This window comes from Streptomyces sp. NPDC087270, from assembly GCF_044744625.1.
Taxonomy (GTDB): domain Bacteria; phylum Actinomycetota; class Actinomycetes; order Streptomycetales; family Streptomycetaceae; genus Actinacidiphila.
In genome coordinates this window covers 356,709-413,533 of the sequence record NZ_JBIUYR010000003.1, presented here as the reverse complement: position 1 = coordinate 413,533, position 56,825 = coordinate 356,709, and the positions used below count along the sequence as shown (strand labels likewise).

The window sequence follows — 56,825 nt, the reverse complement described above, 5'->3', positions numbered from 1 at the left end:
CGATTGCGATCCCACCGCGCTGCTGATCCGCGAACCCGACAAGGTCGAGGCCCGCAGGCCCACCGTGCAACAGGCCGCCTCCGCCACGTCCGACGCGGCGGTGATTGTCACGCCCCGGTTCGGACAACACCGATCGGAGCCACCGCTGTGACCAGCCCACCTCCCAAGTGCCTGCGCTGCCAGATCAACCGCATCGCCTGGAGCAAGCCGCGCGTGGAGGTCTGCTACCAGTGCCTGCCCGGCGGCCCGTTCACGCCGCCGCCGTGCGCGGGCTGCGGCTCCACCGACGACGACTTCAGCCAGGGCCTGTGCTCCTCCTGCCACCCGGGCGGACCGACCCATCCGGGGTCCTGCCGCGGATGCCTTGCCTGGGGCGTTCAACGCTCCAACAGCTGGAACTGCTGGAGCTGCCGCTGGTGGGCACAGCACTATCCGGCCGCCGCATGCATGGTCTGCGGCCAGACAACGCCGATCGGCGAGGGCGGCGCCTGCCGTCTGTGCAGTGTGGAAGGCCGCCGGCTCAAAGAGCCCGGTCGGGCCGTCGACTACGCCGCGGTCAGCCGGAGTGGCCAACAGCTCTACCTGGCCAACCTGCACCACGCCTACGCGCCGCGGCGCCAACGTGACGCCCTCAAAGGAACTCCGGTGCCCGCCCAGCACGACCCACAACCCGGCCGAGGAGGGGAGTTCACTCTGGCGCGTCACCGGCAGCTGCTCCTGTTCCGCATGCCGCCCCACCAGGGCGCGCTCAAACGCCGTATCGCCGGCCCCGACACCGAGATGCTGGTCTACGGCGACGGCATCCTCCGCGAGCACGCCGCCCGGCACGGCTGGAGCAAGAAGGTCATCAACGAGGTCAAACGCTCGCTGAAACTGACTCTGACCGGAGTTGCGTGAAATCCCAGGTCAGCGGCATGCATGCAGGATCGTTTCCCTGCGGGATGACCTGCACGTGGCTCTCCTATCGATCGAAGATGTGCTGTTCCCCGGAGTCGATGTTGAACTGGAACGGCTGACCGTTGGCCCAGAGATCGTGCTGGTGGAGGTGGCCGCGTGCGGCCCGCTGGCCCGTTGCCCGAGCTGCGGCAGCCCAGGAAAACGGAGGCACTCCGCCTACTGGCGGACGCTGGCCGAACGACCCCTGGCCGGAGTGAAGTTGGCGATACGCCTCCGCGTTCGCCGCTTCTTCTGCGACCGCGCCCGGTGCAGGCAGACGACCTTCGTCGAGCAGGTCCCCGGGCTGAGCGAGCGCCACGTGCGTTCCAGCGTCGGGCTGAGGCAGTGGCTGCGGGCTGTCGCCACCGAGCTGGGCGGCCGCGCCGGCGAACGGCTCTGCCACAAGCTCAGCATCGCCGCCGGCCGGACCCGCCTCCTCGGACTGCTGGAAGCTCCCGAGGTGGCCGAGCGGGCGCCGCGGGTGCTCGGCGTCGACGAGTTCGCGTTCCGCAGGGGCCATACCTACGGGACCGTCCTCGTCGACGTCGAGACTGGCCGTGTCGTGGACGTGCTCCCGGACCGGACCTCGGGGACCTTCGCAGCCTGGCTGCGCGAGCACCCCGGCGCGGAGATCATCTGCCGTGACCGCGCCAGCGCCTACACCCGGGCGATCAAAGAAGCCGCGCCCGATGCGATCGAGGTGGCGGACAGGTGGCACCTGCTGCAAAACCTCTCGGCCGCGGTCGAGAAAACCTGCCACCAGCACCGCTCCTGCCTGCGCAAACACGTCGAGCAGGAGGAGCCGACGCCCGAACCTCCGGTGATCGATCTACCGGTGCCAGAGCTGCCCCGCACGCCTCTCGTCGAGCGCACTCGTGACCGCTACGCGGACGTCCACCGGCTGCTGGAGCAGAATTGGACGATCAGCGCGATTGCCCGCCACTTCGGCCTGGATCGCAAGACCGTACGCCGCTTCAAGACCACGCCGCTAGATGAACTCCTCGCCTCCGCGAAGGACTTCGGAATCCACAAGGCCAGGCTCCTGGAACCGTTCAAGCCCTACCTGAACAGCCGGTTCACCGCCGGATACACCAGCGGTACCCGGCTATTCCGCGAGATCCAGGAGCGCGGCTACATCGGCAGCGTCCAGGTCGTGCGCCGGCACCTGGCCAAGCTCCGCGAAGGGAGGGTCGAGCCGGTCCGCGCCGACATCCCCAGCCCGCGCCGCATTACCTCGTGGATCATGCGCCCGCGCGAGATACTCACGGACCAGGAGGTGGAGAAACTACTCGACGTCAGGATCGCCTGCCCGGACATCGCTCGGGCCTGCGACCTGGCCCGATGCTTTCGCGACCTGCTGGTCAACCGGCGCGGTGGCCTGCTGCCGGAGTGGATCCGTCAGGCCGAGCAGGACGCTCCCGCCCCGGTCCGCTCGTTTGCCGGTTTCCTGCGCCAGGACCTCGCAGCCGTCACTGCCGGCCTCACCCTCGAATGGAGCTCCGGCAAGGTCGAGGGTAACGTAAATCGAGTCAAAACGATCAAGCGAGCCATGTATGGCCGGGCCTCGTTCCGTCTCCTGAGGATCCGAATCCTCACCCGGATCTGATCGGGCTCGCCCTTCGACCAGCCGTCAGAGCTGGCCGCTGATCTGCCGGTACAGCCCCTCGAAAAACTCCCTAAGACCGGCTGCAGCAAGGTCGAACTGATCGAGCCACGAGCCGGTGGTCGACCTCCAGATCCGACCGGAGCCCGCCAGTGCGAACAGATGGCCGCCCCCGTCACTGGCGAATACCAGAGCAGGCTCTTCCCCGTCGATTTGGACGGCCCCGTATTCGCGGAAGTGATCCGCGACCAGCGAGGCCGGGTGGACGAAGTAGCCGTTCTCCACATCAGGCAAGGAGACCTCGTCGATCACCCAGTACATCGTGGTCAGATCCGAGGGAACCGGTGTCAGCTCCACGAGCGCGTCGGTGGCCTGTTGACTCTCCTCCGAAGCGAGCACGACCACGTTGCTGCCCGGCTCGAAGCCAAACCGCGCCTGGAACGATGCCATCAGCTTCGTGAGCGCCCCATCCGCCTGCTCGCACCAGCCGCGAAGCCACTCGGCATCAAGCCGTTCGTCAGCCACGGTCACTCCCTCATGCCTCCGCCGGAAACCATGCCCACGCGAGTCCGGAAGAACCTACAGGAGCGTTCACGCAACTCCGGTCAGAGCCCGTAATTCCCCATGGGCCGTGGTCACGTAATTCCCCAGGTCCTCGGACCTTGCGTCCGTATCCTGTGATTCCGATGCCGCCCTTCGGCCGGCACTCGGGTTCGTCGGCGCCGAGGAGGGATGAGACTGCTGTGACCGGTCTGGAGGCCACTCGTGCCGCGTTGCGCGAGCTGGAGGGACGGCCGTTTACGGCCATCGGCCGGGCCGCGACGCTTGTGTGGCTCACGTTCGGTGACGACGTGCCATGGGTGGACCACCGTGGCGAGCACACAGTCCACCCGGAGATGTCACTGCACTTGCAGTGCCGCTGGCGGCTGCTCAACGGCGTCTCCACGATGGTCCAGGAGGGCGATCTCTATGTTCCGGGCGCGCGGGCCGGAGCTGGGTTCGAGGCTGGGGGCGAGATCGGGACGAGCCGGTTCGACGACCGCGTCGAAACCGTCACGCAGCTCGTCGCAGCAGATGCTCCCGTCGTCGACCATGTGTGCGTCGGCGACGAGTTCGACCTTCAGCTGATGCTCTCGTCCGGCATGTCCTTGGAGGTGTTCCCGGCAGGGCGCCCGGAGTGGGAAGACTGGCGGTTCCTCAGCTCGGGCGAAGGGCGTCCGCACTATGTGGTGGAGAACGGTTCGGTGTTCAAGGCGTGAGCTCGGCGCGTGCGGGCCCGTCGCCGGGACCCGCGATGGCCAACGGGAACTGCTTGGTCAGGACGTTCTCAACCTTCGTGGCAGATCCCTTCGGGCGCTTGTTGGGTCGGTAGCTGGGTCCGTTCATGATGACCTGGTGGCTGGTGTTGATCAGTCGGTTCAGGAGCGACTCGGCGACGACGGGGTTGGGGAAGAGCGGATACCAGTCGCTGGGAGCCCGGTTGCTGGTGATGATCAGCGAGCGTCCCTGCCTCTCGGAGACCAGTTCGTAGAGGTCGTCGGCCTGGGCCGCGCTGAGCTGCCGCATGGCGAAGTCGTCCAGGATGAGGACCTCGGGTCGGATCAGCTCGCGGATGCGCTTGTCCCAGGTGCGGTCCGCGTGGCCGCCGGCGAGTTCGGCCAGGACCCGGCTGGTTTTCGTGAAGCGGACGTTCGCGCCCTGGCGGACGGCGAGGTGGCCGAGGGCCTGGGCGACGTGTGTCTTGCCCACCCCGACTGGCCCGAACAAGATCACCGACTCGCCGGCGTGGAGCCAGCGCAGGGCGGCCAGGTCGCGGATCTGGGCCGCGGGCAGCTTCGGGGAAGTAGTGAAGTCGAACTCCTCCAGGATGACCTTTTGCTCGAACTTCGCTTTCTGTAGGCGTCGTTGGAAGGCGACGGTCTCGCGGCGGGTGATCTCGTCCTGGCAGAGGACCTGGAGGAAGTCCAGGTGGCCGAGTTCACCGCCGTGAGCTTGGATCAGTCGTGCGTCGAGGGTCTCTAGCATCCCGGACAGCCGAAGTGCCTTCAGCGACTCGCGCAGGGTGGTGTCCATCACGCTCATCGGGCGGCCTCCTCGGCATTGTCAGCGTCAGCACGCCCCGGGGTGCCCTCGGGCTCGCCGGAGGTCTGGGAGGGGATGCTCGCGGCGAACAGGCCCTCGGGGCCGTGGAGGAAGGCCGCGGCCCCGGCATCGCCGGTCTCCGGTTCGGGGTCGGTCTCGGTGCCCGCGATCATGATGCCCTTGATGGTCCGATAAGAGGGGTCGCCGACCGCGATGGCCTTGGTGCAGGCCGCCTCCAGCCGCTGATCGCCGTACTTCTTCCGGAGCCCGAGGATCCCCTGGGCCGCGCGGAGCCGGTAGAGCGCGGCGACCTCGAGCAGCTGGTCGATCACCTCGCGGCAGGCGTCGCCGACCTCGGAGGACTGGCTGCGACACCAGATCGGCGTCTTCATCTGGAAGGCGATCTTCTCCGGCGGGTAGTCGTTCTTGTCCGTGCGCTTGCCCTGATCGAGTGCGGTGTGGGTCTTGACCAGCTCGTCCTCGTGGAAGACCTGGACCATCGTGGCGGTGGAGCGGACGTCGACCTTGCGGCCGATCAGCTTCCAAGGCACCGAGTAGAGGGTGCGGCCGACCTTGATGTGGATGTCGGGGCCGACTGCGGCGGTGGACCAGCGGGCCAGCACGAACGGCTTGTCCGGCGCTGGCAGCAGGGCCCTGGCCTCCACCGCCTCGAACACCGACAGCGGGCTCGCGCCGCCCAGCGGGCGGCACTGCCTGCGGCCGGCGGTGCCGGTCGACCAGGTCAGGGCCTCGGCCTGCATCTGCTCGACCGAGGTGAACTCCCGCCCGCTCCAGAACGAGTCGCGGACATACGGCATCGGCCGTTCGACCCGTGGCTTGTCCTTCGGCTTCGCCGCCCGGGCCGGGTCGACCAGAGCGCCGTAGTAGGTCGCGAGCTCGGCATACGACTTGTTGATCTTCGCATCGTAGAGGTCCGGCCGGTCCACCGCCGTGCGCAGGTTGTCCGGCACCAACCGCCGCGGGACACCGCCGAAGAACCGGAACGCTTCGACGTGGGCCTGAGTCCAGGCGTGCTGGTCCATGTGCACCACCGGCCGGATGAACATGTGCCGCGAGCAGGGCAGCACCATCACGAACGCCCAGATCCGGTGCCGCTTGCCGGTCGACGGGCTGATCCACTGCCCCAGGAAGCCGTAGTCGATCTGGGCCTCCGAGCCTGGCTCGACGTCCTCCCGCAGCACTGTCACCTTCGACCGGGCCGACTCGTCCGGGAGGTTCTCGGTCACCCATCGGCGGAACGTCGACAACGACACCGCCAACTTCCCCTCGTCTCTGAGGCGTTGGTGAATCGTGGTCACCGTGGTCGTCTCCAGCAGCCCCTTGACCAGGTCGCGGTGCGGCTCGATCTCCGCCCACGTGACCTGGTTCAGCCGACGGCGGGCCAGATCCGGGAACCAGCTCTTGATCAGCTTGCCCCAGTCTGCCTCGCTCATGGGCGGCCCACCCGGGGTCATTCCGGACGCCTCCGCCGGCGCCAGATACTTCCTGATGGTCTTGCGATCCACCCCCAACGAGGCCGCGAGTTGGTTCTTCGACCGACCCGCGTACCAGTGGACGTAGATCTCGACGATGTCGACCACGGCGAACGTTCTCCTTGCCATCCAGAGTGTCCGTCGACCTCTCGGCCTGTCGGTCGAGGGACGGTGACCACTCCGAGACGGCCAGGTCCCTCAAACCGGCTCGGGCATGCCCAAGGGGAACCTGAACGATTCGGATGGAACGAACACTCACAGGTCAAACCACCTTTTCTGGGGCATTCGAGGCTTCCGCCGTGGTCAACTTCCCCTTGGAGACTCGTGACCACGGCCCTGGCCCATTCCGTGACCACGAAGCCTCGGAAGTGGGGGAAATCGCTGACCGTTCACACAGCTCGGCGAACACCGTTGCTACCCCTCGCAGGGGCGATGAGGCCCGGCCAGCGTGAAGTCGCCGGACGTGTCGAGGGAGATGTTGCTACCCCTCGCAGGGGCGATGAGGCCCCGCCGCCCGGATCGAGCGTGAGCGCCAGGATGCCGCGTTGCTACCCCTCGCAGGGGCGATGAGGCCCGCGCGAGCATCCCGCGCCGCTCAACCTCGCCGCCCTGTTGCTACCCCTCGCAGGGGCGATGAGGCCTGGCCGCCCGGCTGGGTCCGCGGGAAGGGCTTCGTGTTGCTACCCCTCGCAGGGGCGATGAGGCCCCACGCCGCGCCGGGCCGTCCGGCCTCGATGGCGGGTTGCTACCCCTCGCAGGGGCGATGAGGCCCCCACGGTAAAGCCGCAGGTCGCGTGGAGGGAAGGTCCGGGGTGGTCGGGGGGCTTTGCAGCGGACCTCCGGTTGTGCACGCAAGCTCGGTGTGGCGCTGAAATCGTTTCGGTGAGTGGGGAGTTGGTGGTCAGATGACTTCTCCTGGTTGGTAGGTCTGTCGGTGGTTGTAGTGGAGGGTGAGTAGGCCGAGGCGGGGGTCGTAGTCGGCGTCGATGGTGTGGATGCGTAGGTGCTTGTTGTAGCGGGTTGCGTGGGCGGCCCAGTGGGGGAGGGGGATGAGGTATTGGTCGGCGTGGAGGCGGCCTTCCTTGGGGTTGGTGCCGGTGGTGAGGGCGGTTTCGTAGTGGGGGAGGTCGGTGAGGAGGATCGCTTCTGTTCCGTCGAATTGCGCGTCGAATTCCTCGGTGAGGCGTGAGCGGTCGGTGAAGGGGGCGTTGAAGTTGAGGAAGGCGTCGGTGAAGTGGGTGCGGTGGTCGTCGACGTCGGCGCGCCAGCGGGTCCCCCAGGGGCTGCGGTAGATCTCGTCGAGCCATTGGGTGACGGTTTGTTCGTCTAGGGTGCGGCCGTTGTGTCGGGTGAGGATGTTCCAGGCGAGTTGGGTGGGTTCGGCGTCGTAGACGCCGTCGGCCCAGAGTTTGTCGCCGGTGCCGCGGCGGGTGGTGTAGGTGGCTTGGTGGACGATGACGGGGGCGAGGGATTGGGTGGCGAGGCGGTTGACGCGGCCGAAGCGTTGGAAGAGGGCTTCGAGGTTGGCTGCGGAGGTGTGGCAGATGTCGAGGTCGAGATCGAGAGAGACCTCCAGGGCCTGGGTGCCGACGAGGAGACCTGGGTGTCGTGGGCGGCCTGCTCCGAAGCGGGCGGTGAGGGCGGCTTCGATGGTGTCGCGGTCCATGCGGCGGTAGCGGGAGTGCAGGAGCTGCGCGGAGCCGTCTCCGTGGAGCGCGGTGCAGTGGGATTCGAGTGCTTGGAACAGGGTGATGGCGTCGCGGACGTTGTTCGCGACGGCGAGTACGGAGCGCCCGGCGGCGAGTTCGTCGCGGATCTCGTCCACGGTCGCGTCGTCGGTGAGGTGGGCGTCGCGGAGGTGGAGCCGGTGGCGTACGGGGGCTGGGGCGGTGGTCGGTGGTTCGACGAGGGTGGTGTGGCCGTCGAGGGTGTCGTCGACGAGGTCGGCGAGGACACGGGGGAGGGTTGCGGACATGACGGCGATGCGTCCGCCGGTGTCGTGCCAGAACCGCATCGTGGCGAGGATCATGCCGAGGCGTCGGGTGTCGTAGGCGTGGAGTTCGTCGAGGACGAACACGGAGTTGGTGCTGTCGGTGAGGATGCCGGCGTGGATGGGGCCGGCGAGGAATCCGCGCAGGAGTTGGTAGGGGGTGCCGATGCGTAGGAGTTCGCGGAAGTTCTTGGTGGCCTGGGCGCGTGAGTGGGCCTTGGCTGCGGCGTCGGCCGGTTTGGACAGGTCGAGGCCGGGGTCTTGGCGGTCGTTGCTGGGGCAGCCGTCTTCGAGGGAGCGAGCCAGGTGGTAGGACGCGGCTTTCGAATGGGCGACGCCGATACGTCCTGGGGCGTCGAGTTCGGTTTCGAGGCGGCGGGTCATGGCGTTGATGCTGGCGAGGTAGGGCAGCAGGTAGAACACGCGGGGGTTTCCGCCGCAGTGGGCGGCCAGTTCCGTTTTCTGGCGGACGGCCCAGAGCAGGACGGCCTCGGTCTTGCCGCTTCCGGTCCATGAGCGCAGCAGCATGTGGCCGCTGGTTCGGGCGGCGCCTTGCTGTTGGGGGCGCAGCTGGTGTCCGGTGGCCGCGAGTCGGGCGGTCAGCGCGTCGGGGTAGTCGGCGGTGAGGGGGTGAGCGGTGTCCAGTGGCGCGTGGGCCGAGGAGAGGTGGTCGGCCATGGTGACGGCGCCGAGCAGGAGGGTGGTGGCGCGTCCGTGGGGCCCGTCGTCGAGAAGGGCATCCTCCCATTGGTCCATCACGCGGTTGAAGGCGGTGAAGGCGGAGTCGGTGAGGTCGGGCATCCGCAGGGCGGGCCGGTCGGTGCGGACCGGGAGGTGGTGGAGCCGGGCGGTGGTGTGCAGCCAATGCAGGAGTTGGGTGAGGTGTTGCTCGTCGGCGGGGGTGTAGCGGGTGAGGAAATCGGCGGCGGTGTCGGCGCCGTGCTGGGCCAGCAGGGATCTGGTGCCGCCGGTGAAGGGCCGGTGGTGGCCGGCGACGACCGCGGCGATCCAGGTGCGGGTCGGCACGGGCAGGTGGGGCAGAAGGTGCTCGACGAACCCGAGGGAGAGCACTTCGTGGCGTTCTCCCCAGTTCCGTGGCGCGTCGGGGGTGTTGCCGACCATGCGCTGGAAGCCGTACGGAACCTTCCCCGTGTCGTGCAGTAGAGCGGCGAGGGCCGCGCAGATCCAGAAGTCCACGGGCATGCCCGGGATGGTGCCGATCCGGGCCTGGATCTGGCGGAGGGCGGTCAGGGTGTGCAGCAGGTGGTCGGTGAGGAGCTCACCGGGTTGACCGGGCTTGGCGGGGCTCTTGGCGCGCAACGGCCGCACCGTACTCTCCTTGGGGTCAGGCGGCGAAAACCCGGTCGGGATGGGTGGCCGGGAGCAGGGCGACGGCCTGACCCTCGGCGGTCGCGTTTCCGGTGTCGATCCGTGCGGTCGAACCGGTAGGGGCGTAGCGGTAGCCGTCCCAGTGGGTTCGGGCGCGGGTGTGCGCGATGGCGGTGGTCAAACGGATGCGGGTGCCGGTGGCGCCGGGCACGTCGTCGGGCACGATCGCGTGGCCTTGGACTCCGGCGCCGGGCACGAGCTCCACTGTCTGGACGCGGACGGAGGCGAGGTCCTGGCTGCGTCCGAGGCGCAGCGGCCACGCCGGGGCGCGCAGTGCGCGCCGCCACAAGTCGAGGTCCTCAGTGAGCCAGATGGTAAGGGTGGTGCGTGCGAGGAAGTCGCGGTCCTTGATGGTGGTGTTCGTTTCGATGCCGGGCCCGGCGATCGGGTGGTAGGTCTCCAGGTCGATGCCGTGGCCGGCCGCGTGGAAGGCCATGGCGAACCGGGTGGAGGGGGGCACGCGGTCCCATCCTCCGGCCGCGGCGGCGAGTAGACCTCCCACGGTGGAGGGCGGTGGACAGGGCAGGCCGACCTGCAGGCCGTCGTAGAGGGGGTTGCGGAAGCTGACGATCGGGGCGGAGACAGTTGCCTGGAGTGCTGGGGGCATGGGTATTCCTCACGCATGTGCGGTCGGTCGGGCGTTCCCTTGCCAAGGGGCGATCGTGGTGCGGGGGCCGAACGTCAGGCGAGTGGGGCGTCGTCGAACCACGCGTCGTGATCGCCTGCCTCGATCTCGGTGGCGAGGGCGTTGAGGATGGTCCGCGGGTGTCCGATGACGACCTTCTTCTCGTCGATGAGCTTCTTGAGGTCGGTGGTCGCGCGGTCGCGCTGGTCACCGAGGAAGCCGGGAGCCCAGCCGATACGGACCGGGCCGTCCAGCACGTCGGCCCACGCCTCGATCTCCTCCGAGAGGATGTCGGTGTCGAAGTGGGTGGTGCGCTGGCGGGCGCGGATCACCCGGGTGAAAGGGTTCGTGCCGCCCTTGACCGGTGCGAGGATGATCAGTCCCGGGGTGCGGTCGCCGTAGTGCGCCGACTGTTTCGCGCCCCCCTTGACCACGGCCATGGTGCGCAGGAGCAGCGCCACCCGGCGGCGCCGTTCGGCCAGGGGCATGCGCACGCACTCCACCCCGCGCAGGGTGACGCTCACGCTGCCCGCCTCGATCAGCGCGGTGGCGGTCGCGGCGGGCAGGGCGGACTTGCTGGTCTTGCCGCCGAGTTCGAAGGTGCCGACCCGGGGCAGGTCGAGCAGCAGATCGCCGGCGAGGTCGGCGGTGTACATCTGGTGCTCGTGGATGACCGGGTGGGCTCCCGGTTCGAAGTCGCGGCTCATCGTGCCGAAGTCCATCTGGGGCTTGTTGGGCACCACCGCGACCAGCGTCCCCGTCGCGAGCACGGTGTCACGCATGAACGTCTTCGACTCGCCCTTCTTCGCGCCCTCGTCGGCCTTGACCGCGATCATGTAGCCGAACACGTCGTCGTCGAGGTACAGGTCAGGGCGGCCCTTGGTGTACGCCTGCTGCTTCTTGCCCTCGCCGCTGCGGACCACCGGCGAGGTCGGCTCCCCCTCGGGCAGGCTGTCGCGCAGCCAGCGACGGGCGGCCTGCGCCGACACGTACGGGTAGGTGTCCGCGCCGACGGTGAACTGCTTGACCATGCCGCGGTTGTCCTCACCACGGCCGTTGTTGGGCGCGCCGGCCTTGATGCCCAGGACGGTCTGCCCCACCAGAAACGTCATCGTTCTTCCCTCAGTTCTCGTCGTTGTCGGAGTCGGCGGAGTCGGACAGCTCGTCCTGCAGTTCGCGTAGTTCCTCGTTGGATCCCTTGGGCTTCCAGCCGTTCCTCGCGAGCGCCTCCAGCACCGCGAAGGTCAGCAGCCGGCGCCAGGACCAGGAGCGCTCGTCCTCGAAGAGCAGGCGATAGTCCCGCACCGGCAGGAGCACCGGCTCGGTGCCTTCCGGCCGGGGGAACAACTGCCACTCCACGGCCCGAGAGCGAAACCATCCGTAAAGGTTCCCGCCACTGCTGTTGGCACGGACGAAGTCACGGAAGGGGCCGGGGCGGCTGTCCTGCCCCAGCAACGCGGCGAGCCGGCCGGCCAGCAGCGTGATGCGTTCGACGTCTTTCTCGTCCATGGTCAGTACCTCGATGCAGTAGGAGTGCACGATCGCGTGGAGTGACGCCACCTCGGGCGGCACCGCGCCCTGTGAGGCGGCCGCTCGCGTCAGCAGATTGGCGACGGCCGCGTTGAGCACCTGCGCGGGGCGGGCGAACGCCCGCTTGGCCAAGTACGCCTCGCCCGGGACCTGCTTGGTCGCCTGAGTCGCCGTCAACGCGGCATAACCCTGTTTGCGGTTGGCGTGCCGCACGGTCGACCGCAGCCACTCGGCGATGGGCTGGCTCATCTCCTGCGTGACGAGCAACTGCTCCTTGTTGGAGTTCGACAGCACGAACAACTCCACCGGCGCGGTGATACGGCGGCGCTGGTGGCCGTACTCGCGTACCGCGCTCAGCACCGCCAACTCGCGCGCGTAAGGGATCTTCTTCGCACCCTTAACCGACGTGACCGCGATCGCACGCTCCAGAGTCTGCTGCACCGCGGATCTCGTCACCCGAGCGAGAAAGTCGTCGTCCCAGGAGTGAATCGCCATAGCCCGGCCACCGGACAGCACCGCCCCGTACGGGAACGCCCACAGGCACGACACGCAGGGGTAGCACAACGCCGTGCCCTGATGCCCGGGGACGGTGGTGTTGCGGTACGTCACGCTCGCTCCGAGCGGGATGTCGACCTTCCCGAACCACTCACACGCCTCGCGCCCGCAGTACGCACACGGGACACCGAGGCGGCGCAACGCACCCTCTGAGGTGCGCCAGGCAGCGATCTGCGCCCGCCGTTCGGCGGGGCTCTGCCGTCCCCGGGCCGTCGGGTTGATCTTGGAATTGGGCCACAGCAGGTAGCTGGCGCTGAGCCAGAACCCCCCGGGATCGGATGCCTTGGCCAGCTCCGACGTCCTGAGCAGATCACTCGTCATACGGTCGGTCACGGCCGAGAACCCCGCCGGTGACACCTCCCCGGGGGAGGACACCTTGGCGAGAGCGGCCAGCGCGAAAGCCCCGATACGCTGCAGAGGGCTCGACGTCAGGACGATGGACGGGCCACCCGCCGGCGCATCCGAACCGCAGCCGGGCCCCGGGCCTCCCGCCGGGTCGCCGCCGTCAGACATTGATCCAGCCCATGCCCGCGGCGTTCGCCTGCCCGATCCCCCAGTCCGCGATGGCGGACAGCGTCTGCGGTGGCCCCGACACCGTGACCTCGACGCACGCACCGGGCTTCTTGCCCCCGCCGCCGGCAGCACCCGCGACCGCGAAGGACCGCTTGGGCCCCGTCCACCCGACGCGTTCCAACGTCACCTCCGCGTCCAGCCCGAGGCTCTCGGCCTTCCGCCGCAGGTTGTTCTGCACGTACACGTCCCACTCCGGCTCGCCCGGCAGGCGCCACACCGTGCCCTCCGCCCGTCGGCCCTGCGCGTCACGCTCCAGCACGGCCTTGGTCACCACCGGAGTCGACGTACGGAACACCGCGTGACCCGAGTCGAACGACGGCGTCTCCACCAGCACCACGCGGTCCACGATGAACGCCGTCGCGCCCCACGCCAGTACTGGGGTTTCACGCAGGGCGGTAGCCCAGCCCTCGACCACCGCCGCCAGCGGACTGCCCAACTCGACCGCCCCCGGCCCGTCCGCCGCATACACCCCCCGACGCCGCCGGGCCGCCCGGAAGGTCGGTGCCCCGTACCCGAAGGGCACCATCCCGTACGGCCCCCACCCCGCCTTGTGCAAAGCCGCACCCAACGAAGGCGCTCCCCGCTTCAGCAGCTCGTATGCGAGCGCACGCCCCGGGGCCAGCACGTCCCGCCACGGCAACTCCCTTGCCCCCGTGTGGAACTCCACCCGTAACCGCATCCCCATCCCCTTTGATCAGATCAGTCGTCAAAACCGCAGCTCAGGGCACTGACAGCTCCCACTGTCAGTGCCCCCTGTCACAGTGGGCTGCGCGATGGGAGCCGCCGGAGCAACACCCGATCGGAGCAGAAAGTAGCCGACTGACTACAAGATCGCAACGTCGAGACAGCGTCCAGTGAGACACGAAGAGCATGACGGCGGTGGCTGCAGCGATACGATGGCCAACATTGCTCCATCGTTGAGTTGCGGTCTCGCGCTCAAGGAATGGGTTGCAACTGTCTGACTGGACGCTGCACGCGCTGCGGTATGGTCGGCTCATCGCCCCTTCTAGGGGAACCGCCCGACGAACGGGCGTCCACCAAGGACACGTGACATGCCCGTGACCGGTGGAAGCCGTCCCTCACGGGGATCGCGAATCCTGCGCCCGCGGACACGCCGTCCCGCAAAGCGCATCTTCGAACGTCGCGTCAACACCCCAGCCCGGAGACCTCTTTGACCACGACCACCGAAGCTTCGAAGCGCCCAACGCCGCTCGCAAGCGTCCTCACGCGGGGACGAGGCCTGCCAGCGGGTCTTCCGCGGCCCCTGTCCGTCGAAAAGCCTGACGCATGATCGGCTACGACGACGTCGGCGGCGTCCACATCAAGTACCTGTACCACTGCCAACGCCAACTTTGGCTGTACCTACGGGGGATCCGCCCCGAGCACCTCAACGCTGCGGTCCAACTCGGCGAAGCCGTCCACGACACCTCCTACACCCGCAACACTCCCGTCGACCTCGGCGCCGCCCAACTCGACTTCCTCGACGGCAACCACTGGGTACACGAAGTGAAATCCTCCGCGCGCGCCACCCCCGCCGACGAGGCCCAAGGACGCCACTACTGCCACCGCCTGCACCGCGTCGGCATCGACGCCAAGGGCGCGGTCCTGCACTACCCGAAGACCCGCCGCACCCGGAAGTTCCCCTACGACGAGCCCGCCGCACACCAGGCGAACACCGACATCGAAGCGGTCCTGACCCTCGCCCGCACCGCAGACTCACCCGACCGCCTAGCACGGTCGGCCTGCCGGGGATGCAGCTTCACCGACTACTGCTGGACGGAGTGAGATGCCCGCCGCCGCCCGCACGTACTGGCTCACCAGCCCGTGCCGCATCCGCCGCAAAGACGAATCCCTGATCATCGAACGGGACAACGCCGCCGGGGTCCACATCCCCGTCACCGACGTCCGCGACATCGTCGCCTGCGCCGAGACCGACATCAACACCGCAGTTGTCTCCCTGCTGAACCGGCACCGCATCAACGTCCACCTCCTCAGCTACTACGGCGACTACGCCGGCTCCCTGCTCACCTCCGACAGCAGCACCTCCGGCGAGGCCGTCCTCGCCCAAGCCCGCACCGCCGCCGACCCTCAAGCGAGCGTGGCGATCGCCCGCAGCATCGTGGACGCCTGCGCCTTCAACGTCCGCCGCGTCGTCGACCGCAAACTCCTCACCCGCCCCTACACCGTTCTCCAGGACTCCCTCAAAACCAGCACCACCCAAGCCCAACTCATGGGCGCCGAAGGCACCTTCCGCCGCTCCGCCTGGGAAGTCATCGACACCAAACTCCCGACTGGCTCCAACTGAACGGCCGAAGCCGCCGCCCACCCAAGAACGCCGGCAACGCCTTCATCAGCTACGTCAACGGCATCACCTACGCCCGCGTTCTGACCGCTGTACGCCTCACCCCCCTCCACAGCGGCATCGCCTTCCTTCACGGCACCATGGAACGCCAGCGCCACTCCCTGGTCCTGGACCTGTCGGAGATGTTCAAACCCCTCATGGCCGAACGTCTCCTGCTGCGTATGGCCGCCCGCAATCAGCTCAAGGAACACCACTTCGATCGCGACACCAACCAGGCCATGCTCAGCGACGCAGGACGCAAACTCGTCGTCCAGACCGTCCGCGACGAGTTCGCTGTCACCGTCGCCCACCGCACTCTTGCCCGCAACGTCGCCTACGACGAACTCCTCTACCTCGACGCCCTCGCCCTCACCCGGCACTGCCTCGAAAACACCCCCTACAAGCCTTTCCGGATCTGGTGGTAGCCGGCCGTGTACGTCGTTGTCGTCTACGACACCCTCGCCGAACGCAACCCCGAAATCCTCCGCACCTGTCGCAAATACCTCCACCACGTCCAACGCAGCGTCTTCGAAGGCAACCTCAGCGACGCCCAACTTCGCCGTTTCCACAACGCCGTCGAAGCCGTCCTCGACCTCACCTACGACAACGTCCTCGTCTACACCTACCCCCCAGGAGCCACACCCGAGCGCCTCGAATGGGGCGCCACCGAACCCGCCCCCACCGACGTACTCTGAATCCTGCGGGATCCACCAGATTTCAGCGCCGCCCCGGGCCCACCCGCACAACCGGAGGTCCGCTGCAAAACCCCCAACAACACCGGACCATCCGACCCGTGTGACCTGCAGCTTTACCGTGGGGCCCTCATCGCCCCTGCGAGGGGTAGCAACCCGATCCCACCGCCCCGCAGCCGCACAGTCCCCGCACGCCCTCATCGCCCCTGCGAGGGGTAGCAACCTGTCGTTGTCCGGGTTGCAGGCCGTCGCCGTGTAGCCCTCATCGCCCCTGCGAGGGGTAGCAACGTGGCGCTGGTGGTGAGGTCGGCGGGGGCGACCAGGGCCCTCATCGCCCCTGCGAGGGGTAGCAACATCGCGGAGCCTTCCTGGCGGGAGTAGCGGGCCGGGCGCCCTTATCGCCCCTGCGAGGGGTAGCAACGCGTACTGCTCAGCGGTGTAGTGCTCGGGCCGGGGTGGCCCTCATCGCCCTTCGAGGGGTAGCAACACGCCTACCACCCGGCATTCGGGCACCGGCAGACACGCCCTTTGCCCCCGAGAGGCGTAGAATCGCCGTCCGGGCGGGCAGGGATAGCCATTTCGCTCGGCGCTGCAGCGCCGAGCCATGGTGCGAGGGCGGCTCGGGTTGCCGCATCTGGTGGAGCGTCTGCCATTAGGCGGCCTCGAACGCTCGTCGAATCAGTGGCCTTGCCTTATCCAGGCCGACAGACGACTCGATCCGGACCTCCAGGTCACCCGTCCCGAGGTGCCCGATGCCGCGCATGTCGCGGGTGAAGCCCTCTTCCAGTACGACGGTGTCCGGGTCGAGGGTGAGGTACACCAGGATCACCCCGTACGACGGACGGAAGATGACCGAGGCGCGGTTCACCATCCGCCGGTACGCGATGTAGTGGCGAAGCCGAGCCACCTCCACCTCGCCCCATGCGGTCAACGCCTCGTCCAGCTCGCCGTACAGGTCCCGCAGGCACTCGGGAACGCTGGTTGGTGCCGCCCGGAGACCGTCGCCGGCACCGGTCGCCCCTCGGTTCCGCTGCGGCGCAAGACCCGGACCGGCAGATGCGGGTGAAGACTCGACCAGCATCAGACTCAGCAGACCACCGTCGAATACCCGGTAGCGCACCAGGTCGATCCGTCTGCGGTTGTCGTACACCGCGACCCGGTCATGCCGGGAGAAGTCGCCGGCGATGCAGACCGCCCGCGCGTTCCGCCAGTCGATCTCCTCGACCGCCCCGGAACCCAGCCGCTCCCGCACCAACGCCTCGAACTCGTGACGGGCGGAACACAGCCACGACAGATAGGAGGAAGCCTGGGACAGCACCCCGCTATCCACGGTCTTCTTGTACTCCACGACCACCGGAGCGCCGTTCTCGTCCAGACCCAGGGTGTCGATGCGGCCCCGGTGCCACGGACCCGTCGGGTACTCCGACGCCAGGAACCGAATGCCGAGCATCGCCTCCATGCCCGCCTCGACCCGACGCTGCAACTCCACCTCCAGCGCTACCGTCGACCCGCGCAGCTCCACGTCCCCGCTCGCGGCATCTCGCCGGAACAGCTTGAGGTCCGTCACCCGTGCAGCCCCCGTCCCCTTAGTCTCCTGTCATGGCCAATCGCGGCAGCGGCCGGTGTATTCCGACGACGTTCGCAGGTGGAAGGCTTGGGAGGGAGGCGAATGGTCGGCACTTGTTGAATGGCTACAACCTACGTGTTGGGTCCGAACCGGGCGGATCCATCGGGTTCGACTCCGGAGGCTGGTTCTCTGAGTTGTGCCCCCAGAACATTAGTCTCTCCGGGCAAGACAGTTGGTCGTGGCCAGGATCATCCCTCTGACAGTCACGTGGGAGAGGGCATGGGAGCGCAAGGGGAGCGCGGACGCCTTTGGACGTCCCAGCATGAGCCAACATGACTGAGCCTCATGCATGCTTCCTGATCAGGCAAAACGAGACTCGGCGGTACTGCCAGACATGATGTGTCACGATCGCTGGCGTACTCGTAATGCGTAGGTATCCGCCGCTCTGTCGGACCGAGCGTCGTCGTTTTCGGTGCTTCGGGGGAGTGCGGAAGCAGTGCCTCCGCACTCCGACAGCGTTGATCTTCGAGGCGGTCCCGGCCCGTCGCCGTGCAGGCGGTGGTGCCTCTTTCTGGTGCTCCTTCGGTGAGCCCGGTGTGAGCCCGGACGCCCTTCGAGCAGGTGCGATCATGTGTCGCGATGTGGACCGTCTGTCCTTCTGGCCTGCACGAACGGGACCAGGGGGAGTACGCGTCATCCTCCGGCACGGGATACGGGCGACCCATAATCCGTCGGTCCCGGGTTCGAGTCCCGGAGTGGTCCACGAATTTCTCCGGTCGCAATGCCCGACGGGGGCTCCCTCACCCTGTGACTGCCCAGGCCGTGGGCCGCGGTCTCGCCACTTTCCGAACATCGCCTGACCCAGGGGCGGCGTCGGGCGGACTGCTGTCCCCGCTGCTCTCGTCGGCGAACTCCGGGTCGGCGGCCCGGCATCGCGCACAACGCGGGCAGGTGTTGTGCCTCACTAGGGGTATATAGCCAGGTAGGGCGCGCTGCCGGTGGGACGGAGCCAGGGACTTTCAGCTCTGTCGGAGGGACACCCGAGGGATTTTTCGCCGTGCAAGCACGGAAGGCTCGGACGGCGCTGAAAGGCTCTGGGGGCCGGTCCACAAGCTGCTTGCCGGACCGCTCGGTGAAGGTGTTGCGGCACTGTGGTCGGCGCTGAACGCGGCGCTGCCAGACGGTTCGCGCTCCGGCTGACCTTGGGGAATACGCCGCGACGGGCCGTCAGTACGCGCGGCCGGGCCCGTCGTCGGCGGGCCGTCAGTACGCGTACAAGCCCGCGCCCGATGTACGGCCGAGGCGGCCCGCGTCCACCATGTGCTGGAGGTTCGGCGGGGCCGCGTGCAGAGGCTCCTTGTACTGCGCGTACATGACGGCTGGCTCCTTGACGCGGTGAGGTGTTGTGGCAGGGGTGGTGGGGTGGAGAGCCGGCTGCCGGAAGGGGCGAGCGGATTGTTATCACCGATGTGCGGATGCTCCAAGCAGGGGAGCGGGGTGATCGTGGTGGTCGCTGTCCGTGGGCTGATGGGTGAGGTGATTCGCGGTGCGTAGGTGTCAAAGGGATGAAAGCGTCGGGGCCGAGGATGGGGCCGGGGGCCCACCCGGAGGTGGGGGAGGACTTGGATGCAGGTGAGCAGGAGTGGGTGGAGGAGTTCTTGCGGGAAGCTCCGGTGGTGGGGGAGTCCGAGGTGGTGTGGTTGTGCAAGGTGCTGTTCCGGTTGACGGCGTGAGGTTGGTGCGGGTGAGCTCCCGGGAGGGCTCGGGAGCTCACCCGTTCACGTTCAGGTGGTGAGTTCCTCGGCGGTCCGCCAGTGGGGTTGGAGGCGTTCGCGGACGAGGTGGGTGCGGTTGAAGACGTGGGCTTTACCGGCTGGTTGGACGGTGATGCCGTGGAGGTGGCGGCGGATGAGGGTCCGGCGCTGGTTGATCGTTCCGTGCAGCCAGGTGGCTGCGTCGGGGACGGGGGCTGTTGTGTGGGTGGCTGCGTCTGCTGCGGCGAGGGTGTCCTGGAGCGTGGAGATCTTCGTGTTGATGGCGTGGACGAGGGTGAAGAAGTCGTCCTCGGTAAGAGCGGTTTGGGCGAGAGCGTCGTCGGCCCACCGTCGCATCAGGTCGTTCTTGCGGGCTTGCTCGGTGGCGAGGGCGTTGCGCGTGTCCATGAGGCGCGCGTCGTCGTGGGCACCGTTTCCGTGCTGGCGTATGGCCGCGATAAGCCGTTCGAAGTACGTGGTGAGGGCTTGCTCGACGGCCCTCTCGGTGGTGTCGGCGGCGATGTGGATGCCGCCGCAGCCGCCGTGGGCGGAGGGAGGGCAGCGGTAGGTGCGGTAGTTCCTCCTGCGCTCCTGGTTGCCGACGAGCCCGCGGCCGCACTTGCCGCAGCGCAGGATGCCGGACAGCAGGTACTTGGGGGTGACGGGTGGGCGGCTGGTGCCGGTGGGGATGCCGGAGGCTTGGCGGCGGAGTTGGAGTTCGAACTGGACGCGGGACCAGTCCTTGGGGTCGATGATCGGGTCCCAGGTGCCGAGCAGGGGGTGGCCGTCGTCGTCGAAGAGGACGTGTGACCAGCCGTCCCAGTCGAGGGCGGGTTCGATGCGGTGTTTGCCGCCGTAGGAGGCCATGCCGGCGTAGCGGGGGTTGCGGAGCATCTTGTTGACGGTGGTGGAAGACCAGTGGGCGGCCTGTGGGGCGAGGATGCCGCGTGAGTTGAGTCCGGTGGCGAGGGAGTAGGCGGTCTCCCCGATGAGGCAGCCGGTGAAGATGGCCCGCACCACGGCGGCCTCGTCGGGGAGGTGCCGGCCCTTGTGAGGGCCGGAGCGGACCCATCCGTAGGCGATTCGGCCCTGGATCTTGCCTTGTTGGGCGGCGGCGAGGTGCATACGGGCGACGCGGCGAGCGGTGTCCTCGGAGGATTTCAGCGCCATCACGCACATCATGCGCGCCATGTGGCGGTCGCTGTCGTTGATCAGGTTCATGCGGCCGCCGGTGGCGCCTATGACCGGGTGCTGGACGTACTCGACGATGTCGATGAGGTCTTCGAGGTCGCGGGGCTGGCGCACGAGGCGGTCGAGGTCGTAGAAGATGACGCCGTCGATGACTCCGGTGGACAGGTCGGCCAGGAGTTGGCGGAACTTCGGGCGCACGACGACCCAGTCGATGGTCCCGTCGGGGCGGATGACCTTGCGCTTCTTGAAGGCCGAGGTGTCGTTCTCGCGGTAGGTCTTCGCGAACGGGGCCCAGCCGAGGCGGGGGCGGGTGTCCTCGGCGTCGTCGTTCTGGCGTTCCACGCCGGCTTCCAGGCCGAAACGGTGGCTGGAGATCCGCAGGTAGGCGCCGGGGCGTTGGGAGAGTTGGATGATGCCGCGCTTGCGGGCGTGCGGGGGGATGGTGAGGTGGTCCTACGGGGACTGGTCGGTGGTGGTCTTGGGGCTTGGCTTTCGGTGCGCGGTCGTCCGATACCGGGCGCCTTCCGGAGAAGCGCAGGTTGGGTCAGGCCGCGATCCCCCGACATGGGGGAGGGCGGGCGCGTGGATACTGGCCCCATGCGCATCGACTTCGACCCTGCCCAGCAGGACCGCAACGCGTTCTACAAGCTTCTGACCTCGGTGGTCGTGCCCCGGCCGATCGCCTGGGTGTCGACGACCGACCGAGACGGGGTTTCTGACAACCTCGCACCGCACAGCTTCTTCACGGTGTCGTGTGTGAGCCCGCCGATCGTGCAGTTCACGTCGGTGGGGCGGAAGGACTCGGTGCGGAATGTGGAGGAGACCGGGCAGTTCGTGGTGAACCTGGCGCCGGAGCACCTGTTCGAGCAGATCAACGCGACGGCGACGGACTTTCCGCACGGGGTGAGCGAGTTCGACGAGGTGGGGATCGCCCGGGAGCCCAGTGCGCGGGTGAAGCCGCCGCGGGTGGCGGCGTCGCCGGTGGCGCTGGAGTGCGAGCTGCACAGCACGCTCCGGCTGGGGGACTCGACCGTGGTGTTCGGGCGGGTGGTGTACGCGGTGGTGTCGGAGGCCGTGATGGTGGACGGGCTGCCGGACGTCCACGCGCTGCGGCCGTTGGCGCGGCTGGGGAAGGACGAGTGGGGCACGCTCGGCGAGGTACTGGAGATCAAGCGGATTCCGCTGGCGGAGTGGCCGAACCCGCTGGGTCGTTGACGGCGGAGGGCGTGCCGGCCGCACCCGTCGCGCCGGCCGCACCGGTCGTATCGGGCGCGGGAGGTACACCGGCCCCGCCGCCTTCGGCGGGTACGACCGCCGCGCCGGGGCCGGCTGCCGTCCTGCGGGTACGGCGCCGGGCGTAGGCCGTCGCCGCCACCCCGGTCACCCCGAGGAACCCGAGCGCCAGCAGGAACGTCGGCGAGGTCGGCGACGCGGCGCGGGCGCCCGCGACCACGTACGCGGCGGTGTTGGCGGCGCTGCCCGCGGCCGTGGCGGTCAGGAAGGGCGTCAGGCGGATACGGGACAGCGCCGCCGCGTAGTTCGCGGCGGCGAACGGCACGCCAGGGAAGAGCCGCAGCGCGAGAGTGCTCCGGAAACCGTGCTTGCTGAGCTGGCGGTCAAGCGACAGCACGAACCGCCCGCGCAGCAACGGCCGTACGGCGTCGCGCCCGAGGAAACGGCCGAGCAGGAAGGCCAGTCCGGCGCCGAGCACGGTGCCGCCGATCGCCGCGGGCAGCCCGGCGTGGATGCCGTAGAGCGCGCCTGCGGCGGCGTTGAGCAAAGGGCGCGGGACGAAGACGACCGTGGCGACACCGTAGGCCAGCGCGAAGACCAGCACCGCGGAGGTGCCCGAGGTCTGAGGCGGCCAGCCCCTGGTCAGCAGCCGCTGCGGCTGCCACGCGAGGGCCAGCGCGATCCCGACGGCCAGCACCGCGACCAGCACGCCGAACCGCGCCCAGGGCGAGAGCATCAGCCGCGAGCAGCGCACCACGGCCCGCGCCGCGGCTCTCCGTACACCCCGCCCACCCCGCACATCGCGGGCCTCGCGGGCGTCGCGGACCCCTGGTCCGGACGGTGCGGGCGTGAAGTCCGGCTCGGCTTCTGCCATTTGCCGAGCCTAACCGAGGTGGGGGCCGGCCATCGCCCCCGGAGTGCCGGGTCACGCCGGCTCCTCCACCTCCCGCAGCGCCCGCGGCCCCCCTTCCGCGATCACCTCCGACGCCGTCACCTGCGCACGGCGGTCCAGCAGACCCGCGGTCACGGCGATACCGAGCCCGGCCACCGCGAGGACGGCGCCGACCAGGGTGGGCGACGTCCAGCCCCAGCCGGCCGAGATGGCCACGCCGCCGAGCCAGGCGCCGCCGGCGTTCGCGAGGTTGAACGCGGAGTGGTTGGAGGCGGACGCGATGGTCGGGGCGTGCCGCGCCTTGTTCATGACCAGCATCTGCAGCGGCGTGGTGGTCATGAAGCCGACCGCGCCGAGGACGACGACCGCGATCGGCGCGGCGACCTTGGAGTGCGCCGCGAAGTGGAAGCCGACCAGGACGACGGCGAGGGCGGCGAGCGAACCGTAGAGGGTGGGGCGCAGCGCGCGGTCGGTGAGCGGGCCTGCGGCGAGGGCGCCGAGCGTCATGCCGATGCCGAACAGCGCGAGCAGGAGGGTGACGGAGGAGTCGGCGAACCCGGTGACCTCGGTCATCATCGAGGCGAGGTAGCTGTAGACGGCGAACACCCCGGCGAACCCGAACACCGCGGTGAGCAGGCCGAGTACGACCTGGGGTTCGCGCAGCGCCCGGATCTCCTGGCCCACGCCGACGTGCTCCTCGGCGGGCAGCCGCGGGACCAGCAGCGCGAGCGAGGCGAGCCCGACAAGGCCGATGGCGGAGACCACGACGAAGGTCGCACGCCAGCCGAGGTGCTGGCCGAGCGCGGTCGCGGCGGGCACGCCGACGATGTTGGCGACGGTCAGCCCGAGGAACATCGCGGCCACCGCGCGGGCCCGGCGCTCCTCGGCGACCATCCGCGAGGCGACGACCGCGCCGACCCCGAAGAACGCGCCGTGCGGCAGCCCGGCGAGGAACCGGCCGCCGAGCAGCGTCCAGTAGCCCGGCGCGACGGCGGAGGCGAGGTTGCCGACGGTGAACAGCCCCATCAGCAGGAGCAGCATGCGCTTGCGCGGGATACGGGAGCCGAGCGCGGTGAGCAGCGGGGCGCCGACGACGACGCCGAGCGCGTAGGCGGAGACGAGGTAACCGGCGGTGGGCACGGAGGTACCGAGGTCGCTCGCGACGTTGGGCAGCAGGCCCATCATCACGAACTCCGTGGTGCCGATGCCGAAGGCGCTCACCGCGAGGGCGAGGATGGCCAGGGGCATGGAGGGGTCCTTTACGGGAGCGGAACGGGGTGGGGCAGGACGGGGCTCGACGGAACGGGGTGGGGCAGGACGGGCGGGTGGAGCGGGGACGGGTGGAGCGGGGACGCACGTTAAGTTCATCAACGGAACAAAGTGTCCCACGCCGCGAATTCCCGTACGTCACCAGCGGATGAAGAACCGTTGACGGTTGCGTCACCCGGCGGTTCACGCAGGTGGGAGGAGGCTCAGCCGTCGGCGCCGGGACGGGCGGCCCAACGGGCGGGCGCGGGGCGGAAAACCGTTCGACGGAGGGCGGTCCCGCGGCGCATGATCGTCGCATGTTCCGGCCCGCCTTCCTCGCAGACGCCACCGCAGCAGCGGTCGCGCTGGAGGCTGCCCGGAACGCATCGGTCGCAGCGGTCGCACAGGCCGCGGCCGCCGCACGGCCGGCACTCCTCGACGGCGCATTCGACGGCGCACGAAGCTGACCCTCCCCGGTACGACGTATCCGGCGGACCCCGCAGGGGGAGGGTCGGTACGGCCCGGGGTCCGTGAGGCGGCTCACCGCCTTCCCCCTTCCGGTCACCGCGTGGCACGCGGCGACCGTCGAGGAAGAGTCTTCCCATGCCCAAGCAGGCGTACATCCGCACCAAGCCGCACCTGAACATCGGCACCATGGGTCATGTCGACCACGGCAAGACCACGCTGACCGCCGCCATCACCAAGGTGCTCGCCGACGACGGCAACGGCACCTTCGTGCCGTTCGACCGGATCGACCGGGCCCCGGAGGAGGCGCGGCGCGGCATCACCATCACCATCGCGCACGTCGAGTACGAGACCGGCACGCGGCACTACGCGCACGTCGACATGCCGGGTCACGCCGACTACGTCAAGAACATGATCACTGGCGCGGCCCAGCTGGACGGGGCGATCCTCGTCGTCTCGGCGCTCGACGGCGTCATGCCGCAGACCGCCGAGCACGTGCTGCTCGCCCGCCAGGTGGGCGTGCGGCACATCGTGGTGGCGCTCAACAAGGCCGACGCGGCCGACGACGAGTTGGCCGACCTGGTCGAGCTGGAGGTGCGCGAACTGCTCAGCGCGCACGGCTTCCCGGGCGACACGCTCCCGGTGGTCCGCGTCTCCGGGCTGGGCGCGCTGGCCGGCGAGCCGCGCTGGACCGCCGCGATCCGCGCGCTGCTCGACGCCGTCGACACCTACGTGCCGGTGCCCGAGCGGTACGTCGACGCGCCGTTCCTGCTGTCGGTGGAGAACGTGCTCACCATCACCGGGCGCGGCACCGTCGTCACCGGCGCGGTCGAGCGCGGGGTGGTACGGCCCGGCGACCGGGTCGGCGTGCACGGCGTCGACGACGAGGCGCTCACCAGCGTCGTCACCGGCCTGGAGACGTTCGGCAAGCCGATGGAGTCCGCGCAGGCGGGGGACAACGTGGCGTTGCTGCTGCGCGGGGTGCAGCGCGGTCAGGTGCGGCGCGGCGACATCGTCGCGGCGCCGGACAGCGTGACGACGCACCGCCGCTTCACCGCGCGCGTGTACTTCGTGCCGGCGGCGGAGGGCGGGCGGCACACGCCGGTCGCCACCGGGTACCGGCCGCAGTTCTACATCCGCACCGCGGACGTGGTCGGCGACGTGTCCCTCGGGTCCGAGGGGATGGCGCTGCCGGGCGACACCGCCGACATCGCCGTCGAGTTGGGGCGTGCGCTGCCGCTGGAGCCCGGGCTCGGCTTCGCGATCCGCGAGGGCGGTCGCACGGTCGGTGCGGGCACGGTGACGTCCCTGGGTTGACCGGTCCCCGGACGGGGCCGGGCGGGTCCGCCCGCCCGGCCCCGTCCTGCCCTGTCCGGTCGGCGGGGCTGCCGCGCGGTTCCCCGCGTCCCCGCGCGTCCCGGGGGTGGGGGAGGATGGGCCGGTGGAAGGTGAAGCGATTCCGGTGCTGCGGGCCGTGGACTTCGGGGAGGCGAAGCTGCTGCCGGATGTGGACCGCGCGCGGGCGTGGCTGCTGACAGTGGACGGCGCGCCGCAGTCGTACGTCGACCTGGCGGACCCGGAGCACCTGGAGTTCGAGTACGTACGGCGTGTCGCGTATGTCGTGGAGGCGGTGTGCGACACGCGGGAGTCGCCGGTGGGGATCGTGCACCTCGGCGGTGGGGCGCTGACGCTGCCGCGCAGGTTCGCGCGGACCGTGCCGGGGGCGGTGCAGGACGTGGTGGAGGCGGACCGCGGCCTTGCCGGGCTGGTCGCGGAGTACCTGCCGTGGGACGCGCCGGAGATCCGTACCCATGTCGCGGACGCCCGGGAGTGGCTGGCCGGGCGGGCGGACGCGAGCGCCGACGTGCTGGTGGTGGACGTGTTCGGCGGGTCGCGGGTCCCCGCGCACCTGACCACGGTCGAGTGCGCGACGGAGGCGGCACGGGTGCTGCGCCCGGGCGGCCTGTACGTGGCGAACCTCGCCGACGCCGCGCCGTTCGCCTTCCTCGGCTCGCAACTGGCCACCGTTCGCGCGGCGTTCGGCCCGGACGCGGAGGTGTGCGTGCTGGTCGAGCCGGGGGTGCTGCGCGGGCGCCGGTACGGCAACGCGGTGCTCGCGGTCTCCCGCGGCCCGCTGCCGGCGGACGTGGTCGCACGGCGCTGCGCCGCGGACCCGTTCCCGGCGCGGGTGCTGGGGACGGCGGAGGCGGTACGGGCGTTTCCGGGCGCGCCGGTGCATGACGCGGAGGCGGCCGACTCGCCCGAGCCGCCCGGCGGCGCCTTCACGATCGGCTGACCCGGGAGCGTGTTCCGCCCGCGAAGGCCGGCTCGGGGGTAGCGGGGCGGGAGGGCCGCACGGCGCGGTGCGCGGTGCTGTCGTGGACGGATCAGGTCGCGTCGGGGAGCCCGTCCACGCTCTCCGCGACGGGCTTGGCGCCGGCCGGAAGCGGGAGCGGAAGCGGCTCGGCTGCGGGCAGGTCGTCGACGGAATGGTCGGCCGGTGCCGGCGTGACCTTCGTACGCCGTTCCAGCCGCCGTACGTCCGGCAGCAGCAGGACCGCGCCGGTGAGCAGCACGATCAGCGCGGCGGAGCCCCACAGCGACTGGGTCCGGCCGAAGGTGATCGCGGCCGGGCCGGCGAGCGCGGTGGCGACGGGGGTCAGGGAGACCGAGCCGAGCCAGTCGTAGGCCGACACGCGCGACATCTTGTCCTCGGGGATCTCCTGGTGCAGGGCCAGCATCCAGCCGACCGCGAAGACCTCCACCGCGAGACCGGCAGTGAAGGTGGCGGCCGACAGCAGCGGGAGCGGTGCGGCGATCGCGAGGGCGGCGGCGGGCAGCGCCAGCGGGAAGACGCCGAGGGTACCGGCGAGCAGCATCCGGCGCGGGCGCCAGCGGATCATCAGCACGCCGCCGCAGACCGTGCCGACACCGCCCGCGGCGATCGCGAGTCCCCAGGGTCCGGCGCCGCCGAGGTGCTCGCGGGCGACCAGCGGACCGTAGACCGACTCGGCGGCGGTTCCCACGCCGTTGACGACCCCGAACTGGAGCACGATGCCCCACAGCCAGGGGCGGGAGGCGAACTCGTGCCAGCCCTCGCGCAGTTCACGGACGATGCCGCCGGACGCGGCGGGCCGTTCCACCACGGGGGTGCGCAGCTTCGCGCGCATGGCCGCGGCGATCGCGAAGCCGGTGGCATCGACGGCGAGCACCCAGCCGGGGCCGACCGCCGCCACCAGCGCGCCGCCGAGGGCCGCGCCGCCGATGCTCGCGCCGTTCATCGACAGCCGGAAGACCGAGAACGCCTTGCCCGCGTGCGCGGGGTCCACCGTGGACAGGAGCATGCCCTCGGAAGCCGGCGAGAAGAACGCCTGGCCGGTGCCCCCCACTGCGGCCAGCGCGGCCATCACCCACAGCGACGGCGACCCGGTGAGCACCAGTACCGCGAACGCGGCCTGGGAGGTGGCGTTGACCAGGTTCGCGCTGACCATCACCCGGTGCCGGGGCAGCCGGTCCGCGATGGCGCCGCCGACCAGCAGGAAGACGACCAGGGCCAGCGTGCGGGCGGCGATCACCAGGCCGACGTCGGTGGCGCTGCCGCCCTGCACGATGACCGCGTAGGCGGCGGCGATGGTGGCGCCGGAGTTGCCGAGGTTGGCGATGAACGACGCGCCGACCAGCAGCCGGAAGTCCCGGCCGGCCCAGGAGGGCGGTTGGGGGAGTGCCGGCAGCCTGCCGAGCAGGGCACGGGGAGTGCCGGGGCGGGGGCGGGGGCCGGTGCGCTTCACCCGGGCACTATCCAGGAACGCCCGGGTGGCGCGCCAGCGGTTATCGCCGGCGGGCGCTCCCGTGCCGCGCCCGCCCCGGAGGCCGTGCCGCCGCCGCTCCTCCGCCCCTGGTGCCGCTCCACCCGACCCCGCCGCTGCCGCTGCCGCGCCGGGCCGCGCCGGGCCGGTTTCGCCAGCTTCCGTCTCCTCCTGCTTCTACTGCTTCAGGGGGCGGATGGTGCTCTTGATCTTGTCCACGATGGACTGCGAGAGCTGGTCGGGGACGCCGGTGTCCGCGTAGAGCACCCACACCACCGGTGTCGGGGTCTTCTGGGAGGGGTCCAGCCAGGCGACGGTGTAGGCGATGCCGCTGGGCGGCGTGCACTTGTCGGCCTTGACCACGTTGGTGGCCGTGGCCTCGGACTGCCAGCCGGTGATGCCGTGGTCGTTCTTGAACGCCTTGCTGTCCTTCGCCTTGGAGAAGGTGCCCTTGCCCTTGGTCTGGTAGACCCAGTACGCCCACGCCTCGGCCTCGTTGTCCGCGGCGTTCTTCAGGCTCTTCGCGCCGTTGCCGCCCTTGGTGCCGACGGTCGCGCGGTCGGCGTGGTCGTGGCCCGAGGTGCACCACTCGTACTTGTAGTGGGCGGGCGCCCCCATCGCTTCCTGCGCGGCGCCCTTGTCGTCGGTGAAGATCAGGCTCATGCCCTGGGTGTCGACCTTCCAGTCCGGCGGCACGTCGAAGGCGACGTTGCGCTGGTCGCGACGGACCACCTTCCAGCCGGGTATGACGGGCTTCACCTCGGCGCCGCCGTTGCGCGGGTTGTCGTCGTCGGTGCCGTCGGTCGCGCTGCCGGAGGGGCTGGGGGTGGCGGTGGGTTTCGCCGGCGTCGTCGCGGTGGGCGTGGCGGGCCCCTTCGCGTCGTCCTTCTTGTCGTGCTTGTTGGTGAGGTAGACGGCGCCGACCGTCACGGCCGCGATGACCGCGAGCGAGGCGGTGATGGCGATGCCTATGGTCAGCTTCCGGTTGTCCTTCTCCGGCGGCTGCCCGCCGGGCCCGCCCGGGCCTCCGGGGGCGCCGGGGCCGGCCGGGCCCCACGTCTGCGGCGTCGGGTAGCCGCCGGCCGGCGGCTGTCCGGGCTGCTGGGGCTGCGGGTAGCCGGGCTGCGCATACGGGTTCGGGGGAGCGGGCTGGCCGTACGGCGGGGCAGGCGGCGGCTGCTGGTAGCCGGGCGGGGGTTGCTGGGAGGGCTGCTGCGGAGGTTGCTGGGGCTGCTGGTAACCCGGCTGCTGGTACCCGGGCTGCGCGTACGGGTTGGGCGGTTGCCCGTACGGTCCCTGCGAGGGCTGCTGGGGCTGCGGTTGCTGCGGATTCTGAGGGGGGTTGCCCTGCGGGTACTGCTGTCCCCCGTGCTGCTGGTCTCCTGGCCACATGGCTGGAAACACTAGGGGAGCGGGCCCGCGGGTTCCACGGCGGACCGCGATACTGGCTGGTAACATCGGTCCATGTCCGACACGTTGCCCAACATAGGCGAACTCCTCACGTCCACCGTGCCGATGGTCCGCACCCTGGACCTCCGGTACATCGAGACCACGGCCGAGCGCGCCGTCGTGTCGCTGCCCGACCACCCCGACTACCGCAACCACGTCGGCGGGCCGCACGCGGGCGCGATGTTCACCGTCGGCGAGTCCGCGTCCGGCGCCGTCGTGATCGGCGCGTTCGGCGACCAACTCGGCCGCGCCGTCCCGCTCCCGGTGCGGGTCGAGGTCACCTACGCCAAGATCGCCCGGGGTGAGGTGCGCGCGACCGCCATCCTCGGCCGGCCCGCCGCCGAGGTCGTCGCCGAACTCGACGCCGGACAGCGCCCCGAGTTCCCGGTCGAGGTCGTGCTCACCCGCGAGGACGGCGCCGAGACCGGCCGGATGACCGTCATCTGGACCCTGCGCCCCAACCGCTGAGAGCCGCCGGCCCGGGGGCCGGTGGGGTGGCCCGGGCCCGGCGGCGGCGGTTCGCCGAGGAGTACGTCCACGGGTCCGGGGGTCGGAGTACGGGTTCGGCCACGGGTCCGGCGGTGCGGAGCACGGGTGTTCGGTGGCCCGGGGGCGGGGCCGAGCGGACGGTGATCGGTGGTCGCGCGGCCGGTGATCGGTGGCCGGGGGCACACCGCTGAGCGGACAGCATGTCCTTTCGGTCGGTTACGCTTCACAGGAGCGCGCTGCGGGCGCGCGTTCGACCGTCACCCCGGGGAGGGACCTGCTGTGCACGTGCAGGACTGGCTGGACGGCATTCCGCCGATCGCCGTCTATCTGATGGTCGGTCTCGTGGTGGGGGTGGAGAGCCTCGGCATCCCGCTGCCCGGCGAGATCGTACTGATGACGGCGGCGCTGCTGTCCTCGCAGGGCCACGTCAGCCCCTGGGTGGTCGGCGCCTGCGCGATCTTCGGCGCGGTCGTCGGCGACTCCATCGGCTACGCCATCGGGCACAAGGGCGGCAGACCGCTGCTGGACTGGCTCGGCCGCCGCTTCCCGAGCCATTTCTCGCCGGCCAACATCGCCACCGCCGAACGCTCCTTCCACCGCTGGGGTATGTGGGCGGTCTTCTTCGGCCGTTTCGTGGCCCTGCTGCGGATCTTCGCCGGGCCGCTCGCCGGCGTCCTGAAGATGCCGTACCACAAGTTCCTCATCGCCAACGCCCTCGGCGGCATCGTCTGGGCCGGCGGCATCACCGCGATCATCTACTACGTCGGCGTGGTCGCCGAGCCGTGGCTCACCCGCTTCGGCTACGTCGGCCTCGGCATCGCGGTCCTCTTCGGCATCGGCTCCTTCCTCTACGTCCGGCGCCGCGCCGCCAAGGCGCACGCCGAGCAGGAGACGGACACCGAACGCGAGGTCGCCGTCGCCCAATCCGGCGAGTAGCAGCCGGCGCGGTGGGCGGCGCCGTACGGGGAGCGCCGGGTCCCGACCGGGAGCCGAGCGGCTCCGACCGGGACCCGACCGGGCTCCGCGTCCGGGGGCGCCGCTCAGCCCAGGGTCTCGCGATGCGCCTCGGCGAGCGCCACATAGTGCTCCGCGCTCATCCGCAGCGCCTCCTGCTCCTCCCCGGTCAGCTCCCGCTTGACCCTCGCGGGCACCCCGGCCACCAGCGAGTGCGGCGGCACCTGCATGCCCTGCGGTACCAGAGCGGCAGCCGCCACCAGCGAACCCGTGCCGATCCGCGCCCCGTTGAGCACTGTCGCGCCCATCCCCACCAGCACGCCGTCCTCGACCACGCACCCGTGCAGCACCGCGTTGTGCCCCACCGTGACCCCCTCGCCGACGACCGCCGGGAAGCCGGGATCGGCGTGCACCGTGCAGTTGTCCTGGATGTTGGAGCCGGCGCCGATCCGGATCTCCTCGGCGTCGCCACGCAGCACCGCGTGGTACCAGATGCTCGCCCGCGCGCCCAGCGTCACATCGCCCAGCACCACCGAGGTCGGCGCCGTGTACGCGGTCGGGTCCAGCCGCGGCTCCCGGCCGAGAACGCCCGCGACCAGCGCTCCGGCACCGCCGGTCGGCCCGCCCTCGCCCGGCCCGCCGGCCGTTCCACGCTTACCGCCCGCCGCACCGCCTGAATCCGCCGCGCCCGCCTGCTCCACCGTCTCGCTCATCCCCGCTCCGTTCGATCCCGCGCCGCTCCACCACTGTCCAGCGGCACCGTATACGGTGGCCGTGTGCCCGAGAACGAGAACGTGTTCTTCTCCCTGCTGTCCGGTGCCGCCGCCTGGCGCCGGCGCGCCACCACGCGGCTGGTGCACCGCGCCTGGCACCGCGTGCAGAACGCGGGCGCGGTCACCGCGGAGCGCCCCGGGCTGCTGCGCTTCGGCCGGATCGGCTGGGGCACCCGGCTCGCCTTCCCGCAGGGCACCGTCTTCGGCGAACCCTGGATTCACCTCGGCGCGTGCTGCATCATCGGCGAGCAGGTCACCCTCACCGTCGGCCTGGCCCCCGCCGACATCGACTACGGCCCCGACCCGGTCATCCGCATCGGCGACGGTGTCGTCATCGGCCGTGACAGCCACATCGTCGCGATGGCCCCGATCGTCATCGGCGACAAGGTCTACTGCGGCCCCAACGTCTACGTGACCAGCACCAACCACTCCTACCACGACCCCGACCAGGCGATCGGCGAGCAGTGGCCCAGCTCCGCGCCGGTCGAGATCGGCTCCGGCAGCTGGCTCGGCGTGGACAGCGTGGTGCTGCCCGGCGCCCGGCTCGGCCGCAACGTCGTCGTGGCCGCCGGCTCCGTCGTCCGCGGCGAGATCCCCGACCACGCGGTGGTGGCAGGCGCCCCGGCCAGGATCGTCCGCCGCTGGGCACCCGACACGGGCTGGCAACCGCCCTTGCGCACCCCCGCACCGTCACCGCTCCCGGACGGGGTGCCGCCCGAGCAACGCCTCGACCTCCCCGGCCTCGAAGCCCCCGCCGGCACCTGAACGTCATCTCGGCGACCGGCCGGCACGTACCGTCGTTCAGCGCCCGGCCGGCCCCCGAGCCCCCGCCCGCGCCTGACCGCCCGCCCACGCACCCGCCGGACCCGCCACATCGGAACGCACCGCCGCCCGTTGCCGGCCGGTAGCCGGTAGCCGGTAGCCGGTAGCCGGTAGCCGGTAGCCGACGCTGCCGCCCGCCGCCCTGCCGCCTGCCCATGGCCGACGGCACCGCTCCGCCACCGCCCACGGTCTGCCCGCTCGCAACGCCCGGGGCCCGCCCATCGGCGACCGCACCGCCCGAGGCCCGTTGCGCGCCGCCCAGCCGTGGCCGACCCCACCGCCCGCCGCCACCGCCCGCACTCCGCCCGTGAAACACGCGCCCACGACCGCCGCGCGGACCTTGCTAGATTGCCCGTATGCGCGCACCGATCGGCTCATTCGAGGACGCCCACCCCGCCACGGAGCGACGGGAGTTGCTGCCCCCGCCGGTCGCCGCGGCGGTGACCGCGGAGATGGTGCACGTGGACACCGACCCCGACAAGGCCGATACCGCGGACTTCGTCGCCGCCTACGGACAGGACCTGCTGGACCAGTCCGCCAACTGCGTGGTGGTCGCGGGCAAGCGCGGCACCGAACTGACGCTGGCCGCGTGCGTGGTGCTCTCCACCACCCGGGTCGACGTCAACGGCACGGTCCGCCGCCACCTCGGCGCCCGCAAGGCGTCCTTCGCCCCGATGGACACCGCCGTGAGCGAGACGGGCATGGAGTACGGCGGGATCACCCCGGTCGGGCTGCCCGCGCACTGGCCGCTGCTCATCGACTCCGCCGTCGCGGAGGCGCCCTATCTGGTGATCGGCAGCGGGGCAAGGCGCGGCAAGCTCATCGTGCCCGGCAAGGTGCTGGCGTCGCTGCCCGGCGCGGTGGTGCTCGACGGCCTGGGCGGCTGAACCGGGCCAGGGGTCGCGGTCTCAGGTCGTCTCACCGAGGGCCTGTCACAACTGCGGTATCTCGATCGCCGGGCATCGGTCCATGACCATGTCGAGGCCCGCGGCCCGCACCCGTTCGTACGCCTTCTCGTCGATCACGTCGAGCTGGAACCAGACCGCCTTCGCGCCGACCGCCACCGCCTCGTCGGCCACCGCACCGGCCCACGCGGAGTGCACGAAGACGTCCACCACGTCGACGGGGAAGGGGATGTCCGCCAGCTTGGCGTACCCCTGCTCGCCGTGCACCGTCTCGGCCTTCGGATGCACCGGCACCACCCGCTTGCCGAACCGCTGCAGCACCGCCGCCACGCCGTACGCCGCGCGCGACGTGTTGTTCGACAGCCCGACCACCGCCCAGGTGTCACCGCTGTCGGTCAGGATCTTCCGCACCGTCTCCGCGTCCCCGTACATCCCCGCTCACCAACCCCTCGCCTCAGCCCGCCCGCACGCTTCCCCGCGCGTTCTGCCAGATCAACGCCCCACCCGGCGCCATGATTCCCCCCGCACTAGGCTGAACGGGTGGTAGATCGGTATCTGACGGTGGCGCGCCCGGGCGTGTACGAAAGTGAGATCAAACGCTCGCGGTTCCGCTGCGCGCTGGCCCCGGCCGGCAGCCAGGAGGCCGCCGAGGAGTTCGTCCGGGCCGTCCGCAAGGAGCACCCGGGCGCCACGCACAACTGCTTCGCGTACGTCATCGGCCCCGATGGCCGCCTGCACCGGGCGAGCGACGACGGAGAGCCCGGCGGCACCGCGGGCACCCCGATGCTCCAGGTGCTGCTCGGCCGCGAGGTCCGCGACACCGTCGCGGTCGTGACCCGCTACTACGGCGGCGTCCAGCTCGGCGCCGGTGGCCTGGCCCGGGCGTACGGCGGCGCGGTCTCCGCGGCGCTGGACGCGACCGGCACCGTCGAACGGCGCCTGCTCGCGCTGCTCACCGTCACCGCCGACCACCAGCGTGCCGGGCGGCTGGAGAACGAGCTGCGCGCCGCCGGCCACGCGGTGCGCGAGGTCGTCTACGGCGCCGCCGTCACCTTCCACCTCGGCGTCCCCGAACCTGACGTCGCCGCCTTCCGCTCCTGGCTGGCCGACGCCACGTCCGGCACCGCCACCTGCGCCACCGAGGGCAGCGCCTACGTGGACGTCCGCTGACCGGCGGGGCGGAGGCGGGTGGGGCGGAAGCGGGCGGGGCGAAGCGTCGGCGCGGCGCGATCCGGGCCGTTCGGGGTGTGCCGTCCGGGGGCGGGAGTGATCGGTAGTACGGTGCTGGTCTGCGGGCGGACGCCCGGGACGGTGAGGGGGACGGGTGCGGTTCGGAGCGGTGGCGTGAGATTCCTGCACACCTCGGACTGGCACCTCGGCCGGTCCTTCCACCGGGTGAGCATGCTCGACGCCCAGCGGACCTTCCTCGACCACCTGGTGGCCACCGCGCGCGCCGAGCAGGTCGACGCCGTGATCGTGGCCGGCGACGTCTACGACCGGGCCGTGCCGCCGCTGGCCGCGATCGAGCTGTACGACGAGGCCCTGCACGCCCTCGCCGACCTGGGCGTGCCGACGGTACTGACCTCGGGCAACCACGACTCGGCCCGGCGACTCGGCGTCGGCGCCGGGCTGATCGACCGCGCCGGCGTCCACCTGCGCACCGACCCCGCGACCTGCCACCACCCGGTGCTGCTGCCCGACCCGCCACACGGCGACGTGGCGGTCTACGGCCTGCCCTACCTCGAACCCGCCCTGGTCCGTGCCGAGTTCGGCGCCGAGCGGGCCGACCACACCGCGGTGCTCGGCGCCGCCATGGACCGGGTGCGGGCCGACCTCGCCACCCGCCCGGCCGGCACCCGCGCCGTCGTCGTCGCGCACGCCTTCGTCACCGGCGCCGCCCCCTGCGACAGCGAGCGCGACATCACCGCCGGCGGCGTCGAGGCGGTGCCCGCCGAGCTGTTCGACGGCGCGCACTACGTCGCCCTCGGCCACCTGCACGGCTGCCAGACGATCAACGACCGCGTGCGGTACTCCGGTTCGCCGCTCGCCTACTCCTTCTCCGAGCAGCACCACCGCAAGAGCATGTGGCTGGTCGACCTCGATCCCGACGGCGCCGTCACCGCGCGGCGCCTCGACACTCCGGTGCCGCGCCCGCTCGCCCGCCTGCGCGGCCGCCTGGACGACCTGCTCGCCGACCCCGCGCTCGAACCCCACACCGGGTCCTGGGTCGAGGCCACCCTCACCGACGCGTACCGCCCGCACGAGCCGATGGCCGCGCTCGCCAAGCGCTTCCCGCACATCCTCGCGCTCGCCTTCGACCCCGACCGCGACACCGAAGACCCGCTCGCCTCCTACGCCCGCAGGCTGCGCGGGCGCACCGACCAGCAGATCGCCGAGGACTTCGTCGCACATGTCCGCGGCACCGCCCCCGACCGGGCCGAACGCGGCGTGCTGCGGGCCGCGTTCGACGCGGTACGGGCCGACGCCGTACAGACGGAGCGCGACTGATGCGCCTGCACCGCCTCGAACTGACCGCGTTCGGCCCCTTCGCCGGCACCCAGCGGGTCGACTTCGACGAACTGTCCGCCGCCGGGCTGTTCCTGCTGCACGGCCCCACCGGCGCGGGCAAGACCTCCGTCCTGGACGCCGTCTGCTACGCGCTGTACGGGCAGGTGCCCGGTGCCCGGCCCGCGAACCGGCTGCGCAGCGACCATGCCACTTCCGGCACCGCGACCGAGGTGGTGCTCGAACTCACGCTCGGCGAACGCCGGTTGGAGATCACCCGGCGACCGGAGCAGGCGCGGGCGAAGAAGCGCGGCACCGGCACCACCGTCGACAAGGCGGTCACGCTGCTGCGCGAGCACATCGGCGGCGCGTGGCAGGGCGTCTCCAAGTCGCACCAGGAGATCGGCGAGGAGGTGCGCCAACTCGTCGGGATGAGCTGCGAGCAGTTCTGCCAGGTGGTGCTGCTGCCGCAGGGCGAGTTCGCGACGTTCCTGCGGGCGGGCGCGGTGGAGCGGGCCGCGCTGCTCGGACGGCTCTTCGACACCCGCCGGTTCAAGGCGGTCGAGCAGTGGCTGCGCGACCGCAGGAACGAAGCGGACCGGCGGCTCGCCGCCGGCGACGACGGACTGCGGGAACTCGCCGCGCGGATGCGGCAGGCGGCGGGGTACGGCGACGCCGAACCCGGGCCCGGTGCGGACCTTGGCTCCGAACCCGATCTCGACGCGGGGGTGTTGACCGACGCCGCCCTCGCGCGGTGCGACGCCCGCGAGCGGCACGCCATCGCGCGCACGGCCGTACTCCTCAGCGAGGACGCGCACCGCTCCGCCGCCGAAGCGGCCACCGCGGCGCGTGAGTTGGCCGCCCTGCAACGCCGCCACCGGGAAGCCCTCGACCACGCGTCGGCCGCCGCCAGCCAGCGGCCGGTCCGCACCGCTGTCCGCGGCCGCCTCGACCGCGCCCGGCGCGCCCTCACCGTCGACCCCGCACTCGGGCTCCACGACAAGGCCGCCGCCCAGTACGACGAGGCCCTCGCGGCGGAACGCGTGGCCGCCGCCGAACTCGCCGCCGCGGGTGAGCTCCTGGCCGAGCCCGTGGACGCCTCGTCGGCGGAGCCGGACGCTGAGCTGCCCCGGGCCGGCGGCTCGGACGCCTTTCCCGCCCAGCGGGGCGGTGCCGCGCCCGTTCGGCCCGGTGGCCCGGGGGAGTCGGGGTCGGGAGTCGATCGGGTCGGTGCGGGGGCGACGCGAGGCAGCTCGGGCACAAGTGGGCGGACATCGGCCGCTGATGAGGGGTTCAGGTCCGAGCCGGTCCGGCACGGCGGCGGCGTGGGGGAGCAGCGGCCTGGCGGGACGCTTGGCGCCCAGGCCGCGACGGCGGGCGCACGACTTTCGGTCGAGGTCATGACCCGCAGGGTGGGGGAGTTGCGGGAGGAGCTGGGCGGGCTGGCCGGAGCGGGGGCTGCCGAGGCCCGTTTGGAGGAGATCGGGCGGCGCCGGGAGGTGCTGGCGCGGGAGGAGCGGGCGGACGAGGGGGCCGTGCGCGAGGCGCAGGCGTGGCTGGAGCGTTGGGCGGGGGAGCGTGGCGGGCTCCAGGCGCGGGTGGAGGCGGCGGCGGAGGCGGCCGCGCGGGCGGAAGGGCTGGCGGGGAGGGTCGAGGCGGCGCGGGTGCGCCGGGACGCCGCATCCGAACGGGACCGGCTGGCACGGGAGTCGGCCCTTGCCGAGGAGGCCGCGCGCGAGGCACGGGACCGGGCCGCCGAGGCCCGCGAGGCGTGGCAGGACGCGCGGGAGGCGCGGATCGCCGGTATCGCGGCCGAGCTGGCCGACAGCCTGGTCGACGGGGAGCCCTGCCGGGTGTGCGGCGCCCAGGAGCACCCCGCCCCGGCGCGGCCCGAAGCGGGGTCGCGGGTCACCTCGGCCGACGAGGACGCCGCGAACGCGGCCTACGAGCGGCGCCGTTCGGCGTATGCGGCGGCCGGCGAGGCAACGGCCCGGCTGCGTGCGGCACTCGACGCGGCCGACGCCGCCGCCGGAGCCGCGCCGTACGCCGAACTCGCCGCAGCCTACGCGGAGTCGGCGGCCGAGCACGCCGCGGCGGTGCGCGCTGCCGGTGACCTCGCGGAGGCGCGACGCGCGCTCGCCCGCGCGGAGGAGGAGCGCGACCGGCGGACCGCGCAGCGCGAGGAGGCGCTCAGCCGCACCGCGGCCCGCACCTCCCGGCGCGAGGAACTCGACGAGCAGCACCGGCGGTTGACCGCCGAGCTGGCCAAGGCCCGGGCCGGCCACGCCACCGTACGGGCCCGGCACGCGCGGCTGAGCGCGCGGATCGCCGTACTGGACCGGGCCGTCGACGCGGCGAGGGAGCGCGCCGACGGCGAGCGGCGGCTGGCCGAGGCGCAGTCCGCGGTGGCCGAGGCCGCTGCCGCGGCCGGGTTCGGGTCGCCCGCGGAGGCCGCCTCGGCGCTGCTCGCGCCGGCCGAACTGGCCCGTACCGAGCGGGATGTGGCCGCCTGGCAGCGGGAGGAGGCCGCGATCGAGGCGGCCCTGGCGGCGCCCGAACCGGCCGCGGCCGCGGCACTGCCGGCCGCCGACCCCGAGCGCGCGCAGCGGATCGCGGACGAGGCACACCGCCGGCTGCGGGACGCCTCGTCCGCGGAGTCCGCCGCCGCCACCCGGTGCCGGGAGCTCGACCGGCTGACCGGGATCGCCACCGCGCGGGTCCGCGAACTCGCCCCGGCCCGGGCGGAGTTCGACCGGCTCAAGCGGTTGGCGGACCTCGCGGCGGGCAACTCGGCGGAGAACCGGTACCGGATGGAGCTGGAGACCTACGTCCTGGCGGCGCGGCTGGAGCAGGTCGCGGCCGCCGCGGGCGTACGGCTCCAGCGGATGTCGGCGGGCCGCTACACGCTCGCGCACAGCGACGCCCGCGCGGGCAACCGGGCCAAGTCCGGCCTCGGGCTGATGGTGGTGGACGCCTGGACCGGCACCGAGCGGGACACCGCGACGCTCTCCGGCGGCGAGACCTTCTTCGCGTCGCTGGCGCTGGCGCTGGGCCTGGCCGACGTCGTCACCGACGAGGCGGGCGGCATGCGGCTGGACACCCTCTTCATCGACGAGGGCTTCGGCAGCCTCGACGAGCAGACCCTCGACGAGGTCCTGGACGTGCTGGACGGGCTGCGCGAACGGGACCGGGCCGTCGGCATCGTCAGCCATGTGGCCGACCTGCGGCACCGAATCCCCGTCCAGCTCCGGGTGGTCAAGGACCGCGACGGCTCCAGCGTCCGGCTGCGCACCACCGCGAGCTGACCCGGGCCGCCGGGCCGCCCGTGTGAACGCCCAGCGGGCCGATGGCAGCGATGGCAGGCCGCTTGGCCGCGTGGCCTACCGGGCCGGCCGTGCGGTCAGCCGGCCCCTCCCTCATCCGGCCCGCCCGGCGGTTGAGGAGGAGATGCCGTGCGACGGTGCCGAGGCGCGGGCCGTGGGCGGGCGGCCCGCCGCGCGGAGCGGGCGGGCCGCCTGGGGGTGCGCCGGGTGCGGGCTACGCGAGGAACCCGCCGTCGACCGCGAGGTGGGCGCCGGTGATGTAGGACGCGTCGTCGGAGAGCAGGAAGGCGACGGCGGTGGCGATCTCCTCGCCGCGCCCTACGCGCCGCATGGGGATGCCGCGCTCGGCCACCTGCTGGGTGCCGTCCGGGTCGGCCTGGGTCATCTCGGTGTCGATGACGCCGGGCTGGAGTTCGTTGATGCGTACGCCCCGGGCCGCGTACTCCTGGGCCGCGGTGCGGGTCAGGCCACGGATGGCGTGCTTGGCGGCGGAGTACTCGACAGTCGGGCCGCCGCGGTCGGCGAACACGCTGGAGACGTTGACGATCGCGCCGCCGCCGGCGTCGAGGATCGCCGGAATCTGGTACTTGAGGCCGTAGAAGAGGCCGTCCAGGTTGATCGCGACGACCTTGTGCCAGGCGTCCAGGGGCATGTCGGCGGTGGGGGTGAAATTGCCGGTCACCCCGGCGTTGTTGACGGCGTAGTGCAGCGCGCCGAACGAGTCCACGGTCCGGGCGACCGCCCGCTCGACGTCCTCGGCGTTGCTGACGTCGCCGGTGACGGGGAGCGCCTGTCCGCCGTCCTCCTTGATCTGCCGGGCGACGTCCTCGAGCTTGTCGGCGCGCCGGCCGACGAGGGTGACGGCCGCGCCGCGGGCGGCGAGCAGCCGTGCCGTCGCCGCGCCCATGCCGGTTCCGGCGCCGGTGACGAGTGCGACCTTGCCCGGGAACCGCGTCATGACCGGTCCTCCGTCTCCTGGGCGGGGGCGGGCAGTTCGACCGGGTCCTGGTCGAAGTCGGCCGACCGGCTCGCCGCTTCCCACGTGGCGACCTCCTCCAACTGCCCGCGGGAGTAGGCCTGTGCCATCTGGACGGCAGTGGCGCCGAGGACGAGGTGGGAGGGCGGGGTGGGGTGCTTGACGACGCGGACCAGGAGCTCGCCGGCGCGCTTGGGGTCGCCCTGCTGGGCCACGGGACCGCTGAACAGGCGCACCATCTCGCCCACGGTCGCGTCGTACTCCGGTGGGACGTCCGGGACCTGCATCGAGGCCCCGGCCCAGTCGGTCGCGAACCCGCCGGGCTCCACCACGAGGTACCTGATGCCGAACGGCGCGGTCTCCGCCGCGAGCACCCGGGTGAAGCCGTCCACGGCGAACTTGGCCGCCTGGTAGGACCCGAGGCCGGGCGTGCTGCCGACCCGGCCGCCGATGGAGGAGAACTGCACGACCGTGCCGCCTCCCTGCGCCCGCAGCAGCGGCAGCGCGGCGGTGGAGACGTTGTAGACGCCCCAGAAGTTGGTGTCGAACTGACGGCGGAAGTCGTCCTCGGGCGTGGTCTCGACCGCCGAGGTGTTGGCGTATCCGGCGTTGTTCACGACGACGTCGACCCTGCCGAACCGGTCGACCGCCGCCCGCAGGCCGGCCACGGCGGCCGACCGGTCGGTGACGTCGAGCGCGACGGGCAGCACGCGGTCGCCGTACTGCCGTACGAGATCGTCCAGTTGCTCCGGCCTGCGGGCCGTGGCGACGACATTGTCGCCGGCGGCCAGCGCGGCGAGCGCGAGCTGACGGCCGAAGCCGCGCGAGGAGCCGGTGATGAACCAGGTGTCGGTGTGTGTATCCATACCTCTACCGAAACACGGTTGCGCTATTAGTGCAACTTGGTTGTGGTAATTCTCCCGAGGTCGTCGTCCCGGCCGCCCGGTCTCGGAAGTGTGATATTACTGAAACCTGGTTTCGTTACGATGGGGCCGTGGCCACGAGGAGGGATTCATGACCAGAGCCGACTTCCTGCGCGCGCGCAGCCCCGAGGCCAAGGCCGCCCGCGAGACCGAGATCCTGGCCGCCGCGTCGCGCCTCGCCCTGCTCAAGGGCGTCAGGGAGGTGACCATGACCGCCATCGCCGACGAGGTCGGCATGCACAAGTCCGCGATGCTCCGCTACTTCGAGACGCGCGAGGACATCTTCCTGCGGCTGGCGGGCACCGCCTGGCGCGACTGGTCGGCCGCGGTGCGCGACCTCCTCGACGCCATCGCGCCCTGTCCCGACGCCGGCGCGCCGCAGTGGGACGAGACGGCCCGCTCGATCGCCGGCGCGCTGGCCGGCTCGCTGGTGGCCCGCCCGCTCTTCTGCGACCTGCTGGCCCACACCCCGCTCAACCTGGAGCGCAACGTCTCCACCGACACCGTCCGGACGTTCAAGACGCGTGCCGTGGCGGAGGTCGAGAACGTCGGGGCCGGGCTCCGCGCCCTCGCACCGCTCGACGCGGACCAGGCGCGCGGCGTGGTGACGACCGCCACCTCGATGGCCGGAGCCCTGTGGCAGATGGCCGCCCCCGGCACCCGGCTACGCGCCTTCTACGAGACCGACCCCGAGCTGTCCCACTCCATCGTCGACGTCGAACCGAGGCTGACCGACATCCTGACCGCCCTGCTCACCGGCTACGCCCTCCGCCCGTCCGGACCCGGCGGACCCGACCACGGGTGAGCCGAACACGGCGGACCCGACCACGGGTTGAGCCGCGCCGCCCCGCACGGACCCGGCGCCGTCACAGCACCAGTGGACGGCGGGCCAGCGGCGAGGAGTACACCACGCTCGTGGTGATCGCGCCGAGCCCGGAGATCCGCCCGGTCACCTCCTCCAGGTGACGCATCGACCGCGCCGCGACCTTCATCACGAAGCAGTCGTCGCCGGTGACGTGGTGCGCCTCCAGCACCTCGGGGGTGGTGTCGAGCAGGTCGTGGAACGGCTTGTAGTTGCCGGTCGGGTAGCGCAGCCGGACCAACGCCAGCACCGGCAGCCCGACCCGCTCGGGGTCGACGACCGCGGCGTACCCGGAGATCACCCCGGCCTCCTCCAGCCGCCGCACCCGCTCGGTGACCGCGCTCGGCGACATCGAGACGATACGGGCCAGCTCCGCGTAAGTCGCCCGGCCGTCCTGCTGCAGGGCCGCCAGCAGCCGCCAGTCCGTCGCGTCCAGGGAAATCGTGGCCATGCCCCCAGAAGTACCAGGGAAAGCCCGGCCGATCAACGAGAGCGCCGGGGAACCCGCCTTCAGCGGGCAGGCCGCGGACCGTAGATTTCCCGGCATGACCGCAACCACGGACCCCACCGCTCCCGCCACCGCCCCTGCCCTCGCCCCCGCCGCAAGTCCTGTGCTGGGTGTGACCCCGGCCGCGCCCGCGGACGCCGCCGCCCACTTCGCCGCGAGCCTCGCCTTCCACACGGACGTCTCCGACGTCGCCGCCGCGCTCACCGCCGGCGGCGACCCCGGCTTCACCCTCGTCGACACCCGCGGCACCGAGGCATGGGACCAGGGCCGTGTACCCGGCGCCGTGCACCTGCCCACCGCGCAGATCCCGCGGCTCGCCGCGGACCTCCTCGACCCGGCCCGGCCCGTCGTCGTGTACTGCTGGGGCCCGGGCTGCAACGGCGCCGCCCGCGCCGCGCTCGCGCTGGCCCGACTCGGCTACCAGGTCAAGGAGATGCTCGGCGGCATGGAGTACTGGACCCGCGAGGGCCTTGGCTACGAGACCGCCGCCGGCCCCGCCCGCCGCGACGCCGATCCGCTCACCGCGCCCTTGGCCGCCGGCGCCTGCGGCTGCTGAGCCCGTCCGGCCGCACCGGCCCCGTCACTTCAGCGCCATCACACCGGAGCCATCACACCAGCGCCGTCACACCGGCATCAACCTGAGTTCGTACGCCCACAGGTCCCCGCGGTTCGCGACCCGGACGAACCCGATGCGTTCCAGGACCGCCTGCGAGGCCCGGTTGCCGGGCTCGGTGGTGGCCACCACGAGCACCACGTCCGGCTGTCCGAGCGCCCACTGGCACAGGGCGCGGGCCGCGTCCGTGGCCCATCCCTGGCCCCGGCCGGACTCCGACAGGTCGTAGCCGATCTCGACCGAGCCGCGGTCCGGCGGGCCGTGGAAGCCGACACCGCCGACCGCGATCAGGTCGTCGGCGCGCTGGATCGCGAACAGCCCCCAGCCGGGCCGGTAGACCCCCGCGCTCGCCGCGGCGACCGTCATCGAGGCCGCGCTCATCGTGCCCTCGCCCGGCACCCCGTCGATCCAGGTGAGCGTGCCGGGCTTGCCGTCGGCCAGCAGCGCGGCCTCCCCGGGAAGCTGCTCGCGCAGGATGAGCCGGCCCTGGGTGAGCACCAGGCTGCCGGCGTCGTGGGAAGCGTGCAAAGTCATCGGGCCGAACCGCCTTGTCGCCAACGGAAGGAAGCGGGAGCCGGCACCCGCGCACACGGACCGCGGAAGGTGTGCGCGAGGAACGTGATGACCCCCTCCAGGCACCCTACGCCCTGGTCACCCGCCCCGGCAGGGCCTCTCGCGCAACTGTGCCGGCACCCTGGCGGGGCGGGTGCGGCGGGCCCGCCGATCATGGACCGCCGCACCCGCCCGCACCCGCCCGCGCCGTACGGGCTCAGAGCACGGACAGCTCCGCGAGGAGGTCGTCCAGGCCCAGCGAACCGAGCGAAAGCGCGGCCATGTGCCATGCCTTGAGGTCGAACGCGTCGCCGCGGGCGGCCCGGGCGGCGGCCCGTCCGGCCAGCCAGGTGCGCTCGCCCATCTTGTAGCCGATCGCCTGCGCGGGCATGCCGAGGTAGCGGATCACCTCGCTGTCGATCATCTCCGCGGGGCTGCCGTTGTGGGCGGCGAAGAAGGCGTGGCCGAGCTCCGGCGTCCAGCGCTCGCCGGGGTGGAAGGGCGAGTCGTCGGGGATGGCCAGCTCCAGGTGCATGCCGATGTCGATGATCACCCGCACCGCCCGCATCATCTGCTTGTCGAGGTAGCCCAGCCGCCGCTCCGGGTCGGTGAGGAAGCCGAGTTCGTCCATCAGCCGCTCCGCGTACAGCGCCCAGCCCTCGGCGTTCGCGCTGACGATGCCGATGGTGGCCTGGTAGCGGGAGAGGCTGTCGGCGATGTGCGCCCACTGGGCCAGCTGGAGATGGTGGCCCGGCACGCCCTCGTGGTACCAGGTGGAGACCAGGTCGTAGATCGGGAAGCGGGTGTGGCCCATCGTCGGCAGCCAGGTGCGGCCCGGGCGGCTGAAGTCCTCGGTGGGCGCGGTGTAGTAGGGCGCCGAGGCGCCGCCCGGCGGGGCGATGTGCGCCTCCACCCGCTTGACCCGCTCGGCGAGTTCGAAGTGGGTGCCGTCCAGCGCGCGGATCGCCTCGTCCATCAGGCCCTGAAGCCACTCGCGCACCTCCTCCACGCCCTCGATGACGGTGCCGTGCGTGTCGAGGTGGCGCATCACCTGCCACGGGTCGGTGTCCGGCAGGATCTTGCCCGCCTCCGCGCGCATCTCGGCGATCAGCCGGTGGAACTCCGACCAGCCGTACGCGTACGCCTCTTCCAGGTCCAGGTCGGCGCCGTTCCAGTAGCGGGACCAGCGGGCGTAGCGCTCGCGGCCCACCGTGTCGGAGGCGCCCTGGACGGCCGGCGCGTACGTGTCGCGCAGCCAGTCGCGGATCTGCGTGAAGGCGGCCGTGGCCTCGCCCGCCGCGGCGTCCGACTCGGCCCGCAGTTCGGCCGGGCTGTCGGCGGTGAGCTGGGCGAACCAGCTTCCCGCCGCGCCGTCGCCGACCCACGTGCCGAGCTGCTCGATGACGGTCTCCACCTGCTTGGGACCGCCGTGCAGGCCGCGGGACAGCCCCTCCTCCAGCGAGGCGCGGTAGCCGGCCACCGAGGCGGGCACCGCGCGCAGCCGCGCGGCGAGGTCGGCGTGGTCCTCCGCCGTCGCGGTCGGCATCAAGGTGAAGGTCTCGCGGATGGCGTGCAGCGGGGAGTTGATGTTGCTGACCGCGCGCAGGTGCTCACCGGCCTCGTGGATCTCGATGTCGGCGGAGAGCCGGTCCCGGAGCAGGCGCGCGCAGCGCCGCTCCTGCGGGCTGTCGCCGCCGGGCCGCGCCTCGGCCTCGGCCAGCCGGGCCAGCGTCTCCCGCGCCAGGTCGGCCAGCGCCTGCGAGCCGGCGGGCGAGTGGTCGGGCAGCCGGCGGGCGCTGCCCGGCGCGCCGATGTACGTACCGAGGGACGGGTCGAGGGCGACCAGGTCGTCGACGTAGGCGTCGGCGACCTGGCGGGGCAGTGGGCTGCTGGTGAGAGTCGACATGCGGCCATCTTCGTATGACGGGTGGCGCGGCGTCACCTCGGTTGATCGCGCGGTGCCGGGGCGCCGTCGCTTCGCCCGCTCATGGCGGCAGGTGATCCGCCCGGCGGCAGGGCGGATTCACCGACTCCCCGCCGCCCGGCGGCTCCTGGCGGGCGCGCACGGTCTCGCCGCGGCCACCGGCCGCCTCGTACGCGGGTGTCCGCTCTCGCGGTACGCCGTCACACCGGGCGGTCGATCGCCGTCCAGGGCAGCGGCGCGGGCGTGCCGTCGGGCGAGGCGGGCAGCGTGGCCGTGATCACGAGGGTGCCGTCCTCGACCTGGTAGTCCAGCGGCAGGTCCAGCTCCCGCATCGCCGCGGTCATCCCGGTGTTGGTGGAGCGGGTGACCGCGTAGACGCTCTCGCGGCCCGCGTGCGCGGCGAGTTCGACGAGCCTGCGCAGCAGCGCGGCGCCGATGCCGCGGCGCTGCCAGGTGTCCTCGACGAGCAGCGCCACCTCGCTCTCGTCGCCGTCCCACAGCAGATGGCCGAGGGCGACCAGCCGGCCGGCGGCGGTCTCGACCGCGAGCGACTGGCCGAAGCGCGGGCTGAGCAGGTGGGTGAGATAGCGGTCCGCGTCGCCGACGGGGCCGTGGTAGCGCTGGGTGAGGGTGCCGGGCGAGCAGCGTTCGTGCATCGCGAGCGCCGCGTCCAGGTCCTCGGGGTGGGCCCGGCGCAGGCTGATCTCCTGGCCCGCGGGGAGGGTGAGGACGTCGCGGTGGTGCGGCACGCGCACGCCGAGCCGGGCGTCCAGCTCCACCAGGGCGCGCGCCCGGGCGAATTCGGTGGGCGTGAACGGCAGGTGCTCGCGGCGCACGGTGATCACGCCACCGGACGGGTCGCGCAGCCGCATCACCGTCGGCGCGTCCGCACCGGAGCGGGCGGCCGCGGTCCGTCCGTCCTGCTCCACCGGCTCCTCGCGCCCTTCCTGCCAGCCGATGCGCGCGTCGATGCTCGCGTCGATGTCCTCGTTGATGTCCTCGTCGAGCTGCCCGGCGGGCGTCGAGCTGATCGTGCAGCGGCCGAAGAGCTGGCGCAGCGCCAGCGGCAGTTCGGCGGCGTCCAGCGCGGTGCGGGTGGCCAGAGTGAGCATCCGGGTCGGCGTGTCCACCAGGTCGTGGGCGTCGGCCCGCTCCAGCCAGGTGTCGGTGCCGCCGGCGTCCGCGACGGATGCGGCGAGGGCGGCCGCCGGGAGCGCGGCCGGCGCCCGCAGCAGGAACTCGTCCACGGTGCCGTCGGCCAGCGGGTGCGTCTGGAGGGTGACGATGTCCACCCGGTGACCGGCCAGGGCCGTGCACACCGCGCCGAGCGTGCCGGGGGTGTCGCGTACGGTCGTGCGCATCCGCCACAGCGTGGTCGCGGCCGGGGCGGAGTCCGAGGCAGGGTCCGCGGCTGTGTCCGTGGCGGGGACGGGGGAGGCGCCGGCCGGGGCGGGCGCGCCGGGCGCGAGCCGTACGGAGCCGCGGACGCGCCACCACGTGCCCAGGCCGGCGGCGACCAGCAGGCCGCCCGCCGAGACGATCGCCAGTGCTCTCCCCTCCGGGTCGGCGCCCACCATGGCGGCCACGGGGCCCGAGGCGGCAGTCACGGCCGACAACGCGGCCACGAAAGCGAGTTCACGGCCCCTGTGACGGCGCCGTGCGGAGGCAGAGGAGGTCGGATGCGGCATACGGCAACCATGCCGAACGCGTGTTGCGCGATCACGAACACACCGTGACCGGACGGTAAAGGGGTGCTCTTTTCGGTTAACTCATCGTATGAGCCGCTTCGCCGCCTTCGGGTTCCCGCGCCGGGCGCCGTCGCCCCGGTTGCCGTCGCCCGGGTTGCCGGCGCCCCGGCCGCCGTCGCAGGTGCCCAGCGCCCGCACCGCCCGGCCGATCGCCTCCGGTGCCAGGTGCGCGTAGCCGACCACGAGGGCGACCTCGTCCGGGGCCGGCGCGTCCGCCGTGGCCGCGTCCCGGGCGGGCGCCGCGCGGTAGTCCGACAGCGGGCGCAGCCGGATACCGGCCGCCGCGGCCCGCGCGAGGAAGCTCTCCTGCGGCCCGTGAACGGCCGGCAGCGTGACGATCGCGTGCAGCCCGGCGGCGATGCCGCTGACCCGGGCGCCCGGCAGGTGCTCGGCCAGGGCGGTGAGGAGGGCGTCCCGCCGCAGCCGGTAGAGCCGCTGGCAGCGGCGCAACTGCCGGTCGTACTGCCCGGTGGTGAGGAAGTGCGCGAGGACGGCCTGCTCGGTGACGGGGTTGCCCAGGTCCATGGTCCGCTTGCGCGCCGCGGCCTCCGCGACCACGTCCGGCGGTGCCACCAGCCACCCCAACCGCAGCCCCGGCGCGAGGGACTTGCTCACCGACCCGGTGTACGCGACACGGCCGGGCGCGAGTCCCTGGAGCGCGCCGACCGGCGCCCGGTCGTAGCGGAAGTCCCCGTCGTAGTCGTCCTCGACCACCAGGCCGTCCACCGACCGCGCCCAGCCGGCCAGTTCGGCGCGCCGGGGCGCGGAGTACGCCACCCCGGAGGGGAACTGGTGGCAGGGCGTCACGATCGCGGCGCGCACACCCGTGGCGGCCAGCGCGTCGACCCGCAGCCCGTCGGGATCGACCGGTACCGGCACCGCCGACAGGCCGACCGCGGCCAGCAGTTCGCGCAGTTCCGGGCTGCCCGGGTCCTCCACCGCGACCGCCCGGTGGCCACGGGCCCGCAGCACCATGCCGAGCAGGGTGTGCGCCTGCGCCACCCCGGAGACCACCATCACCTGGTCCGGCTCCGCGGCCACGCACCGGCGCCGTACGAGCAGTTCGGCCAGCGCCTGGCGCAGCTCCGGCAGGCCGCGCGGGTCGGGGTAGCCGAACGCGGTGTGCGGCAGTCGGGTCACGATCCTGCGGTGCGCGGCCGACCACGCCGCCCGCGGGAAGAGCGAGAGGTCCGGCAGGCCCGGCCGCAGGTCCGCGGGGCCGCCCCGGTCGTCCTCGGCGAAGCCGCTCGCCACGGGCACCGCGGGGCCGGCGGAGGTCCGCGCCACCCAGGTGCCCGACCCCTGCCGGCCGGTCAGATAGCCCTCGGCGGTCAACTGCTCGTAGGCGTCGGTCACCACGCCCCGCGACACGCCCAGATCGGCGGCCAGCGCCCGGCTCGACGGCATCCGCACCCCGGCCGCCAGGCGCCCGGAGCGCACCTCCTCCCGCAGCGCCGACCGGAGCGCCCGGCCGCGCCCGCGCGGGGCGACGTCCAGCGACGGCAGCAGCACCTCCCACGCGGCCATGCCCCCGGGACGCGCGCCCGGCGGATCGGCCGGCGCGTCGCCCGACCCGCCGCCGGACCCGCCGCCCGCCGCTGAAGTGGTTCCCCTACTTCCCATGAAAGTGGACCTTAAAGCAGACCGCCTCGCGTCCGTACGGTCCGGGTATGAACTCCTCCTCCCGCAGCGGCGCGCTCTTCGCCGCGGTCGCCTGCGTCCTGGTGGGCGCGTCCTTCACCGCCGGCGGCGCGCTCGTCCACTACCCGCACGCCGGCGGCCAGGCACTGCGCTACGGCGCCGCGTTCCTGCTGCTGGCCGGTCCGGCGTGCCGCGGTGGGAGCGGCCGGCTGCGCGCGCTCGGCGTACGGCGGTGGGCGCTGGTCGCGGCCGTCGCCGCGGTCGGCATGGTCGGCTTCAACCTGTCGGTGCTCGCGGCGGAGCGCACCGCGCAACCCGCGGTGCCCGGCGTGCTGGTGGGCTGCGCGCCCGTGGTGGTGGCCGTGCTGGTCCCGCTGGCCGCAGGACGCCGGCCGGGCAGGGCCGTCACCGGGGGAGCGGTGCTGGTGGCGGCGGGCGCGTTCGCCGTGCAGGGCTGGGGCGGCACGGACGGCCGGGGCCTGGCCTGGTCGGTGGCGGCGCTGGGTGGCGAGGTGGGCTTCGCGCTGCTGGCTGCGCCGCTGGTACGGCCGCTGGGCCCGCTGCTGCTGTCCACCTGCGTGTGCGGGTTCGCCGCGGTGGAGGCCGCGGTGCTCGCCGCGGTCGGCGACGGGTTCCGTACCCCGACCGGACCCGAGGCGCTGGCGCTGGGCTGGCAGGCGGTCGTCGCGACCGTGATCGGGTTCGTGTGCTGGTACGCCGGGTTCCAGCGGCTGGGCACCGAGCGGGCCACGCTCTTCTCCGGGCTGATCCCGGTCTCGGCGGCGCTGACCGCGCCGGTGGTCTCGGTCGGGACGCTGGGGGCGGGCCAGTTGGCCGGCAGCGCGCTGGTCGCGGCGGGCGTGGCGGTCGGCTCGGGCGCGCTGCGCGGGGTACGCGGGGTACGCGGGCGGGCGTACGGTTCCGGCGGCGGCTCGGCGCTGCGGGAGGCCCCCGGTACGGCGTTGGGCGGCCCGGCGGGCGGGGAGGAGCCGGTGCCGGCGGCGCGTCGGCGCTGAGCGGGGGCGGGCCGGGGCGGCCCGGGAGGGCCGGTCGCGGGTGCGGCGGAGCGGTGCGGGAACGGCGGGGGAGCGGTGCGGGAACGGCGGGGGAGCGGTGCGGGAACGGCGGGGGAACGGCAGGGCGCACAGGTCGGAAACCCCGTTCGCATTTATGCGCGCGGGGCGGGAACTCCGCCGGGATGGGGGGAGTTGTCTCAGTACGGGCCGGTGCGCGCACCGGCTCGGCCAGCGGCTCCGACCGGGCGCCCCCGTCCCGGTCGGAGCTTCGAAGCCCGTCCGCGTGTCTGCCTGCCCCCTCCTCCGGCGGACCGCGGACGGCGCGGGGGAGGGCGCGGGCCCGGCGGGCACGCCGGTTCCGTACGGCCGTCGGGCCGCTCGTCCGCGGGAGCGCGGTCCCGGCCGGACCGCCCGCCGGGGCCGGGCTACTTGACGCCGAACGCCTGCTGGAGCGGGTCGATCGCGAAGTAGGCGAGGAAGAAGAGCGACACGCACCACACCAGCGGGTGCACCTCGCGGATCTTGCCGAGCGCTGTCTTGAGCACGACGTAGGACAGGAAGCCGGCGCCGATGCCGTTGGTGATGCTGTAGGTGAAGGGCATCACCGCGATGGTCAGGAACGCCGGGATGGCGGTGTCGTACTCGGTCCAGTCGATGGTGCGCACCTGCGCCATCAGCAGGAAGCCGACCGCGACCAGCGCCGGCGCCGCCGCCTGCGAGGGCACCACCCCGGCCAGCGGCGACAGGAAGAGCGCCAACGCGAACAGCACGCCGGTCACCACGCTCGCCAGCCCGGTGCGGGCCCCCTCGCCGACGCCCGCCGCCGACTCCACGTACGCGGTGTTGGAGGACGACGACGCCATGCCCCCGGCGACCGCCGCCGCGCCGTCGATGAACAGCACCCGGCCGATGTTCGGCACCCGGCCCTCCTCGTCGAGCAGGCCCGCCTCGCTGGAGATGCCGACGATCGTGCCCATCGCGTCGAAGAAGTCCGACAGCACCAGCGTGAACACCGACAGGACGCAGGTCACCACACCGGCGTCGCGGAACCCGCCGAACAGGCTGAACTGGCCGACCAGTCCGAAGTCCGGGGTGGAGACGGCCTTGTGCGGAACGCTCGGCGGGTTGAGCCCCCAGGCCAGGTCGGGGATGTCCGCGATCTTGTTGACGACGAGCGCCACGATCGTCATGACCACGATGCTGATCAGGATCGCGCCGCGCATCCGGCGCGCGACCAGGGAGATGGTGAGCAGGACGCCGACGCAGAAGACCAGGACCGGCCAGCCGGTGAGGGTGCCGGTCCCGCCGAGCTGCACCGGGGTGGTGGTATTGGCCGCGTCCGGGATACGGCTGACGAACCCGGCGTCGACCAGGCCGATGAAGGCGATGAACATGCCGATGCCGACGGCGATCGCCTTCTTGATCGCCTGCGGGATGGCTTCCATGATCGCCTGCCGCAGGCCGGTGACGACCAGCACGCAGATCAGCAGGCCCTCCAGGACGACCAGGCCCATCGCGTCCGGCCAGCTCATCTTGGGCGCCAGCTGGTAGGCGACCACGGCGTTGAGGCCGAGCCCGGTGGCGATGGCCAGCGGCAGGTTGCCGCCCACCCCCATGATCACCGTCATCACCGCGGCCACGAGCGCGGTGACGGTCAGCACCTGCGCCGGGGAGAGGCTGGTGCCGTACTTGTCCAGCACCGGGTGGGCTTTGCTGCCGCTGAGGATGAGCGGGTTGAGCACCAGGATGTAGGCCATCGCGAAGAAGGTCGCGAGCCCGCCCCGCACCTCCCGCCCGGGCGTGGAACCCCGCTGGGATATCCGGAACCAGCGTTCCAGCAGGTGGCCGGCCGGCGGCGGCGCGGGTGCGGGCTTCACGGCGTCGTCGGCGACGGAACCGGGCATGGTGCTCCTCTGAAGTTGTCCGAAGTCGGTTGCGGGGCAACCGGATTGTGCCCCCGCGGGGCGCCGCGCGGGTTACCCCCGGGTTACCCCGTATCACCGTCGGGTTTCGGCCATGCTCAGGTCAACACTTGTGCCGCGGAAAGATCACCGCGGATGCGGCTCGACGCGGTAGGTGAGGCGTGCGGAGCGGGTGGGTTGCCCCGCCGCCCGGTCCGTACGCCGCCCGATACGCCGCCGCTCGGTTCGCCCGGTTCGCCTGGGCCGCCCGGGCGGACCGCCCGCCGCCGGTGCCGCCCGCCCGGCCCGCCGCCCGCCGGTGGCTACAGCCCGCCGGTCACCCGCAGGACCGCACCCGTGGTGTACGACGCGTCGGGCGAGAGCAGCCACGCCACCGCGCCGGCCACCTCCTCCGGCTGCCCGGGGCGCCGCATCGGGATGCGGTCGCTCTTGCGCCACGGCCGCTGCGCGTCACCCATCGCCGCGTGGATGTCGGTCACGATCATCCCGGGCTGCACGGAGTTGACCCGCACGCCCTCCTCGGCCAGTTCCTTCGACAGGCCGACCGTCATCGCGTCGACCGCCGACTTGCTCGCCGCGTAGTGCACGTACTCGCCGGGGCTGCCCAACGTGGCCCCGCCCGAGGAGATGTTCACGATCGCGCCGCCCTCCCCGCCGTACCGCGTGGACATGTCCAGCACCGCGCGGCGGGCACAGATCAGCGCGCCCATCACGTTGACGTCGACGACCCGGCGCATCACCTCGACCGGGGTCTCCGCGAACCGGCCGAGCGGGCCGGTGATGCCCGCGTTGTTCACCAGGCCGGTGGCGGGGCCGAGTTCGTCGCGCACCGCGCCGAAGAACGTGTCGACCTGCTGCTCGTCGCTGGTGTCGACCTGGTGCACCAGGCAGGTCCCGCCGCCCGCGCGGATCTGCCGGGCCACGTCCTCCGCGGCGTCCTTCGCCCGCTCGTAGCCGATCGCGACCTGGTGGCCGGCATCGGCCAGCCGCAGCGCCACCGCCGCCCCGATGCCGCGGCTGCCGCCCGTGACCACGGTGACCTGCTCCATCGCCCTGCTCCTCGCTGTGCCGTTCGCCATGTCGCGCTGTGTTCGTGCCGTGTCCGTGCCGTGCGGCGTCGTGCCCTCGGCGCCTGCTCGGCCCGGCCGTGCTCCGTCCCCGCTCCGTCCCGCGGAGATCACGAACGCTATTGCAGCACACCGTCAACATCGTATGAACGTCACATGTATCCGGTTCCGCCACGCATGGGTGGGTTCGAGGATTGGTCTTGACCAAGTTTGCGACGCGCCTCTATCGTCCTAGTAGTGCAAGGACCTTTAATAAACACTGGTTCGGAAACAAGGCTTAACAAGGTGTGACCCCCGGCAGGGTCCGGCGGCCACGACCACGGCGATTGCGAGGACAGGGTGGGGACCACGCAGCTCGAAGCGGTGCAGGAGCCGAAGTACTGGCACCTCAAGACCGTGCTGAACGACGCCCTCGACTCGGAGTTCGAGGTCGGCGAGATCCTGCCCAACGAGCGTGACCTCGCCGCGCGCTTCGGCGTCGCGCGGGCCACGCTCCGCCAGGCGCTCGAACAGCTCGAGCTGGAAGGCCGGCTCCAGCGCAGGCGCGGCGTGGGCACCACCGTGGCGCCGCCCAGGATCGGCGTGGCCGTCGGCCCGTCGGCGAACGTGTGGCCAGGTGCCGTGCGCGACGCCTGGAACACCGTGGGCTGCGTCGAGGCCGCCGCCCCCGCCCCGATCGCCGCGCTGCTCGGCACCGACCGCGAGGAGGCGGTGCACACCGTCCGGCGCGAGCGGGTCACCCAGGGCCAGCCGGTCGCCACCGAACTGCTCTACGTGCCGGCCTCGTCCGTGCCCGGGCTGTCGACGCTGCTCACCCCGGCCGAGCACGGCCCCGCGGTGCTGCGCGAACTGCACGTCCTGGAGCTGGAGGGCGAGGACCGCTCCGTCGAGCTGGGCTCGGCCCGCGCCGAGGACGCCAAGCAGCTCGACCGGCTGCCCGGCGCGCCCGTCCTGGTGGTCACCACCCGCTACTACGCGGCCGGCCGCGTCGCCGCCGCCTCCGTCGCGACGTACCGCGCCGACACCTGCCGGCTCACCTTCGGCGACTCCGGCGCGCTGGAAGTGCTGCACGACCAGCCCGGCAGCCGCCGCCAGGCGTCCTGACGGCCGGGCCCGAACCCGGCCCGCCCGCGCTCCACCCCCGGCCCGCTTCCGTGAACCACGGGAGCGGGCCGCGGTCGTGCGCGTACGGCGCCGCGCGTCCCGGGCCCGTACCGGCGCCGCACGCGGTACGCCGTATCCGACCCGGTTCGACCGGCCGGCCGCCCCGACCGGCCGAGTCCGCTCAGTGCCGGGGCAGCGACGTCTGCTCGACCGCGAACAACTGCTCCTCCACGTGGTCCAGCGCCAGCCGCAGCGCCCCCGTGGCGATCGCCTCCTGGCCCAGCGCGGACAGCACCACGTTCGGCGGCCGCAGGCAGTAACGCGCCAACTCCGCGCGCAGCGGCTCCAGTACGCCGTCGAGACCCGCCGCCCAGCCGCCGACCACCACCAGTTCCGGGTCGATCGCCAGCACCAGCGCGGCCACGTCGTGCACCAGCCGGCGCAGGAACCGGTCCAGCGCGTCCTTCGCCTGCACATCGCCCTCGCGGGCCAGCGCGAACACCCGCTCCACGGCGGGCTCGTCCAGCGGGTGCAGCGGGGTCCCGGTGGTCGACAGCAGGTGCTCGGGGGTCACCTCGCGCCCCAGCAGGTGCAGCGCGCCGATCTCCCCGGCCGCGCCGCCGAAACCGCGGTGCAGCCGCCCCCCGATCAGCGAACCGGCGCCCGGGCTCAGCCCGGCCAGCACGAACACCACGTCGTCCGTGCCGACCGCGGCGCCCTTCCAGTGCTCGGCGACCGCGGCCAGGTTCGCGTCGTTCTCCACCAGCACCGGGCAGCGGAAGGAGCGTTGCAGCCGCTCGCCGAGCGCCAGCCCGGTCCAGCCCGGCAGCGCCGTGCCCAGCCGCACCTCGCCGCCCGCCTCCACGATGCCGGGGCTGCCCACCCCCACCGCCCACAGCGTGCTGCGCGCCACGCCGGCCTTGCGCAGCAGGTCGGCGACGGTGCCGCGGACCCGGTCGATCCGGTCGTCGGCGCCGGCCGCCTCCGCCACGTCGTGGCCGAGCGTGTCCAGCACCTGGCCGCTGAGGTCGGACAGGACCGCCCGCACCTGGTGCGCGCCGATCTCGACGCCCAGCAGGTGCCCGGCCTCGGCGTGGAAGCGGAACCGGCGGGCCGGCCGGCCCTGCTTGCGGGTGTCGCCCGGCTCCGGGGCGACCTCGACCACCAGGTCCGACTCGGTGAGTCCCTCGATGACGCCCTCGACCGTCGGGCGGGACAGCCCGGTGGTGTGCACCAGCTCGGTGAGCGTGGGGGTCTGCGCTCCGCGCAACGCGTGGAGGACGACCGCGGAGTTGATCCGCCGGAGCAGGGACGGGTCCCCACCGGTGAGGCGCTCCAAGGTGTGTCCTCCCAGCCTGTACCTGTGTGTGGCGGATCGTACCCGGCGCGGAGCCACCCGGCGAGTGCCACCGGGCACGCTTCCGCCCGACTGCGCCCGACCACGCCCGGCCGGCCCCGCACCGGCCTGCCGCGTGCCACCGCCGCACACCGTACGACCTGCTGGGACGCCGGCGCAGCGGAGCCCGGATGCCGGCCGGCATCGGGTCGCGTCGGTGTCCGCGCGGCGAAGTTATCAGGGTTGCGACGAGGCGCGCGCGGGGCGGGGTCCGCTGGACCACCGCAGGAGGAAGTCCAGCGCGTCGCGGGAGTTCGCGTCGTGGGCGGTGTACGCGGCCAGCAACTGGTCGGCGTCGGTGTCGACGGACAACTGCTGGACGTCCAGGGTCAGCTCGCCGGCGGTGGGGTGGCGCATGCGCTTGGTCAACTGCCGGGGCCCGGCCACGCGGTAGTCGGCCCACCAGGCGCGGAAGTCCGCGTCCTTCTCGTTCAGCTCGGCGATCAGGGCGCCGAGGTCCGGGTCGTCGGGATGCCGGCCGGACTCCATGCGCAGCACCGCGACGCACTCTCGGGCCACCACCGGCCAGTCCACGTACTGCGCGCGGAAGGCGTCGTCGAGGAAGGTCAGGCGGATGATGTTGCGCCGGGCCGGGGGCAGCGCGGCGAAGTCGGTGAGCAGGGCGGCCGCCGCGCGGTTCCAGGCCAGGACGTCCATCCGCCGGTGGACGACCATCGCCGGGACGTCGTGCATGTCGTCCAGGAGCTGCCGCAGGCGCGGTGCCACGTCCGGCAGCCCCGGGGCGCGGGCGGCCTTGCGCGGGGAGAGGTCGGCGAGGCCGAAGAGGTAGTCGCGCTCGTCCGGCGTCATCCGCAGCGCGTCCGCCAGGGCGTCCAGGACGGCGCGGGAGACCTTGCGGGTACGCCCCTGTTCGAGCCGGACGACGTAGTCGAAGCTCACGTGGGCGAGCTGCGCCAGCTCCTCCCGGCGCAGCCCCGGCACGCGGCGCAGCCCGCCGTGGTGCGGCAGCCCGGCCCGGCGCGGGTCGAGGGCGGCACGGCGGGCGCGCAGGAACTCGCCCAGCTCGTTGCCGTCTCCGGGTTCGTGGTGGCGGTCCATACCGTCAGTCTCCTCCCGGACGCGGCGGGGTGCCTGGTACCGGACTCCCTAGGCACACCCCTCCCTGGCACCGGGCATCCCACGGCGTGACGGTGGAGCGTGTGGCCACGACGGCCACCGGGCTCCGCGGGTCGCCGCGGTCCCGTTGCGCCGAGGGATGCGGAGCACCACCCCATGCGTATCGATGTGACGTTCGACAGCGCCGGTCTCACCCTGGCCGGACATCTCCACACACCCGACACCCCCGCCGCCGGGCCGCGTCCGGCGATCGTCGTGTCGCACCCGATGACCGGCGTGAAGGAGCAGACCGCCGGCCTCTACGCGGCGCG

Annotated in this window: 48 protein-coding genes, 2 pseudogenes and 2 CRISPR repeat arrays (2 of these 52 cut by a window edge); of the genes and pseudogenes, 22 read left to right on the top strand and 28 right to left on the bottom strand. The window is 72.2% G+C overall.

Features of this window, described 5'->3' with window-relative positions; translation table 11 throughout:
* The 3 genes in view from ACIPAE_RS08660 to ACIPAE_RS08650 are tightly spaced (at most 55 nt apart) and all read left to right on the top strand, a layout consistent with a single transcriptional unit that may run on beyond the window.
* Nucleotides 1–151: the 3' portion of a helix-turn-helix domain-containing protein gene (locus ACIPAE_RS08660; protein WP_402443816.1), read on the top strand. The gene continues 176 nt to the left of window position 1, outside the view; only the last 151 of its 327 coding nucleotides appear in the window; the start codon falls outside the window, past its left edge; its stop codon occupies nt 149–151.
* A complete protein-coding gene (locus ACIPAE_RS08655; RefSeq protein ID WP_402443814.1) occupies nt 148–897 on the top strand; it encodes a hypothetical protein in 750 nt (249 codons plus the stop codon). The genes ACIPAE_RS08660 and ACIPAE_RS08655 overlap by 4 nt, the downstream gene beginning before the upstream one ends.
* 55 nt (nt 898–952) lie before the next feature.
* On the top strand, nt 953–2,542 hold the full coding sequence (locus tag ACIPAE_RS08650; RefSeq protein WP_402443813.1) for an ISL3 family transposase: 1,590 nt from the start codon (nt 953–955) through the stop codon (nt 2,540–2,542).
* 24 nt (nt 2,543–2,566) lie between these two features.
* On the opposite strand, the gene ACIPAE_RS08645 is transcribed toward ACIPAE_RS08650, so the two are convergent.
* A complete protein-coding gene (locus tag ACIPAE_RS08645) occupies nt 2,567–3,064 on the bottom strand; it encodes a hypothetical protein (protein WP_402443811.1) in 498 nt (165 codons plus the stop codon).
* 218 nt (nt 3,065–3,282) lie between these two features.
* Between ACIPAE_RS08645 and ACIPAE_RS08640 the strand changes: the two genes are divergently transcribed.
* Nucleotides 3,283–3,798 carry a hypothetical protein gene (locus tag ACIPAE_RS08640; protein WP_402443809.1) on the top strand — a complete coding sequence of 172 codons (516 nt, stop codon included), beginning with the start codon at nt 3,283–3,285 and terminating at the stop codon, nt 3,796–3,798.
* Here ACIPAE_RS08640 and istB read toward each other — a convergent pair.
* From istB to ACIPAE_RS08605, 7 genes are all read right to left on the bottom strand, one after another.
* The gene (gene istB, locus ACIPAE_RS08635) at nt 3,788–4,621 is read right to left on the bottom strand and encodes an IS21-like element helper ATPase IstB (protein WP_402443807.1); all 834 of its coding nucleotides are present in this window, start codon (nt 4,619–4,621) and stop codon (nt 3,788–3,790) included. The genes ACIPAE_RS08640 and istB overlap by 11 nt on opposite strands.
* Nucleotides 4,618–6,222 (bottom strand): IS21 family transposase, encoded by a 1,605-nt coding sequence (gene istA / locus ACIPAE_RS08630; RefSeq protein ID WP_402443969.1) that lies wholly within the window; start codon nt 6,220–6,222, stop codon nt 4,618–4,620. Before istA ends, istB begins: the two co-directional genes overlap by 4 nt.
* A gap of 302 nt (nt 6,223–6,524) precedes the next feature.
* Nucleotides 6,525–6,886: a CRISPR direct-repeat array (repeat unit 31 nt; unit sequence GTTGCTACCCCTCGCAGGGGCGATGAGGCCC).
* Nucleotides 6,887–7,015: 129 nt separating this feature from the next.
* Complete coding sequence (cas3, locus tag ACIPAE_RS08625) at nt 7,016–9,424, bottom strand: CRISPR-associated helicase Cas3' (protein ID WP_402443805.1); 2,409 nt, start codon at nt 9,422–9,424, stop codon at nt 7,016–7,018.
* A 25-nt stretch (nt 9,425–9,449) separates the two neighbouring features.
* Nucleotides 9,450–10,100: a CRISPR-associated protein Cas5 gene (cas5, locus tag ACIPAE_RS08620; RefSeq protein WP_402443803.1), complete on the bottom strand. Its 651-nt coding sequence runs from the start codon at nt 10,098–10,100 to the stop codon at nt 9,450–9,452.
* 74 nt (nt 10,101–10,174) lie between these two features.
* Complete coding sequence (cas7i, locus tag ACIPAE_RS08615; RefSeq protein WP_402443801.1) at nt 10,175–11,230, bottom strand: type I-B CRISPR-associated protein Cas7/Cst2/DevR; 1,056 nt, start codon at nt 11,228–11,230, stop codon at nt 10,175–10,177.
* 10 nt (nt 11,231–11,240) lie between these two features.
* On the bottom strand, nt 11,241–12,536 hold the full coding sequence (locus ACIPAE_RS08610; RefSeq protein WP_402443799.1) for a hypothetical protein: 1,296 nt from the start codon (nt 12,534–12,536) through the stop codon (nt 11,241–11,243).
* A 172-nt stretch (nt 12,537–12,708) separates the two neighbouring features.
* Nucleotides 12,709–13,245 (bottom strand): CRISPR-associated endoribonuclease Cas6, encoded by a 537-nt coding sequence (locus ACIPAE_RS08605; protein ID WP_402443797.1) that lies wholly within the window; start codon nt 13,243–13,245, stop codon nt 12,709–12,711.
* An 818-nt stretch (nt 13,246–14,063) separates the two neighbouring features.
* Here ACIPAE_RS08605 and ACIPAE_RS08600 point away from each other — a divergent pair.
* The 3 genes and pseudogenes from ACIPAE_RS08600 (at nt 14,064) to cas2 (ending at nt 15,812) form a co-directional block, all read left to right on the top strand.
* Complete coding sequence (locus tag ACIPAE_RS08600; protein ID WP_402443796.1) at nt 14,064–14,561, top strand: CRISPR-associated protein Cas4; 498 nt, start codon at nt 14,064–14,066, stop codon at nt 14,559–14,561.
* Nucleotide 14,562: 1 nt separating this feature from the next.
* Nucleotides 14,563–15,542: pseudogene (gene cas1b / locus ACIPAE_RS08595) on the top strand (type I-B CRISPR-associated endonuclease Cas1b).
* 6 nt (nt 15,543–15,548) lie between these two features.
* A complete protein-coding gene (cas2, locus tag ACIPAE_RS08590; RefSeq protein WP_402443794.1) occupies nt 15,549–15,812 on the top strand; it encodes a CRISPR-associated endonuclease Cas2 in 264 nt (87 codons plus the stop codon).
* Between the two features lie 123 nt (nt 15,813–15,935).
* A CRISPR array of direct repeats spans nt 15,936–16,296; the repeat unit is 24 nt; unit sequence ATCGCCCCTGCGAGGGGTAGCAAC.
* A gap of 165 nt (nt 16,297–16,461) precedes the next feature.
* Here cas2 and ACIPAE_RS08585 read toward each other — a convergent pair.
* From ACIPAE_RS08585 to ACIPAE_RS08575, 3 genes and pseudogenes are all read right to left on the bottom strand, one after another.
* A complete protein-coding gene (locus ACIPAE_RS08585) occupies nt 16,462–17,376 on the bottom strand; it encodes a hypothetical protein (RefSeq protein WP_402443792.1) in 915 nt (304 codons plus the stop codon).
* 1,263 nt (nt 17,377–18,639) lie between these two features.
* A pseudogene (locus ACIPAE_RS08580) lies at nt 18,640–18,762 on the bottom strand (3-hydroxyacyl-CoA dehydrogenase family protein); the annotation flags it as partial.
* A gap of 398 nt (nt 18,763–19,160) precedes the next feature.
* Nucleotides 19,161–20,696 (bottom strand): recombinase family protein, encoded by a 1,536-nt coding sequence (locus ACIPAE_RS08575; RefSeq protein ID WP_402443967.1) that lies wholly within the window; start codon nt 20,694–20,696, stop codon nt 19,161–19,163.
* Between the two features lie 222 nt (nt 20,697–20,918).
* On the opposite strand from ACIPAE_RS08575, the gene ACIPAE_RS08570 reads away from it, so the two are divergent.
* Nucleotides 20,919–21,536 carry a flavin reductase family protein gene (locus ACIPAE_RS08570; RefSeq protein WP_402443791.1) on the top strand — a complete coding sequence of 206 codons (618 nt, stop codon included), beginning with the start codon at nt 20,919–20,921 and terminating at the stop codon, nt 21,534–21,536.
* On the opposite strand, the gene ACIPAE_RS08565 is transcribed toward ACIPAE_RS08570, so the two are convergent.
* Complete coding sequence (locus tag ACIPAE_RS08565) at nt 21,490–22,290, bottom strand: TVP38/TMEM64 family protein (protein ID WP_402443965.1); 801 nt, start codon at nt 22,288–22,290, stop codon at nt 21,490–21,492. The two genes, ACIPAE_RS08570 and ACIPAE_RS08565, sit on opposite strands and share 47 nt — an antisense overlap.
* A 189-nt stretch (nt 22,291–22,479) precedes the next feature.
* The gene (locus tag ACIPAE_RS08560) at nt 22,480–23,694 is read right to left on the bottom strand and encodes an MFS transporter (protein WP_402443789.1); all 1,215 of its coding nucleotides are present in this window, start codon (nt 23,692–23,694) and stop codon (nt 22,480–22,482) included.
* Nucleotides 23,695–24,297: 603 nt separating this feature from the next.
* Here ACIPAE_RS08560 and tuf point away from each other — a divergent pair.
* Both tuf and ACIPAE_RS08550 read left to right on the top strand, forming a co-directional pair.
* Nucleotides 24,298–25,476, top strand: coding sequence for an elongation factor Tu (gene tuf / locus ACIPAE_RS08555; RefSeq protein WP_402443787.1), 1,179 nt, complete (start codon nt 24,298–24,300; stop codon nt 25,474–25,476).
* Between the two features lie 124 nt (nt 25,477–25,600).
* Entirely contained in the window at nt 25,601–26,455 is an 855-nt protein-coding gene (locus tag ACIPAE_RS08550; protein ID WP_329372959.1) for a fused MFS/spermidine synthase, read from the top strand.
* Between the two features lie 91 nt (nt 26,456–26,546).
* Here the strand turns inward: ACIPAE_RS08550 and ACIPAE_RS08545 are convergent, their stop codons facing one another.
* Together ACIPAE_RS08545 and ACIPAE_RS08540 are read right to left on the bottom strand one after the other, a co-directional pair.
* Entirely contained in the window at nt 26,547–27,902 is a 1,356-nt protein-coding gene (locus ACIPAE_RS08545; RefSeq protein ID WP_402443963.1) for an MFS transporter, read from the bottom strand.
* Between the two features lie 240 nt (nt 27,903–28,142).
* Nucleotides 28,143–29,357 (bottom strand): hypothetical protein, encoded by a 1,215-nt coding sequence (locus ACIPAE_RS08540; RefSeq protein WP_402443785.1) that lies wholly within the window; start codon nt 29,355–29,357, stop codon nt 28,143–28,145.
* Nucleotides 29,358–29,429: 72 nt separating this feature from the next.
* Here ACIPAE_RS08540 and ACIPAE_RS08535 point away from each other — a divergent pair, with 72 nt between their 5' ends.
* Entirely contained in the window at nt 29,430–29,882 is a 453-nt protein-coding gene (locus tag ACIPAE_RS08535) for a DUF4442 domain-containing protein (protein ID WP_402443783.1), read from the top strand.
* 300 nt (nt 29,883–30,182) lie between these two features.
* Entirely contained in the window at nt 30,183–30,839 is a 657-nt protein-coding gene (locus tag ACIPAE_RS08530) for a DedA family protein (protein ID WP_328459993.1), read from the top strand.
* Between the two features lie 104 nt (nt 30,840–30,943).
* On the opposite strand, the gene ACIPAE_RS08525 is transcribed toward ACIPAE_RS08530, so the two are convergent.
* A complete protein-coding gene (locus tag ACIPAE_RS08525; protein WP_402443961.1) occupies nt 30,944–31,456 on the bottom strand; it encodes a gamma carbonic anhydrase family protein in 513 nt (170 codons plus the stop codon).
* A gap of 177 nt (nt 31,457–31,633) precedes the next feature.
* Here ACIPAE_RS08525 and ACIPAE_RS08520 point away from each other — a divergent pair, with 177 nt between their 5' ends.
* The gene (locus ACIPAE_RS08520) at nt 31,634–32,395 is read left to right on the top strand and encodes an acyltransferase (protein ID WP_366410350.1); all 762 of its coding nucleotides are present in this window, start codon (nt 31,634–31,636) and stop codon (nt 32,393–32,395) included.
* Between the two features lie 413 nt (nt 32,396–32,808).
* Complete coding sequence (locus tag ACIPAE_RS08515; RefSeq protein WP_329372969.1) at nt 32,809–33,339, top strand: YbaK/EbsC family protein; 531 nt, start codon at nt 32,809–32,811, stop codon at nt 33,337–33,339.
* A gap of 45 nt (nt 33,340–33,384) precedes the next feature.
* Here the strand turns inward: ACIPAE_RS08515 and ACIPAE_RS08510 are convergent, their stop codons facing one another.
* Nucleotides 33,385–33,789 carry a CoA-binding protein gene (locus ACIPAE_RS08510; protein ID WP_329372970.1) on the bottom strand — a complete coding sequence of 135 codons (405 nt, stop codon included), beginning with the start codon at nt 33,787–33,789 and terminating at the stop codon, nt 33,385–33,387.
* 108 nt (nt 33,790–33,897) lie between these two features.
* Here ACIPAE_RS08510 and ACIPAE_RS08505 point away from each other — a divergent pair, with 108 nt between their 5' ends.
* The 3 genes from ACIPAE_RS08505 to ACIPAE_RS08495 all read left to right on the top strand — a co-directional run bounded on the left by ACIPAE_RS08505 (nt 33,898) and on the right by ACIPAE_RS08495 (nt 39,167).
* Nucleotides 33,898–34,527, top strand: coding sequence for a YigZ family protein (locus ACIPAE_RS08505; RefSeq protein WP_366410349.1), 630 nt, complete (start codon nt 33,898–33,900; stop codon nt 34,525–34,527).
* Nucleotides 34,528–34,701: 174 nt separating this feature from the next.
* Nucleotides 34,702–35,865, top strand: coding sequence for an exonuclease SbcCD subunit D (locus tag ACIPAE_RS08500; protein WP_402443779.1), 1,164 nt, complete (start codon nt 34,702–34,704; stop codon nt 35,863–35,865).
* Nucleotides 35,865–39,167, top strand: a complete 3,303-nt coding sequence (locus tag ACIPAE_RS08495) for an AAA family ATPase (protein WP_402443778.1) — start codon at nt 35,865–35,867, stop codon at nt 39,165–39,167. The genes ACIPAE_RS08500 and ACIPAE_RS08495 overlap by 1 nt, the downstream gene beginning before the upstream one ends.
* A 232-nt stretch (nt 39,168–39,399) precedes the next feature.
* Here the strand turns inward: ACIPAE_RS08495 and ACIPAE_RS08490 are convergent, their stop codons facing one another.
* Together ACIPAE_RS08490 and ACIPAE_RS08485 are read right to left on the bottom strand one after the other, a co-directional pair.
* On the bottom strand, nt 39,400–40,143 hold the full coding sequence (locus ACIPAE_RS08490; protein WP_402443776.1) for an SDR family NAD(P)-dependent oxidoreductase: 744 nt from the start codon (nt 40,141–40,143) through the stop codon (nt 39,400–39,402).
* On the bottom strand, nt 40,140–41,027 hold the full coding sequence (locus ACIPAE_RS08485) for an SDR family NAD(P)-dependent oxidoreductase (protein ID WP_329372979.1): 888 nt from the start codon (nt 41,025–41,027) through the stop codon (nt 40,140–40,142). Before ACIPAE_RS08485 ends, ACIPAE_RS08490 begins: the two co-directional genes overlap by 4 nt.
* A gap of 148 nt (nt 41,028–41,175) precedes the next feature.
* Here ACIPAE_RS08485 and ACIPAE_RS08480 point away from each other — a divergent pair, with 148 nt between their 5' ends.
* Complete coding sequence (locus tag ACIPAE_RS08480) at nt 41,176–41,889, top strand: TetR family transcriptional regulator (RefSeq protein WP_402443773.1); 714 nt, start codon at nt 41,176–41,178, stop codon at nt 41,887–41,889.
* A 61-nt stretch (nt 41,890–41,950) separates the two neighbouring features.
* Here the strand turns inward: ACIPAE_RS08480 and ACIPAE_RS08475 are convergent, their stop codons facing one another.
* Nucleotides 41,951–42,397 carry an Lrp/AsnC family transcriptional regulator gene (locus ACIPAE_RS08475; RefSeq protein ID WP_402443771.1) on the bottom strand — a complete coding sequence of 149 codons (447 nt, stop codon included), beginning with the start codon at nt 42,395–42,397 and terminating at the stop codon, nt 41,951–41,953.
* Nucleotides 42,398–42,491: 94 nt separating this feature from the next.
* Here ACIPAE_RS08475 and ACIPAE_RS08470 point away from each other — a divergent pair, with 94 nt between their 5' ends.
* A complete protein-coding gene (locus ACIPAE_RS08470; protein ID WP_366410342.1) occupies nt 42,492–43,010 on the top strand; it encodes a rhodanese-like domain-containing protein in 519 nt (172 codons plus the stop codon).
* A gap of 66 nt (nt 43,011–43,076) precedes the next feature.
* Here ACIPAE_RS08470 and ACIPAE_RS08465 read toward each other — a convergent pair whose 3' ends face one another.
* From ACIPAE_RS08465 to ACIPAE_RS08450, 4 genes are all read right to left on the bottom strand, one after another.
* On the bottom strand, nt 43,077–43,601 hold the full coding sequence (locus ACIPAE_RS08465; protein ID WP_329372986.1) for a GNAT family protein: 525 nt from the start codon (nt 43,599–43,601) through the stop codon (nt 43,077–43,079).
* A 235-nt stretch (nt 43,602–43,836) separates the two neighbouring features.
* On the bottom strand, nt 43,837–45,525 hold the full coding sequence (locus tag ACIPAE_RS08460) for a DUF885 domain-containing protein (RefSeq protein ID WP_402443768.1): 1,689 nt from the start codon (nt 45,523–45,525) through the stop codon (nt 43,837–43,839).
* A 218-nt stretch (nt 45,526–45,743) separates the two neighbouring features.
* A complete protein-coding gene (locus ACIPAE_RS08455; RefSeq protein WP_402443766.1) occupies nt 45,744–47,231 on the bottom strand; it encodes a GNAT family N-acetyltransferase in 1,488 nt (495 codons plus the stop codon).
* 81 nt (nt 47,232–47,312) lie between these two features.
* Nucleotides 47,313–48,914, bottom strand: a complete 1,602-nt coding sequence (locus tag ACIPAE_RS08450; protein WP_402443764.1) for a PLP-dependent aminotransferase family protein — start codon at nt 48,912–48,914, stop codon at nt 47,313–47,315.
* Nucleotides 48,915–48,961: 47 nt separating this feature from the next.
* On the opposite strand from ACIPAE_RS08450, the gene ACIPAE_RS08445 reads away from it, so the two are divergent.
* Nucleotides 48,962–49,948: a DMT family transporter gene (locus ACIPAE_RS08445; protein WP_402443762.1), complete on the top strand. Its 987-nt coding sequence runs from the start codon at nt 48,962–48,964 to the stop codon at nt 49,946–49,948.
* Between the two features lie 425 nt (nt 49,949–50,373).
* On the opposite strand, the gene ACIPAE_RS08440 is transcribed toward ACIPAE_RS08445, so the two are convergent.
* Entirely contained in the window at nt 50,374–51,852 is a 1,479-nt protein-coding gene (locus ACIPAE_RS08440) for an NCS2 family permease (protein ID WP_329372994.1), read from the bottom strand.
* A gap of 320 nt (nt 51,853–52,172) precedes the next feature.
* Nucleotides 52,173–52,919 carry an SDR family oxidoreductase gene (locus tag ACIPAE_RS08435; protein ID WP_402443760.1) on the bottom strand — a complete coding sequence of 249 codons (747 nt, stop codon included), beginning with the start codon at nt 52,917–52,919 and terminating at the stop codon, nt 52,173–52,175.
* A 357-nt stretch (nt 52,920–53,276) separates the two neighbouring features.
* On the opposite strand from ACIPAE_RS08435, the gene ACIPAE_RS08430 reads away from it, so the two are divergent.
* On the top strand, nt 53,277–54,041 hold the full coding sequence (locus tag ACIPAE_RS08430; RefSeq protein ID WP_402443758.1) for a GntR family transcriptional regulator: 765 nt from the start codon (nt 53,277–53,279) through the stop codon (nt 54,039–54,041).
* A gap of 181 nt (nt 54,042–54,222) precedes the next feature.
* On the opposite strand, the gene ACIPAE_RS08425 is transcribed toward ACIPAE_RS08430, so the two are convergent.
* Both ACIPAE_RS08425 and ACIPAE_RS08420 read right to left on the bottom strand, forming a co-directional pair.
* Nucleotides 54,223–55,380 (bottom strand): ROK family protein, encoded by a 1,158-nt coding sequence (locus tag ACIPAE_RS08425; RefSeq protein ID WP_328459958.1) that lies wholly within the window; start codon nt 55,378–55,380, stop codon nt 54,223–54,225.
* A gap of 234 nt (nt 55,381–55,614) precedes the next feature.
* Nucleotides 55,615–56,496: a helix-turn-helix domain-containing protein gene (locus ACIPAE_RS08420; RefSeq protein ID WP_402443755.1), complete on the bottom strand. Its 882-nt coding sequence runs from the start codon at nt 56,494–56,496 to the stop codon at nt 55,615–55,617.
* A 174-nt stretch (nt 56,497–56,670) separates the two neighbouring features.
* Between ACIPAE_RS08420 and ACIPAE_RS08415 the strand changes: the two genes are divergently transcribed.
* Nucleotides 56,671–56,825, top strand: the start of a protein-coding gene (locus ACIPAE_RS08415) for an alpha/beta hydrolase (RefSeq protein ID WP_402443753.1). Its footprint extends 790 nt past the window's final position; only the first 155 of its 945 coding nucleotides appear in the window; the start codon lies at nt 56,671–56,673; its stop codon lies off the right edge, out of view.

What these genes read in the sequence shown, in the direction of transcription:
- ACIPAE_RS08600 (WP_402443796.1), top strand. Translation starts at nt 14,064, where the DNA reads ATGATCGGCTACGACGACGTCGGCGGCGTCCACATCAAGTACCTGTAC.
- ACIPAE_RS08445 (WP_402443762.1), top strand. Translation starts at nt 48,962, where the DNA reads ATGAACTCCTCCTCCCGCAGCGGCGCGCTCTTCGCCGCGGTCGCCTGC.
- istB (WP_402443807.1), bottom strand. Translation starts at nt 4,621, where the DNA reads ATGAGCGTGATGGACACCACCCTGCGCGAGTCGCTGAAGGCACTTCGG.
- ACIPAE_RS08495 (WP_402443778.1), top strand. Translation starts at nt 35,865, where the DNA reads ATGCGCCTGCACCGCCTCGAACTGACCGCGTTCGGCCCCTTCGCCGGC.
- ACIPAE_RS08455 (WP_402443766.1), bottom strand. Translation starts at nt 47,231, where the DNA reads ATGCCGCATCCGACCTCCTCTGCCTCCGCACGGCGCCGTCACAGGGGC.
- ACIPAE_RS08440 (WP_329372994.1), bottom strand. Translation starts at nt 51,852, where the DNA reads ATGCCCGGTTCCGTCGCCGACGACGCCGTGAAGCCCGCACCCGCGCCG.
- ACIPAE_RS08450 (WP_402443764.1), bottom strand. Translation starts at nt 48,914, where the DNA reads ATGGGAAGTAGGGGAACCACTTCAGCGGCGGGCGGCGGGTCCGGCGGC.
- ACIPAE_RS08540 (WP_402443785.1), bottom strand. Translation starts at nt 29,357, where the DNA reads ATGTGGCCAGGAGACCAGCAGCACGGGGGACAGCAGTACCCGCAGGGC.
- ACIPAE_RS08535 (WP_402443783.1), top strand. Translation starts at nt 29,430, where the DNA reads ATGTCCGACACGTTGCCCAACATAGGCGAACTCCTCACGTCCACCGTG.
- ACIPAE_RS08565 (WP_402443965.1), bottom strand. Translation starts at nt 22,290, where the DNA reads ATGCTCTCGCCCTGGGCGCGGTTCGGCGTGCTGGTCGCGGTGCTGGCC.
- ACIPAE_RS08475 (WP_402443771.1), bottom strand. Translation starts at nt 42,397, where the DNA reads ATGGCCACGATTTCCCTGGACGCGACGGACTGGCGGCTGCTGGCGGCC.
- ACIPAE_RS08485 (WP_329372979.1), bottom strand. Translation starts at nt 41,027, where the DNA reads ATGGATACACACACCGACACCTGGTTCATCACCGGCTCCTCGCGCGGC.
- ACIPAE_RS08435 (WP_402443760.1), bottom strand. Translation starts at nt 52,919, where the DNA reads ATGGAGCAGGTCACCGTGGTCACGGGCGGCAGCCGCGGCATCGGGGCG.
- ACIPAE_RS08490 (WP_402443776.1), bottom strand. Translation starts at nt 40,143, where the DNA reads ATGACGCGGTTCCCGGGCAAGGTCGCACTCGTCACCGGCGCCGGAACC.
- ACIPAE_RS08480 (WP_402443773.1), top strand. Translation starts at nt 41,176, where the DNA reads ATGACCAGAGCCGACTTCCTGCGCGCGCGCAGCCCCGAGGCCAAGGCC.
- ACIPAE_RS08510 (WP_329372970.1), bottom strand. Translation starts at nt 33,789, where the DNA reads ATGTACGGGGACGCGGAGACGGTGCGGAAGATCCTGACCGACAGCGGT.
- ACIPAE_RS08465 (WP_329372986.1), bottom strand. Translation starts at nt 43,601, where the DNA reads ATGACTTTGCACGCTTCCCACGACGCCGGCAGCCTGGTGCTCACCCAG.
- cas7i (WP_402443801.1), bottom strand. Translation starts at nt 11,230, where the DNA reads ATGACGTTTCTGGTGGGGCAGACCGTCCTGGGCATCAAGGCCGGCGCG.
- ACIPAE_RS08470 (WP_366410342.1), top strand. Translation starts at nt 42,492, where the DNA reads ATGACCGCAACCACGGACCCCACCGCTCCCGCCACCGCCCCTGCCCTC.
- tuf (WP_402443787.1), top strand. Translation starts at nt 24,298, where the DNA reads ATGCCCAAGCAGGCGTACATCCGCACCAAGCCGCACCTGAACATCGGC.
- ACIPAE_RS08460 (WP_402443768.1), bottom strand. Translation starts at nt 45,525, where the DNA reads ATGTCGACTCTCACCAGCAGCCCACTGCCCCGCCAGGTCGCCGACGCC.
- cas5 (WP_402443803.1), bottom strand. Translation starts at nt 10,100, where the DNA reads ATGCCCCCAGCACTCCAGGCAACTGTCTCCGCCCCGATCGTCAGCTTC.
- ACIPAE_RS08420 (WP_402443755.1), bottom strand. Translation starts at nt 56,496, where the DNA reads ATGGACCGCCACCACGAACCCGGAGACGGCAACGAGCTGGGCGAGTTC.
- ACIPAE_RS08570 (WP_402443791.1), top strand. Translation starts at nt 20,919, where the DNA reads ATGCGCATCGACTTCGACCCTGCCCAGCAGGACCGCAACGCGTTCTAC.
- ACIPAE_RS08515 (WP_329372969.1), top strand. Translation starts at nt 32,809, where the DNA reads ATGCGCGCACCGATCGGCTCATTCGAGGACGCCCACCCCGCCACGGAG.
- ACIPAE_RS08560 (WP_402443789.1), bottom strand. Translation starts at nt 23,694, where the DNA reads ATGCCCCTGGCCATCCTCGCCCTCGCGGTGAGCGCCTTCGGCATCGGC.